The following is a 57,671-nucleotide window of genomic DNA, read 5'->3' as shown; positions in this document are numbered from 1 at the left end:
TGGGAGGGATACAACACCTCCACACGGCGGGACACTCCCAGTTCATGGGAGGCATGGATCAGGGCATCCCGCCGATAACTGTAAAAAGGCTGGCCATTGCCGGCATGGGCATCGATACCGGCCGTGCCGGCGATGTCTCCGGTTTCAGTGTCCTCAAGCACGAACAGGAACCTGGGAGGGTCATCCTCTGCGCTGATCCGGCCGGCAAACGACGCCAGGGACTGCTCGATCTTGTAGGCCAGGGCGTCGCCCTGTTTGGGCAGGGTGGAAGAAAGACGGGCACACTGGGTGCCCGCGATGGCGAGAATCTGGTCCAGATCATCCGGCTCAGCCGGACGTACCAGCCACATAAGATCTCCTTAGGCCGTCAGTTTTTTCACTGCCGCTTCGAAACGCTCGAGGGCTAATTCAATGTCCGGTTCCGGGATAATCAGGGATGGCGCCAGACGAATCACGTTTGCGCCGGCCACCAGAACCATCACGCCCTCTTCCAGCCCGGCGTTCAGGAAGTCCTTAGCCTTGCCCTGCCATTTCTCGGTAAGCACGCAACCGAGCAGCAGGCCGGCACCGCGCACTTCGGTGAACACGCCGTAGCGTTCGCCAATATCCATCATGCCCTTGCGGAGCTTGTCGGAACGGGCTTTCACGCCCTTGAGAATCTCCGGCTGACTGACGGTATCCACTACCTTCTGCGCCACGGCGCAGGCCAGTGCGTTACCGCCGTAGGTACTGCCGTGAGTACCCACGCCCAGGCTGGCTGCAACCTTGGCCGTGGTCAGCATGGCTGCGACCGGAAAACCGCCGCCAAGCCCCTTGGCACTGGAGAGAATATCCGGCACCACGCCATACATCTGATAGGCGTAGAAGTGGCCACTTCGGCCAACGCCGGACTGAACCTCATCAAACACCAGCAATGCGTCATTTTCGTCGCACAGATCTCGCAGCCCCTGAAGGAATGCCTGGTCGCCGGGCATAACACCACCCTCACCCTGAATGGGCTCGACCACGATGGCACAGGTTTTCTCCTTCGAGATCAGTTTCTTCACGGATTCCAGGTCGTTGAACTCGGCATGGTGAATGCCGCCGGGTGCCGGCTCGAATCCTTCCAGGTACTTGGGTTGGCCACCGACGCTCACGGTAAACAGGGTGCGACCGTGAAAGGAATTCTTGAACGAAATGATCTCGTTCTTCTCTTTACCGTGATGCTCCCAGGCGTAACGGCGGGCCAGCTTGAACGCCGCTTCGTTGGCCTCGGCTCCGGAGTTGGCGAAGAACACGCGCTCGGCAAAGGTGAGGTCACACAGGGTTTTCGCCAGACGCAGGGCGGGTTCGTTGGTCATCACGTTGGACAGGTGCCAGATTTTCTCAGCCTGATCGTGCAACGCGCCCACCAGCCCCGGATGGGAATGGCCCAGGCAGGTCACTGCGATGCCGCCCTGGAGATCGATAAACTCGCGGCCTTCCTGATCCCAGATCCGGGAGCCCTCTCCTCGCACCGGAATGATGGAACCGGGAGCGTAGTTGGGCACCATGACTTCATCGAACAGTTCGCGGCTGACGGGTTCTTTATTCATAAATCTCTCTCGGGAAAGCGGCTAAGCAATTAAAAATAGTAGAGTGGCAGCACCAAACAAGTAAGTAGGTGTGCGGACTCTTGCACCATAATACGCCACTCACGGCATAAGAACATCCGGTTCCCCGATGGCAGGCAATTCGATCACCCGCTGAGGTTCGTGCCCGCCCTTTTTTCCGTCCATGAGGGCGCCGATCAGAAGTTTGTAGGAATCCAGGTCAAAGGTGACTGCCTGGCCGCTGAGTGAGAGATCCGCCAGCGCCTCCTCTTCATGCAGGGTGGCTACATGCATCCAGTTATAAACCACCAGGATGTCCGTGCGCCCAGACCGCTCATCCCGCTCAATGATCCCGACCGGCCCTTTCCAGGGCCAGGTTTTCAGTCGCAGGCCATGGAAAGCAATCTGCACCCTGAGGTTATAGCGCTCGACATTCTCGAGTTCCTCGCAGGCGCCCTTGCAGCGCCCCAGCGCGCGCTGGAAACAAGGACCCTCGTGCTCCGGCTCCAGGCCGAGCAGCCGGTTGCACAATTCATTCTTGGCCGCGATGCCGCTCAATGCCCGCTCGGCATCCCGCTTGCTTCGGAACAACCCGAAATAATTCCCCAACCGGTGGGGCTCGATTTCACGAACCAGTCGCGCCTGAAGATAACCCGCCTCGTTTTTCGACAGCTCAATGCTCACCAGGTTCTTGGCTGCCCGGGAGCGGCGGTTGAACAGAGGCTTCAGGGTCTTGATCTGCTTGAGTTCCAGCAAGAGCGCGCCAAGCTCGCCGGCAGTTTCCGTCCACTCAACACGGCGCAGACTCTCGGACATCCTTACACCACGGGCAGAGTTATGATCGCCGGAAAAGTGCGAGGCCACCCGCTGGGCGATATTGGTGCTCTTGCCCACGTATAAAAGCACATCGTTTTCGCCGTAAAACCGATATACCCCAGGGCCACGGGGCAGGTCCTGAAGCGTATCCGACGGAAGATGGGAAGGAATACTGGGCCGTTGCAGCAACTCTCGGAGGGCCTTATCAAACTTCCCGTCGCCTTTTTCCGAAAGTGCATGCTCAAAGAACGCCAACATGGCGGACACATCGCCCATGGCCCGGTGGCGCTGAACCCGGGCAAGGCCATGGCGGGCAATCAGCGCGTCCATATTATGCCGCCGGAATTCCGGATACAGCCGCCGGGAAAGCTTTACCGTACACAGCACCTTCGCTGAGAACAGGCGACCCAATCTGCGGAATTCGGATTTGATAAAACCGTAATCAAAGCGGGCGTTGTGAGCGACAAACACCTTGCCCTTGAGTTGCTCCTCCAGCTCATCCGCCACATCTTCAAATAACGGGGCATCGGCGACCATCTCATTAGAAATGCCGGTAAAGTTCTCGATAAACGGGGATATCCGCGTTTCCGGATTCAGCAGCGTCTGCCACTCACCCACCACCTCGCCGGCCCGCCAGAACCGGATACCAATCTCGGTAATCCGGTCCCGGGCTGAATTGCCGCCGGTGGTTTCAATATCAAGAAACGCGAACGTGGCTGACTCAATAACTGTACTTTCGGACGTCATGGAACAACTTTACGCCTCTTTGGCAACTGCAGATGTCTGTATATGAACGAAAAGCTGTTATAGACATTCGTCTAATTTCTGCATGAATTTATTTGAATTGTCACGAATTCGTAACTACCTTGTTTTTGGGTCCAACAACAAAAATGTGTGGAGACAACAACGATGCAAAGCAACAAACTGAGATTGGCAATTCGTGCGACGGCAGCAACAGTAGTAATGGGGGTTGCCTCTCAAGCGAGCGCACTTACGCTGAACGTAGGTGACGATACCGAAGCGAGCCTGTATGGCTACGCTCGTCTGAACATGAGCTATGACCTGGACGGCAACCGCGCCGTATCCACCCGCGCAGGTTCTTTCACTCCTTCAGCTAACGAAGACGTAACCGGCCACTTCGGCGCTGACGTACAGCAGAGCCGTCTGGGCGTTAAGGTCAAGCACGCCTCTGGCGTTGCGATCACCGTGGAAGGTGACTTCCGTGGTTCCGGCAACGGTGCTGGCAGTCTGCGTATGCGTCATGCGTACGGTGAATACAACGGTTTCATGGCCGGCCGTAACTGGTCCAACTACACCAGCTTCGTAGGTAACACTCCGACTCTGGACTTCGACAGCCTGGCAGGTACTGCAGGTAGCCAGGATCGTACCGAGCAGATTCGTTACACCACTGGCGCTCTGTCCTTCTCTCTTGAAGATCCGAGCTCTCAAGGTGTGACCAACTCCACTGACACCCGGACCTCTGCTCCGGCGCTGACTGCTCGAATCCAAGATTCTGCAGATGCCCTGTCATATTCGGCAGCCGCTCTGATCAGCCAGGTCACTGTTGACGACGGCACCAACGATGATAGCGCAATGGGCTACGCAGTGTTTGGTGCTGCCAAGTTTGCCCTGAGCGACATGATCTCCATTCAGGGTGCAATCAACTACACCGACGGTGCCAACGGATACCTGTGGCGTTCAGGCAGCAACTACTTTGGCCCAAGCGCCTATGTAGATGGCAACAGCCTCGAAACCATCGCAGGCTACGGCGGCTCAATCGGCACCAGTGTAGCGCTCGGCGGCGGTCGTAGCATCAACCTGGGCTACGGTACCACTACACTGGATCTGGACGACGCAGTTGCGGCTGGCGCTGCCACTAATGGCGACGCAGAAACCAACCAGAACATCTTCCTGAACTACATGTGGTCACCGGTTAAGAACGTTATGTTCGGCGTCGAATATGGCTACTTCGATCAGGAAACTGTTGCCGGTGATTCCACCGATGCGAACCGCCTCCTGTTCGCAGCGCAATACGGCTTCTAATCCTTCCGTTAGAAGTTAGTTAACTCAGCAGAAACCCCGGCTCCGGCCGGGGTTTTTGTTTGTGCGAGATACATGAAGGTCGGCCTGACGGAAAAATATGAACAGGAAGTAGCGAACAGGAGGGAGCCAGAACGACAAAGGCCGGTGCGGCTTTTCAGAACTGTAGAGGGCCAGGGATGGCCCGAAACAAGCGCACAGGGATGTGCTTGTAGCGTGTTCTGAAAAGCCGCACCGGCCTTTGTCGCGCCACCCAACCCTCAGGCTGGGTGACAACTAGCTTCATATCACAGCAGAAGGGTACGAATGTCACCAAGAAGCTGACTGAGCACCGTGGTAAACCGGGCAGCATCCGCCCCATTCACCGCTCGGTGATCGTAAGACAGCGACAACGGCAGCATCAGGCGGGGCTGGAACTCCTTGCCATCCCAAACCGGCTTCATCGCCGCCTTGGACACCCCAAGAATCGCCACCTCCGGCGTATTCACAATCGGCGTAAATGCGGTACCGCCAATACCACCCAGACTGGTGATGGTAAAACAGGCACCGTGCATCTCTGCCGGCTTCAGCTGCTTGTCCCGGGCCTTCTGGGCCAGCTCGGCGCTCTCGGCAGCGAGCTCCCACAAGCCCTTCTTGTCCACATCCTTGATCACCGGCACCATCAGCCCGTTGGGCGTATCCACCGCAATCCCGATGTGAATGTACTTCTTGCGAACCACCTCTTTGCGCTCCATGTCCAGGGACACGTTGAACTGAGGCAGTTCGGCCAGCGCCGTGGCACAGGCCTTCAGCAGGAACGGCAGCGGCGTCATCTTCACGCCTTTCTTCTCGCCGGCCGCCTTCTGGGCCTTGCGGAAATCCTCCATATCGGTGATGTCCGCATCCTCGAACTGGGTGACGTGAGGCACGTTCAGCCAGCTGCGCTGCATGTTGTTGGCCGTGGCGAACATCATCCGCGACATGGCCTCACGCTTCACTTCACCAAACTGGCTGAAGTCTGGCAGCTTGACCCCGGGGATACCGGAACCGGTGGCAACACCGGCACCCTGCTGAGCCTGCTTCAGCTGGCTCTTCACATAGGCGTGGACGTCGTCCTTGATAATCCGGCTCTTTGGGCCAGAGCCCTTGATGCGGGCCAGATCGGCACCCAGCTCACGGGCCAGCTTGCGAACAGCAGGGCCAGCATGGACCTTCGCGCCAGGCGTGGGCGGCTCATAGGTTGCACCCTGGGGTTCAGGGGCAGACTCTGCTTGCTGCTTTGGCTTCTCTTCGGACTTGGGCTCAGACTTCGCTTCCTTCGCCGGTTCTTCAGACGCCGGCCCGGAGTCGTCTTCCGATTCGCCGCCCTCTTCCTGGACGGTCATCTCCAGCAGCTCATGGCCCTCGGAGAGCTTGTCGCCCTCGGACACCAGTATCTTGCCCACCTTGCCCGAGTACGGCGAGGGAATCTCCATGGTGGCCTTATCCGATTCCACGGTAACCAGCGGATCGTCAGCCTCAATGGTATCGCCTTCGGCGACATTGATTTCGATAACCGGAACATTGTCGAAGCCATCCAGCGCAGGAACCCTCACGGTCTCCTTGCGTGAGCCACCGGAAGCCTTCTTCGGCGCCGGCTTGCTCTCTTCGGACTTCTCCTGCTCCGCGGCTTCGCTCTTTTCCTCGGCTTTCCCTTCCGGCTCTTCCTCGGAATCGTCAGAGCCACCGCCATCGGCACTGGCTTCCATCATCCCTACGACGTCGCCTTCCTTGACCTTGTCGCCCACTTTGACGGTGATCTTGGTGATCTTGCCGGCACCGGGCGACGGCAGCTCCACCGAGGCTTTGTCTGACTCTACGGTCAGGATCGGATCTTCTGCTTCAACCGAATCCCCTGCACTGACGGTGATTTCGATAACCTCGACCTCATCCGCACCGCCGAGATCCGGAACCTTGATTTCCTGTTCACTCATGGCGGTCTCCTTAGCTCAGCACCGGGTTCGTTTTGTTGCGATCGATTCCGTACTTGCGCATGGCTTCGAGAACCACATCGTTCTTCACCTCACCGTCCTTGGCCAGAGCTGACAGCGCCGTGACTGTTACATAGTAACGGTCGACTTCAAAGAAGCTGCGCAGCTTTTCCCGGGTGTCACTGCGGCCAAAGCCGTCGGTGCCCAGGGTCAGGTAGGTTTTCGGGATGAACGCCCGGAGCTGCTCGGAGTGCAGCTTGATGTAATCGGTGGAAGAAACCACTGGCCCGGTCTGCTTCTCCAGACACTGGGTAACATACGCCTTCTTCGGCTTGTCATCCGGGTGCAGGCGGTTCCAGCGCTCTACGTGCAGGCCTTCACGGGCGAGCTCGTTGAAGCTGGTAACACTCCACACATCGGAGGCAACTCCCCAGTCGTCTTTCAGCATCTGGGCGGCAGCACGCACCTCATTTAGGATAGCGCCCGCACCAAGCAACTGAACCCGAGGCGTCTTTTTGTTGCCCTTGGTTTCAACAGACTCGAACTTGTACATGCCCTTGATAATGCCGTCTTCGCAATCCTTGGGCATGGCAGGCTGTTCGTAGTTCTCGTTTTCGATGGTCAGGTAGTAGAAGACGTTCTGGTTGTCTTCGAACATCTCCTTCATACCCTTGCGAAGCACAACCGCCATTTCGTAACCGTAAGCCGGATCGTAGGCTTTACAGTTCGGAATGGTGTTGGCCAGCACGTGGCTGTGGCCGTCCTGGTGCTGCAGGCCTTCGCCGTTCAGGGTGGTCCGGCCGGCGGTACCGCCGATCAGGAAACCACGGGCCTGGATGTCACCGGATGCCCACGCCAGATCGCCAACCCGCTGGAAACCGAACATGGAATAGAAGATGTAGAAAGGAATCAACGGGAAGTTGTTGGTGCTGTAGGAGGTCGCAGCCGCCATCCACGCTGCCATGGAGCCGTCTTCGTTGATACCTTCCTCAAGAATCTGGCCTTTCTTGTCTTCCCGGTAGTACATGATCTGATCACGGTCTTCCGGAACGTACTTCTGGCCCTCGGCGGTGTAGATGCCGAGCTGACGGAACATACCTTCCATACCAAAGGTACGGGCTTCGTCCGGCACGATCGGTACCACGCGCTTGCCGATACGCTTGTCTTTGGTCAACGCGGTCAGGATACGAACGAAGGCCATGGTGGTGGAGATCTTCCGGTCACCGGAGCCCTCCAGCACCGCCTTGAAGATATCCAGATCGGGGATCTGCAGCGGCTGACAATCCTTACGACGCTTGGGATAGAAACCACCCAGCTCCTGACGCCGCTTCTTCATGTAGACGATTTCCGGGCTATCCGGCGCTGGCCGGTAGTAGGGAACGTCCTTGAGCTCCTCGTCCTTCAGCGGCACCGCAAACCGGTCGCGGAACGACTTCAGTTGCTCGATATCGAGTTTTTTCAGGGAGTGGGCGGTGTTCTGGGCCTCGCCTGCCTCACCAAAGCCATACCCCTTGATGGTGTGGGCCAGAATGACCGTTGGCCGGCCACCGTTCTTGTGAATGGCATGATGGAAAGCCGCATAGATCTTGTACGGGTCGTGACCGCCCCGGTTGAGCTTGTTGATCTCCTCGTCAGAGAGGCTTTCAACCAGCTTCGCCGTTTCCGGATATTTACCGAAGAAATGCTTTCGCGTGTAGGCCGGGCCGTTGCTCTTGAAGTTTTGCAGGTCGCCATCGCAGACCTCGTCCATGACGTGCTGCATCTTGCCGTCTTTGTCCTGCTCGAACAGGGGATCCCAGTGGCGGCCCCAGACGACCTTCAACACGTTCCAACCGGCACCGCGGAAGACACCCTCAAGTTCCTGGATAATCTTGCCATTACCACGCACTGGACCGTCCAGGCGCTGAAGATTGCAGTTAACCACAAAGATCAGGTTGCTGAGGTTTTCCCGGCCGGCCATGGAGATGGACCCCAGGGTTTCCGGCTCGTCACACTCGCCGTCACCGACAAAGCACCAGACCTTGCGATCGCCCATCTCGATGAGCTCCCGGCTGTCCAGGTATTTCATTACGTGGGCCTGATAAATGGCCTGAATTGGGCCCAGACCCATGGAAACCGTGGGGAACTGCCAGTAATCCGGCATCAACCAGGGGTGCGGGTAGGACGAAAGGCCGGTGCCATCCACCTCTTCGCGATACTTGTCGAGATCTTTTTCATCAAACCGGCCTTCAAGGAAGGAGCGTGCATAGATGCCCGGAGATGAGTGCCCCTGGAAATAAACCAGATCGGATTCGCGCTTTTCGTCGCCACCGTGGAAGAAGTAGTTAAAGCCAACATCGTAGAGGGTTGCGGCCGACGAGAACGAGGAAACATGCCCGCCAAGATCTCCGGGACGCTGATTCGCGCGCATAACCATGGCCATGGCATTCCAGCGGATCAGGGAGCGAATACGGCGCTCCATGAAGAGGTCGCCGGGCATCGGCGCCTGCTGGGACACAGGAATACTGTTCCTGAACGGCGTGGTAATGGAGTACGGCAGCTCGGTTCCGTCACGGCTCGCCCGCTCGGAGAGCCTCTCAAGAATGTATTTGGCCCGGTCTACGCCTTCGTTCTCGATCAGAGATTCCAGCGCATCCAGCCATTCACTGGTTTCAATGGGATCATCGTCCTGGTACATCAAACCCTCCCCTTGGCATCAAAAAGTGCAGCGCCGCCACGATCAGCAGCCGGGCGCGTTGCGGTGTCGATAAGCTGCGATGAAATGCAGTGTTTTGTTGTGGGTATGTCAGCCTGACAGGTGTACCGGCTCCCAGTACACAGAACCTGTACAAAGCATAGAACAGCTTTCACACTTTTCCTGCCCGATCGCCCCGATTTACGGGCTTTTGGCCCTACGAACGGTCGGTATGCCGATGAAGCGCGCGGATCAGCCAACCCATTTTGTCGTCTTTTTACTACATTTTTAACGCTAAATTCAATTTACACCCTATCTAAATCCATTTCAGGGGCGCTCTTTGCGGTTACTTACGGAAGAATGACCGTTTTTGGACCATCAGACAACCAGACTGCGACCAATGTCGTAGCATTCTTATCAACCGGGAAATTGATTACCACGCTAAACGATATCCTCGCCGCAATTCGCTACACATTCGCCGCCGTTAGCGATTTTTGTTGAATATTCTGAGCCTTTAACTCTTCTACTCATCTAATTTACCGGAACTTTTTAATTAGACCTGAAAATAATCTCCCGTTTATGTATACTCGCCTGCCTGATTTTTAACCACCGAAAAGTGGTCGGACCACTTTTTCTGTCATTGACACCAACAGAGGGCGATCTATGAACTCCATCGTCACCTTTCCGAACCGGATTCCCACTACGGAGTTCGAGGAACGGCGTTTCAAGGTCTACACAGACCGCCAGCTCGACAAGATTGAAGTCATTCAGAATCTCCCTGAGGAGACGCTGTTTGAAATGAAGGTGGTAGCCAGCGTGCTACCTTTCCGGGTCAACGAATATGTGATCAATGAACTGATCAACTGGGACAAGGTTCCCAACGACCCGATCTATCAGCTTGTCTTCCCCCAGAAAGGCATGCTGAAAGAAGAGCATTACGAGCGCATGGCAACAATGCACCGTGAAGGTGCCGACAAAAAAGAGATCCAGGCGGTTGCCAAGGAAATCCGGGATGAACTGAACCCGCACCCGGCAGGCCAGATGGAAATGAACATGCCCGAACTGGATGGTGAGGTGCTCGACGGTGTTCAGCACAAGTACCGCGAGACAGTGCTGTTTTTCCCGGCCCAGGGTCAGACCTGCCACTCTTACTGCACCTTCTGTTTCCGATGGGCACAGTTTGTCGGTGACAAGGACCTGAAAATGGCCAGCACCGAAGCCGAGAAGCTCCACGGCTACCTGCAGGAGCACACCGAGGTAACCGACCTGCTGGTGACCGGTGGTGATCCGATGGTCATGAAAACCAAAAATCTGGTGCAGTACCTCGAGCCGCTGCTGGAGCCTGAATTCGACCACATCCAGACCATCCGCATCGGCACCAAGGCCCTCACCTTCTGGCCGTACCGTTTTGTGACCGACAAGGATGCCGACGAACTGATCGACCTGTTCGCCCGTCTCGTGGACGCCGGCAAGCACGTTGCCATCATGGCCCACTACAACCACTGGCAGGAAATCACCACCGAGATCGCCGAAGAGGCTATCCGCCGCATCCGTGCCACCGGCGCCGAGATCCGCGCCCAAGGCCCGTTGATCAAGCACGTCAACGATGATGCCGACGCCTGGGCCAAACTGTGGAAGAAAGAGGTGCAGCTGGGCATCATTCCGTACTACATGTTTGTAGAGCGGGACACGGGTGCCAAAAACTACTTCGAAGTACCTCTTGCCGAGGCCTTCCACATCTATCGGGAAGCCATGAAAAAGGTCAGCGGCCTGGCCCGTACCGCCCGCGGCCCCTCCATGAGCGCCGGCCCCGGCAAGGTGGAGATTCAGGGTATTACTGAAATCAACGGCGAGAAGGTGTTCGTACTGCGCTTCCTGCAGGGTCGTAATCCGGACTGGGTTCAGCGCCCGTTCTTCGCCAAGTACAGCGAGACGGCCACCTGGCTGCACGAGCTGGAACCGGCCTTTGGCGAAGAGAAGTTCTTCTTTGAAGATGAGTATGAAGCCATGAAGAGAGGCAACGGCTAAATACCGGCCCTGGCGTGATAAAAAAAGCGGCCCCTGTGACGGGGCCGCTTTGCTTTTCAGCGATTGGAACGACGCGCTTTCCAGTTGGGAATAACCCAAAAGACCAAGGCTCCGAACACAGCCCCGATAATGCCAATCAACGCTACCTGCAGACCACCATTACCCAGAACCCCGTCCTGGACATTCTCCATCGCCAGCAAGCCGGCAATGAGGATCCATGGAGTGAGAAGAATAAGGGCGCTCAAAGCCAGGAATCGCTGAATTCGACGATCATCTTTTCGACTACGCATAACGACCTCTCCCAATAAATGAGCCTATGAATACTGCATCTATTAGTCATTGGATCAGGTTCGTTATTTTTGCCTTACAAACTTGGGCACAAACCCCTCTGGCTTGTCCCTGAGCCACTCAACAAACGTCCGCAATTCCTCCAGCTGCAGCAACTTTTCCCGGGTGTTGAAGTACAGACCCAGCTCGTATTCCGAGCGAGCTTTATGAATGGCGTTATGACAGGGTCTGCACACCCACAGGGTTCGGGTGATCAGATCTTTTTTGGTGAATAGTTTCTGGAAGCGCTTCTTCCGATGCAGGTGCTTGGGGATAAGGTGGTGCCGGGTGAGCCTGGCAACCGGGCGTTCGCAGAGTTCGCAATTGTCTGGCTGGGGTGGGAGCTTGAGCATGATGATTTCGTGAAGATGGGGTCAGATGAAGGCTTTCATCTGACCCCGGATTCAATCTCGGGTTTCGATCAACCCCGAGCAATTTCGTCAGTGCATCAGGGTATAGAGCTTTCGCCGATAGGTCCGCACATCCGGGTTATTGTTACCCAGCTTGTCGAACAGCTCGACCAGCGTTGTCTTGGCCGCTTCGTCCTTGTATTTACTGTCCACCTGCATCAAACGGATCAGAAGATCCATGGCCTCGGCGTTGTTCTCCTGTAATACGTGGTGGAGCGCCAACTGATGCAGAGCGTTCGGGTCTTTGGGATCCTGCTCCAGCGCCATTTCGAGATCCTTGATCGGTGGCAGCTCGGCAGACTGCCGGAGAAACTTCAAGCGGGCAGCCAACTGCTTGGCCTGGTGCTGCATCTTTTCCTCCGGCGGAAGGCTTTCCAGTACCTGTTCAGCCGTCTCAAGATCGCCCATTTCCGCTTTCAGCTGGGCAAGATCAATCAGTACCTTCAGGTTCTCTGGATCCTCCTGGTTCATCTGCGACAGGATGGCCAGCGCTCCCTCAACATCGCCCTCTTCCCAGATCCGATGAGCCTTGTCGTACGGATCCTCCTTCGGCGCTTCAACATGCTTGTCCAGAACCTTGCGGATTTCGTTTTCCGGCAGCGCACCGTTAAAACCATCCACCGCCTGGCCGTTCTTGACCAGAATGACCGTTGGCAGACTGCGCACACCAAGGCTGGAGGTAAGCTGCTCCTGCTCGTCGGCGTTCACCTTGGCGAGCATGAACGCACCCTGGTAATCCTCAGCCAGTTTTTCCAGCAAGGGCATCAACTGCTTGCACGGAGCGCACCACTCGGCCCAGACATCGACCAGAACGGGTGTGCTGGCAGAGGCTTCCATCACCTTCTGCTGAAAGTTTTCCATGGTGGCGTCAAAAATATACGGAGAGTTGCTCATGCAAGGCACCTGAAAAGTCGTATGAATCATCGGAAACTGCCAGAAACATGGGGCCAACTCCCGAAAATTCAAGCGCCAACAGCGCCAACCCAACTCCTTGAAATCACCGTATCTGCCGTTACATAACTAATAAGCAACGCCCCGGGGCAATCACGCAGCAGCCCGTCCCGGGCAGATTCACAACCTTTCCGGATGGATACTCGCGGCATGAATGATGAGACGCAAAACGATTCACTAGAGGAATTCGAAGAGGACGTGACCGAATACATTGGCAAGGACGAGCACAGCAAGAGCCTTGCCCTGCCCCAGCAGATGATGCCCCGGCGCATGTACGTGCTGCCGGTTTCGAACCGTCCGTTTTTCCCGGCCCAGGTGCAGCCTGTGGTGGTCAACCAGAATCCGTGGCAGGAAACCCTGAAGCGGGTCGGCGAAACCGACCACAAGGTCATGGGTATCTGTTTTGTGGAAGAAGAGGATGCGGAGGCAGGCGTACCTGCCAGCGAACAGCTGGAGACCGTCGGCTGCGCCGTGCGCGTACATCATGCCCAGAATGAAAGCGGCAAGGTTCAGTTCATTGCCCAGGGGCTCCAGCGCTTCCGGATTGTCCAATGGTTACGCCGCAAACCGCCTTACCTGGTTGAAGTAGAATATCCGGCAGAACCGGAAGAAGAGGCAGACGAACTCAAGGCCTATACCCTGGCCATCATCAGCGCGATCAAGGAACTGCTGCGCACCAACCCGTTGTATGGCGAGGAAGTAAAACAGTACCTGTCCCGTTTCGGGCCGGATGACAGCTCCCCGCTTGCCGACTTTGGCGCTTCGATGACCAGCGCCCCGGGTAACGAATTGCAGGATGTGCTCGACACCGTTCCCCTACTCCGCCGCATGGAAAAAGTCCTGCTCCTGATGCGCAAGGAACAGGAAGTCGCTCGGCTCCAGTCGGAAATCAGCGAGGAGGTTAACGCCAAGGTACAAAAGCACCAGCGGGAGTTCTTCCTGAAGGAACAGCTCAAGGTCATCCAGCGCGAGCTGGGCATGGCCAAGGACGACAAGACTGCGGACGTGGAACGTTTCGAGCAGCGCATGGCAGAGCTGCAACCGCCCGAGGCTGTGCAGGAGCGTTTCCGGGATGAACTCGAAAAACTGCAGGTGCTGGAACAGGGCTCGCCGGAATATGGCGTTACCCGTAACTATCTGGACTGGCTGACCCAGATTCCATGGGGCATTCACTCAGAAGACCACTTCGATCTGACCGAAGCACGGCGGATACTCGACCGCGATCACGACGGTCTCGACGATGTAAAAGACCGCATCGTCGAGTTCCTGGCCGAAGGCACCTTCAAGGGCGAGGTCAGCGGCTCAATCCTGCTGCTGGTCGGCCCACCGGGCGTTGGCAAGACGTCCATAGGCCATTCCGTGGCGGATGCACTGGGCCGGAAATTCTACCGCTTCAGTGTGGGCGGCATGCGTGATGAAGCCGAAATCAAAGGCCACCGGCGAACCTACATCGGCGCCATGCCGGGCAAGTTTGTTCAGGCGCTGAAGGATTCCAAGGTTGCGAACCCGGTGATCATGCTGGATGAGATCGACAAGATCGGCGCCTCCTTCCAGGGTGACCCGGCATCCGCCCTGTTGGAAACGCTGGACCCGGAACAGAACCGGGACTTTCTTGATCACTATCTCGATGTTCGCATGGACCTCTCCAAGGTTCTGTTCGTCTGCACGGCCAACCAGCTGGACACGATTCCGCGGCCGCTGCTGGACCGGATGGATGTCATTCGTCTGTCCGGCTACATCGCGGAAGAGAAACTGGCCATCGCCAAGCACTTCCTGCTGCCCAAACTACTGAAGCGGGCGGGGCTGCTGAAAAAGCAGCTCAACATCACGGACGCAGCGATCAAGCAGGTTATTGAGGGCTATGCACGAGAGGCCGGCGTGCGGAGCCTGGAAAAACTCCTGCACAAGATACTCCGCAAGGGGATCGTGAAGCTGCTGGAAAATCCGGACCAGCCGGTCAAGGTGGGCGTGTCGGATCTGCAGAGTTATCTGGGGCAGCCTTCGTTCAAGAAAGAGAAATCCCTGAAAGGTACCGGCGTTGTCACCGGCCTGGCCTGGACCGCCATGGGCGGGGCCACCCTGAGCATCGAGGCCTCCAGGATTCACAGCGCACAACGCGGCTTCAAACTGACGGGACAGCTGGGTGATGTCATGAAGGAGTCCGCAGAAATCGCCTACAGCTATGTGTCCTCAAACCTCAAGCGCTTCAAAGGCGACCCGACTTTCTTCGACAAGTCCTTCGTGCACTTGCACGTGCCCGAAGGCGCCACGCCGAAGGATGGCCCCAGCGCCGGCGTCACCATGGCAACCGCCCTGCTATCGATCGCACGACGGGAAGCACCGCAGCAAAACATCGCCATGACCGGAGAGCTGACCCTGACCGGACAGGTGCTGCCGGTGGGCGGTATTCGCGAGAAAGTGATTGCGGCGCGGCGGCAGAAAATCAGCAATCTGATCCTGCCGGAAGCCAATCGGGGCGATTACGAAGAGCTCCCGGAGTACCTGAAGGAAGGCTTGGTGGTGAACTTTGCCAAGCATTACAGCGATGTTTTCCAGGTCTGCTTCGGCAATAAGCCGAGGAAAGGGTCTTCGGTGCACTGATAGCAGGAGAAAGCCTGGCTCATTGAGGTCAGGTTTTTTCCTTCCACCCGTCATCCTTAAGAACTGACCCAACGGTCAGCACCGGTGATGCATCAATATCATCGGCATCCATCATGTTGGCCACCCGCTGAAGCGACGCGAGAATCATGGTTTGCTCCCATTCTGCCAGGCTCTGGAATTTCTGAATGAAATCCTCCTGCAACGGATTGGGCGCCCGGGCCAGAAGATCTGCGCCTTCTTCAGTCAGGTGCGCGTGAACCTTGCGTTTGTCCTGGGTACTGCGTACTCGATAAACTAGGTTCCGATGCTCCAGACGGTCCAGGATGGTCGTTACCGTCGCCTGGCTAAGACTGACCTTTTCCGCAATGGTACCGATAGTCACCTCGCCCAGATCCCGAATCGTTCTCATGATGAGCAGCTGTGGCCCTGTCAGCCCGGCATGCTTGCTTAGGCGCTTCGAATGAAGGTCCGTCGCCCGTATAACCCGCCTGAGAGCCACCAGTACATCTTCATAACTGTTCACAGCAATTCTCCGATTCGGTGATGGGATTTTCTTTATACCCCTAACTATTAGAGGTCTTTGCACCTGGGATTGCAAGTCAGGGAGATTCCCGGCGTTTTTTCGGCCACCCACTATGCTAAGGTTCCCCACTTGTTCCACTTACGACAAACGGACGGAATGCGCCCGATGATCAAGTATTTCCTGCCTTTTCTTTTGATGACGACGTTCGCCGGTACCCTCCTCGCACAGGATAAACTGGGGCCAGAGAAAGAGCTCACCGCAGAGGATCTGGAAGAGAGCATCAAAACGCTGGACGAACCCATGTATACGCCCTTTGTGGAGTTGTACCTGCTGGAAGAAAGCAAAGCATTGCGCAAGGAAATGCAAAACACCCGGGCAGAGCTGATCGAAAAGGTCGTCGACAAGGAGCTCTCGGTAGCGGACAAAACCATGTCCTATGCCACCGACACCGTCACCTACTTCTTCTATCTGATCGCTGGCGCCACCTCTATTCTCGTTGTTATCGGCTGGAACTCCATCCGGGATATGCGCAATCAGCTGACCAGCCTGGCCGAAAAACGGGTCAACGAGCTGGTCATCGAGTATGAGCAGCGGCTTGAGTTCATCGAGGACCAGCTCAAGCAGAAATCCGACATCATTCACCAGAACCAGGCCGAGATCGAGCGCACCAACGAAGTGCATTCGCTGTGGTTGAAAGCCAGTCAGGAAACCTCACAGCAGAACAAGATTTCCGCCTACGACCAGATTCTGGATCTTCGCCCGGATGATGTGGAAGCGCTGAGTTACAAGGCCGACGCTGTCCTGGAAATGCAGGAACCGTTGTGGGCCATCAGTCTCTGCCAACGAGCGCTAAAACTTGCACCGGATAATGGCCACGCGCACTATCAGCTGGCATGTGCCTATGCGGAAATCGGCCGCTGGGACGACGCAGTCAGCACCTTGAAGAAAGCTATTGAAATTTCCGAGGCATACCGCGACGATGCTTCCGTAGACGTGAGTTTTGACCAGCTCCGCGAACATGAGAGCTTCCGCGTGCTGGTCTCAGAGGATGAAGAAGACGGCAGGGATGCGTGACACCGCTCAGAGCGGCACGGGTTTTGCCTTTGCAGACAGGCCCGTGTTCCGGAGCAAACCCCAGAGTCATCTGCTTGACAAGCAGTGAGGTGTGGTGTTTGTTTAACTCTCTGAGAACACAAGAATAACCCTGAAATAAAACAGGACAGACTCAATGAGAACTTCAGTAAAAAAACTCGTAACCGCTGTTAGCACTTCCGTCGCCCTGATGGGCGCCGGCCACGCCGCCGCAGAAATCCAGATCGGTATCGCCGGCCCCATGACTGGCCCCGTTGCCCAGTACGGTGACATGCAATTCTCCGGCGCCCGCATGGCGATCGAGCAGATCAACGCCAATGGCGGTGTCATGGGCGAAGAGCTCGTTGCCGTTGAATACGACGACGTATGTGACCCGAAGCAGGCCGTAACGGTTGCCAACAGCATGGTAAACGATGGCGTTCGTTTCGTTATCGGCCACCTGTGCTCCAGCTCTACCCAGCCCGCTTCCGACATCTACGAAGATGAAGGCATCCTGATGGTGACGCCGGCTTCCACCAGCCCGGAAATCACCGAGCGTGGCTACGAACTGGTATTCCGCACCATTGGCCTGGACAGCATGCAAGGCCCGGTTGCCGCCAACTACATCGCCTCCCAGAACCCTGAGAGGGTGGCTATTGTTCACGACAAGCAGCAGTACGGTGAAGGTATTGCCACTGCGGTTCGTGACACCCTGAAAGACGCTGGCGTTGAAATCGCCATGTTCGAGGGCATCACCGCCGGCGACAAAGATTTCTCATCACTGGTCACCAAGCTCAAGCAGGCCGATGTGGACTACGTCTACTACGGCGGTTACCACCCGGAACTGGGCCTGATCCTGCGCCAGGCTGGCTCCGCTGGCCTCGATGCCCGTTTCATGGGTCCTGAGGGCGTCGGTAACAAGGACATCAACACCATCGCCGGCGAAGCCGCCGAAGGCCTCCTGGTAACCTTGCCGCCGGCATTCGACCAGAAAGCCGAAAACCAGGCGCTGGTGAAAGCGTTCGAAGACAAGGGTGAGGATCCGTCCGGTCCGTTTGTTCTGACCTCCTACACCGCCGTCCAGTTGGTCGCCGAAGGCATTGAAGCTGCGGGTTCCACCGATCCGTTCGATGTTGCCGCTGCGCTGCGCGAAGGCAGCTTCCAGACTCCGATCGGCACCGTTGAATACGACAAGGCCGGCGACATGAAGTCGTTCGAGTTTGTTGTGTACGAATGGCATTCAGATGGAAGCAAAACTCCGGTAAACTAAGCCAAAATCGTTAACAAACGGTAATCATGAGAGCACCTTCTCACCGCGATCCGGGAGAAGGTGTTTTTCTAGGCTCCTGTTGATCCTCCCCCACTTCCTGCCCGGATATCCCGGACACAAGGTGTGGTAGCGGAGGGAGCAGGCTTTCGGAGTCCCATAACAATGCAAGACCTCCTTTATTTCTCACAGCAGCTCATCAACGGGCTGACGATCGGGAGCACTTACGCCCTGATCGCCATCGGCTACACGATGGTTTACGGCATCATCGGCATGATCAACTTTGCCCATGGTGAAATCTATATGATCGGTGCCTACACAGCGCTGATTGCCATTACCGGCCTCGCCGCTCTTGGCGTTGCCTGGTTGCCACTGATACTGATCGTAGCACTGCTCTGTGCCATGATCGTCTCCAGCTCCATGGGCTGGGCAGTGGAACGGGTGGCCTACCGGCCCGTGCGGGGGCGTCACCGCCTGATCCCGCTGATCTCCGCCATCGGCATGTCCATCTTCCTGCAGAACTACGTTCACCTGGCACAGGGATCCCGCAACATTGGTTTCCCGGCCCTGATTGACGGTGGCTTCAACTTCGGTTCCGGTGACGGTTTCCAGATGTCCCTATCCTATATGCAGATCACCATCTTCATCACCACACTGGTCTGTATGACAGCCCTGTCCCTGTTTATATCCCGTTCGCGGACTGGCCGCGCCTGCCGGGCGGTATCACAGGACCTGGGTATGGCCAATCTGCTGGGCATCGACACCAACCGGATCATCTCGGCAACCTTTGTGATTGGTGCGGCACTGGCAGCCGTTGCCGGCCTGCTTCTGGGCATGTACTACGGTTCGGTTGATCCTCTGTTCGGCTTCATTGCCGGCTTGAAAGCCTTTACCGCAGCGGTACTTGGCGGCATTGGCAGCATACCCGGCGCGATGCTGGGCGGACTGATACTGGGCGTGGCGGAGAGCATGACCTCCGGCTACCTCAGCGGTGAATACAAGGATGTGATCTCGTTCAGCCTGCTGATCCTGATTCTGCTGTTCAAACCCACCGGCCTGCTCGGCAAACCGGAGGTTGAGAAGATCTGATGGCTGCTAACAATTTCAGACACGCGCTCTTCTGCGCGTTCATTACACTGATCATTTCCTACCCGATCATTGGTTTCAATCTTGAGGCCCAGGGCATCAACGTGACCCTGACCGGCGCCGATGCCAGCACCATAGTGATGGTATTGCTCGCGGCGGTGATCGTATTCCTGTTCCAGATGTTCCGTGAACAGATCATGGGGGGTCTGAAGAGCATTCCCCATCCTTTGCCCCAAGCCAACAAGGAGCCGATGGCGGAAAACCGCCGGGCAAAGATTGAATCCTGGGTGCTGACCGGCATCGTGGTTCTGGCCCTGTTCTGGCCGTTCTTTGTGTCACGCGGCGCGGTGGATCTGGCGACTCTGGTGCTGATCTACATCATGCTGGCCCTTGGCCTGAACGTGGTGGTGGGCCTGGCCGGGCTTCTGGACCTGGGCTATGTGGCGTTCTACGCCGTAGGCGCCTACACCTTTGCCCTGCTCTCCCAGTACGCCGGCATTTCGTTCTGGCTGGCCCTGCCTATTGGCGCTCTGCTTGCCGCCCTGTTCGGTTTGGTGCTCGGCTTCCCGGTACTCCGGTTGCGGGGGGATTATCTGGCCATCGTAACCCTCGGGTTCGGCGAGATCATCCGGATACTCCTGAATAACTGGACGACGCTGACTGGCGGCCCCAACGGAATTGGTGGCATCCCGGATCCAACCCTGTTCGGAATGGAATTCGGCCGCCGGGTGAAGGAAGAGGGCAACACCTCGTTCCACGAAACCTTCGGCATCGCCTACAGCGGCGAGCACAAGGTCATCTTCCTGTACCTCATTGCCCTGGTTCTGGCGGTGTTCACCGCGCTCGTGATCCGCCGATTCATGCGGATGCCCGTGGGTCGGGCCTGGGAAGCACTGCGGGAAGACGAGATCGCTGCCCGCTCCCTGGGTCTCAGCCGCACCGCAGTGAAGCTGTCCGCGTTTACCATTGGCGCCTTCTTTGCCGGTTTCGCCGGCACTGTGTTCGCCTCCAAGCAGGGCTTCATCAGCCCGGAATCGTTTGTCTTCCTGGAGTCTGCCATCATCCTGGCGATCGTGGTTCTCGGCGGCATGGGTTCCCAGATCGGTGTGGTACTGGCGGCAATCGCTGTCACCATCCTGCCGGAACTGGCCCGTGAGTTCTCCGAGTACCGCATGCTGATCTTCGGTGCCGCCATGGTGCTGATGATGGTCTGGCGTCCGCAGGGTCTGATGCCCATGCGCCGCATTCATATTGAACTGAAAAGGCAGGAGTGACAGACGATGCTTGAAGTACAGAATCTGTCCATGCGCTTTGGCGGCCTGCTCGCTGTAGACGAAGTGTCTCTGGACGTTCAGGAACACGAGATTGTGTCCATCATCGGCCCCAACGGGGCTGGAAAAACCACCGTATTCAACTGCATGAGCGGTTTTTACAAGCCCACGGGCGGCAAGATCCTGTTCGAGGGCAAGGAAGTACAGGGCAAGCCTGACTACAAGATCTCCCGTCTGGGGATGGTTCGCACCTTCCAGCATGTCCGGCTGTTCAGCCAGATGACGGTGGTGGAAAACCTGCTGGTGGCACAACATCGCCACCTGAACACCAACCTGATTTCCGGCCTCATCCAGACACCCAGTTACCGGAAGAAAGAGCAGAAATCCCTGGACCGGGCCGCCTACTGGCTGGACCGGGTAGGCCTGCTGGATCTGGCCAACCGGGAAGCGGGCAACCTGGCCTACGGCCAGCAACGCCGCCTGGAAATTGCGCGTTGCATGGTCACCGAGCCCAAGCTGCTGATGCTCGACGAGCCGGCAGCCGGCCTCAACCCGGCGGAAACCAAGGAACTCAACCAGCTGATCATCAGCCTGAAAGAGGACTACAACGTTTCCGTAGTGCTGATTGAGCACGACATGAGCCTGGTAATGGATATTTCGGACCGCATCAACGTCATCAACCAGGGCCGCCCCCTGGCCAGTGGCACACCGGAAGAAATCCGCCAGAACGACGACGTGATCAAAGCCTATCTGGGCGAGGCCTGAGGTAAACACATGCTAGTACTAGAAGATGTCCATACCCACTACGGCAAGATCGAGGCCTTGCACGGGGTGTCTGTCGAAGTCAAAAAGGGTGAGATCGTCTCGCTGATCGGCGCCAACGGCGCCGGCAAGACCACGCTGCTGATGACCGTCTGCGGTAACCCCCGGGCCAGTTCAGGACGCATTTTCCTTGAGGGCAGGGAAATCACCAACGAATCCACGGCGCAGATCATGCGCTCCGGCATCGCCATTGTTCCGGAGGGGCGTCGGGTGTTCTCGGGCCTGACCGTGGAGGAAAACCTCCATATGGGTGGTTTCTTCAACACCAAGGCCGAAATCCGCAAGAGCCAGGAGCACGTCTACGAGCTCTTCCCGCGCCTCAAAGAACGTGAACATCAGCGCGCCGGCACCATGTCCGGGGGCGAGCAGCAAATGCTGGCTATCGGGCGGGCCCTGATGAGCAGACCAGAGATGATCATCCTCGATGAACCATCACTGGGCCTGGCACCGCTGATCATCAAGCAGATCTTCGAGATCATCGGCCAGCTTCGCGAGGAAGGCATTACGGTTTTCCTCGTCGAGCAGAACGCCCATCAGGCTCTGAACCTGGCAGACCGGGGCTACGTGCTGGAAACCGGAAAGATTCGCCTGCACGACACGGGCAAGAATCTGCTGAACAATCCGGACGTCCAGAACGCTTACCTGGGCGGCTGACCCGGGATCCTTGTCTGAGAACAAAAAGCCGGAGCATGGCAACGTGCTCCGGCTTTTTTTTGGACTAAATCAAATACTCACCAATCTTTAAACTTGCGTTGGTTGGATTTCAACTATACTCACACCAACGGTCAACCTGTCTCCACAAGACCAGTCAGGGCCGTTTTCGCAATGCTGCTCCACGTCAGGGGCAGCATTGTGTATTGCGACGACAGCTTTAAACCACAGGAAGGAGTGGATAATGAAAAAACTGATCGCAGGTGCAATTCTTCTTGGTGCCTCTTCTATGGCCTTTGCCCAACCGGGCTGTGGCGTCGGTGCCATGATCTGGAAAGGACAGTCCGGCATTGCCCCCCACGTACTGGCTGCAACCACCAACGGTACCTTTGGTAACCAGACCTTTGGTATGACCACAGGCACCCTTGGCTGCCAGACCAACCAGTCTGTTCAGTCCATGGCAATGTATATGGACAGCAACATCGACAAGGTTGCGCGGGATATGTCTCGCGGTTCCGGTGAGAACCTGGACACCCTGGCTGTGCTTCTGGGCGTCGACGAAGCTGACCGCGACGCCTTCCGCAAAGTGCTGCAGGACAACTTTGCTACCATTTTCCCGAACTCTGACACCACCTCCGGTGAAGCCGTGGACGCCATCGTCGCGCTGCTGGAGCAAAACGAGTCACTCAGCAAATACGTAGCAGCCTGATCCAGGCTCCTTGAAGGGACTCTCATGCGCCAGGGACGGCGCATCGTTCCATTCTCTACCCTGTTCAACCCCGGATGCAGCACCAACCCATGGGCAACATGCTTCGCATTGGGCCAGCCCTGATCTGGCTTGCAGTCAGCCTGCCGACCCAGGCCAATTCGCCTGAACACGCAACCGAGCTCCATCTCGACCCTGCCTGGCTCACACTCATTCATTATCAACCCGACAGGTTTGGTAGCGGATATACCAGCCAGGCCGACGATCCGGCCTTTTTTCTGAGCGATAATGGCAAGCACTCCCCCCGGGCGGAGCTCAAGGCCACCCTGGATGCTATCCAGAAAGACGGGGAAGGCAACGACCACGCCCTCTGCCGCTTCCCGGCACGGGCAACCTGGCTCAGTCAGCAACTTGATCTGTCGCTACCGGAAATCGAGTGTCCCGGCTTCCAGGAATGGTCGGAAACATTGAACACCGAGACGGTGACCCTGGTGTTTGCCGCCTCTTACCTCAACAGCCCGTCTTCCATGTTCGGCCACACGTTTCTGCGCCTGGACCCACCCCAGGATGACGACGAAACCAACCTGCTGCTGGCCAACACAATCTCCTATGCCGCTGATGCCGCCGCCCACGACAGTGAACTGCTGTTCGCGTACAAGGGCATTTTCGGCGGCTATCCCGGCATCACTACGGTCCAGCCGTACTACGAGAAAATCCGGCTTTACTCCGACATCGAACATCGTGACCTGTGGGAGTACAAACTGAACCTCACCCAGGATGAAGTGGACCTGATGATCGCCCATGCCTGGGAGATCAGGGACCGGAATTTCGATTACTACTTCTTCGACGAGAACTGTGCCTATCGCCTGTTGGCGCTGATAGACATTGCCCGTCCGGGAACGGACCTCCTGGGAGAAGTAAGCACTCACGCCATACCGTCGGACACGGTTCGCTGGGTGGTAGACAAGGACCTGGTGAGCGACGTTTATTACCGGCCCTCGGCTGCCACGTCGGTGGCCTACAGTCTCTCTACCCTGCCCGACGATCAACAGACCCTTGCGGCAGCGGTCGCCAACGGATATGTAGCCGCTGATGGTAGCGAAGTGAATTCACTGCCAGCCGAGCAACGAGCACATGTTCTGGACGCCACCTACGATTATGTTCGATACAAGAGCGAGGCCGACGGCTGGCCCCGTGAAATCGCCGCACCGCTCTCCCATGACCTGTTGAGAGAGCGCAGCCAGATCAGCGACGTCGCCCCGCCCGAGGAACCACCCGAACCGGTAGTTAGGGATGATCAGGGCCACGATACCTTCCGCCTGAGCCTCGGAGCAGGCCAGCAGGCACACAGGGAATTCACCCAATTGACCCTGCGCCCGGCCTACCACGATGTGCTGGACCCACCGGCTGGCTACCGTACCGGTGCCCAGCTGCAGTTTCTCCGACTCGACGCGCGCCTGTATACCGACAACGACGAACTTCAACTGGAACAGCTTACCGGCGTGGAAATCCGCTCTCTGAGCCCGCGGAACGCCTTTTTCTCGCCACTGTCCTGGCAGGTAGGTTTTGGTGGCCGCCGCACGGATACTGGCAACGACCGGGTCCTGACGCCCTATCTTGAGGGCGGAGCTGGGGGCAGCTGGCGCCTTGGCAACCAGACCCAGGCCTTTGCCATCGCCACCGCCGACCTGGAAATAGACGACGACCTGCGCCGAGGCTACGATGCTGCACCGGGCGCCGACATCGGCCTGCTGCACCAGAACAATCAATTCAGCCTGCTTGCCGGTGCCAAAACCAAGGCCTGGATCGTTAGCAGCCAACACCGCCAGGATCAGCTTTACGCCAAAGCCAACTGGCACATCGGCCGCGAGTTCAGTCTGTTTGCCGAGTTCACCCGGGAAGACCACTACGACAGGTATCAAAGCCTATGGCACGCCGGAATCCATGCGTATTTCTGACCGCCACCACGGCCCGGCTAAGCGGGCTTCTGGTTGCGCTTCTGCTGCTATCCGGTTGCAGCAGCGTCTTCTTCTACCCGGATCGGGTGACTTACATCACCCCGGACCGACTGAACCTCGAATACGAAGACATCTACCTCGACACAGCCGACGGCGAAACCCTCCATGGCTGGTGGCTGCCCGCAGAAGCCCCTGAGAACAACGCCAGGGGCACAGTCTATTTCCTGCATGGCAACGCCCAGAACGTCAGCAGCCACATCCTCAACGTAGCGTGGCTGCCCGAGAGAGGCTACAACGTTTTCACCATCGACTACCGGGGTTACGGCAAATCCACTGGCGACCCGGACATCGAAGGCGCGCTGCACGACGTGGAAACCGGCCTGCGTTGGCTGGCCCAAAAACCGGACGTGACCGACCGTCCTCTATACATTCTGGGCCAGAGCCTCGGCGGGGGCCTGGCTATTGCGCTGGCCAGTGAGTGGACCCAGAGGGAGGAACAGCCCCGGCTGGACGGTGTCATCCTGGACGGTACCTTCTCTGGCTTTCGCAAGATCGCCCGGGAGAAATTAGGTGGGTTCTGGCTTACCTGGCCGTTGCAGATCCCGCTAAGCTGGACCATACCCGACGACTACGAAGGTGTGGATCATATTCCCAGGATCAGTCCGGTGTCGGTGATGGTAATCCACAGCGTTCGAGACGGGATTATTCCCTTTCATCATGGAGAGGCGCTGTTTGAGGCAGCACAGGAGCCCAAAGAGTTCTTGCAGACGGATACGCCTCACGGGGCGACGTTTGTTATCCCGGGGTACCGGAAGGAAATGATTCGGTTTATGTCGCAATAAAAAACCCGCCAATCCAGAGGAAAGGCGGGTTTTTATCAAGCCCGAAAACGATCAGGCAGAGAAATCGGTCGGCTGATCGCCTTCCTTGATTTCCTTCATGGACAGCTTAACGCGACCACGGTTGTCCACATCCAGCACCTTCACCAGAACTTCCTGACCTTCGCTCAGCTCGTCAGTCACGTTCTCGATGCGGCGATCAGAGATCTGGGAAATGTGCACCAGACCATCCTTGCCAGGCAGGATGTTAACGAAGGCACCGAAGTCCACAATGCGCTCTACGCGGCCCTTGTAGATAGCACCCACTTCAATCTCAGCGGTGATTTCTTTAACCCGGTTCACCGCCGCCTGGGCAGCTTCCTGATTATCCGCGTAAATCTTCACATTGCCGTCATCATCCAGATCGATGGAAGCGCCGGTCTCGTCACAGATGGAACGGATCACAGAACCGCCCTTACCGATAACGTCGCGGATCTTCTCCGGATTGATCTTGATGGTGGTGATGCTCGGCGCACGGGCAGACAGCTCGGCACGGGGGGTGGAGATCACCTTGTTCATCTCGCCCAGAATGTGCAGACGCGCTGCGTGGGCCTGTTCGAGAGCAAGTTCCATGATCTCGTCCGTGATGCCGTTGATCTTGATATCCATCTGCAGGGCGGTCACGCCCTCCTGGGTACCGGCAACCTTGAAGTCCATGTCACCCAGGTGATCCTCGTCGCCCAGGATGTCGGTCAGAACCGCGAACTTGTCGCCTTCCTTGACCAGACCCATGGCAATACCGGCAACCGGTGCCTTGATGGGCACACCCGCATCCATCAGCGCCAGGCTGGAACCACAGACAGAAGCCATGGAGCTGGAACCGTTGGACTCGGTGATCTCGGAAACCGCACGGATGGCGTACGGGAATTCTTCGAGGGTCGGCATAACCGCCAGAACACCACGCTTGGCCAGACGACCATGACCAACCTCACGGCGACCCGGTGTGCCCACACGACCAGCTTCGCCCACGGAGTACGGAGGGAAGTTGTAGTGGAACAGGAACGGATCCTTGCGCTCGCCTTCCAGGGCATCAATGATCTGCACATCACGGGACGTACCCAGAGTGGTGGTCACGATGGCCTGGGTCTCGCCACGGGTAAACAGAGCGGAACCGTGAACGCTGGGCAGAACGCCAACTTCGATTTCGATCGGACGAACAGTCTTGTTGTCACGACCATCAATCCTGGGTTTGCCATCAATAACCTGCTGGCGAACCACGCTCTTCTCGATCTTGCCGAAGTACTTCTTGACCTCGTCTTCGGACGGCTGGCCTTCCTCTTCACCGGCCAGCTTCTCGACAGCTGCGGCTTTTACTTCGCCCAGACGCTCGTAGCGGGCCATCTTGTCGCGGATGCCATAGGCTTCCTCGATAGCACCGGCAAAATCTGCCTTGATGGCATTGAGCAGCTCGGTGTTCTCGACCGCCGGCTGCCAGTCCCAACGGGGCTTGCCGATTTCAGCTGCGAATTCCTTGATAGCCGCTACGGCCACCTGCATTTCCTGATGAGCGTAAAGAACACCGCCCAGCATCTGGTCTTCGCTCAGGCCTTTCGCCTCGGATTCCACCATCAGAACCGCATCTTCAGTACCGGCAACGACCATATCCAGCAGGGAGGTCTGCAGTTCTTCAAACGTCGGGTTCAGGAAGTAACCGCGCTCGTTGGTGTAGCCCACGCGGGACGCACCGATAGGGCCATCGAACGGAATACCGGAGATGGAAAGAGCGGCAGAGGCCGCCAGCATCGCCGCAATATCCGGGTCCTGATTCTTGCTGGAGGACATGACCGTGGTGATGACCTGAACTTCGTTCATGAAGCCGTTCGGGAACAGCGGACGAATCGGACGGTCTATCAGGCGTGAGGTCAGCGTTTCCTTTTCGGAAGGACGACCTTCGCGCTTGAAGAAGCCACCGGGGATTTTGCCCACGGCATAGGTCTTCTCGAAGTAGTTCACTGTCAGCGGGAAGAACGGCTGGCCGGGCTTGGCTTCTTTGGCGCCAACAACGGTGCCGAGAACGGAAATATCATCCACGGTTACCAGTACGGAACCGGTTGCCTGACGGGCAATACGGCCGGTCTCCAGAGTGACGGTTTTGCCGCCAAGCTCAAATGATTTCTTGAAAGGTTTCAGATCCACAAAAAACTCCTGGTCTATCTGTTCCAGATTGATTCGTTCCGGGCGCCCCTGCACTCGAAACCATAGTTCTGCAGATGATATGCTGTGGTCTGAAGAGCAACCCGTCTGAAAGCTAACAGGCTGTTGCAAAACCCCGGTCTGGGAGGCGGCGGTTCCGGAGGCCGCCAGGCCCGGGCTTTTCAACAACCTGCTATCAATTTCGGCTTTCCATTACGACAGGGAATCCTTCGAACACACAGACAATCCAACTGCAGTGGGAAAAAACACAACCAGCAATCCCTCGTGAGGGGGACTGCTGGTTGACGGCTGCCACCGGACGCACCGGCACAGCCCTCAGGTCGTAAAGACCCGGATTAGCGACGCAGACTCAGACGCTGGATGAGCTCCAGGTAACGATCGGCGTTCTTGCGCTTGAGGTAGTCCAGCAGCTTACGACGCTGGTTTACCATCCGGATCAGGCCGCGGCGGGAATGGTGATCCTGCTTGTTGGCCTTGAAGTGATCCTGCAGCTTGTTGATGTTCGCGCTCAGCAGTGCCACCTGAACTTCAGGGGAACCGGTATCGCCATCACCTTGCTGAAAATCCTTAACGATCTGTGCTTTCTCGTTGGCAGAAAGTGCCATAACTCACCTCATTGTTTGCGATGCTTTCGAATACGGCCGAACCGCGCATCTCTACAGCCCGGCTAGACAGCGGCGCGCCTAACGCTTTCCGCTGCTTTTCACCAGTCGGCGTGGAACCAGATTGGTCTGCTCGCCTTCCGGGAATGCTTCTGCAAGCCCGACGAAGCTTTCGTTAGCGCTCTCATTCGCATAGAGACGCACGAACCCGTCGTAAGCCTGACCCGGTATTCTAACCGGTTGTCCGTTCAAGATCGATACCAGCGCCTGCCCCGCCAGACGGTGCTCGGGGAACATCGACAGCGCGGCATCCGGTGCCACGAGGAGACCATCAAGACTTTCACCCCGCTCACGCATCGCCTCCAGATCACTCACGGCATGGGCGTCGGCCAGGGTGAACCCGGAAGCCATGGTACGGCGCAGCGCCGTCACATGGGCTCCGCAACCCAGGGCTTCACCGATATCCTCAACTAGTGAGCGAATGTACGTACCCTTGGTGCAGCTGACCGCGATATCCAGTTCGTTCTCGCGAATATCCAGGAGCGTCAGTTCGTAAATGGTCACCGGCCTTGCCGGACGTTCCACCTCGATACCTTCGCGAGCATATTCGTACAGCGGACGCCCTTTGTGCTTGAGCGCCGAATACATGGAAGGAACCTGCTGGATATCACCCCGGAAACCGTCAAGTACCGGCTCCAGGAACTCGGCGGTGAGACCCGCCGGTACCGGTTTCTCGCCAACGACGGCGCCCTCACTGTCACCGGTTTCGGTTCGGACTCCGAGCCGGGCGGTGGCAATGTAGGCCTTGTCGCTGTCGAGCATCATCTGGGAGAACTTGGTCGCCTCACCGAAGCACAGCGGCAACACGCCTGTGGCCAGGGGATCAAGAGCACCGGTGTGGCCCGCCTTGGCGGCCCCGAACAGGCGCTTCACCTGCTGCAGGATGCCGTTGGAGGTGACACCTGCCGGTTTGTCGATAACGAGGATACCGTTAACGTCACGGCCTTTGCGTCTGCGGCTCAAGCGTTACGCTCCGGGTCATCCTGATCATCGTCGGCGCGGTCAACGGCCGGCTTGTCGCCGACCGCTTCCCGAATGAGGCTATCCATCTTGCGGCTGTATCCCTGCAGCGTATCGAAGTGGAAACGAAGCTGTGGCACAACCCGCAGCTTCATTGCGCGACCTACCTGGCCCCGCAGAAAGCCAGAGGCTTTGTTGAGCACCGCAATCGACTCCCTGACCTCCGGAGACTCTTCCGTCAGTTCTTCGGCGGAAAGCAGGGAGACATAGATATCGGCGTAGCCAAGATCACGACTGACCTTGACTGCGTTGACCGTGACCATGCCCACCCGCGGGTCTTTGACTTCCCGCTGGATGAGCTGGGCCAGTTCCCGTTGCATCTGATCGCCGATGCGATCAATACGACTGAACTCTCTTGGCATTAGGTTTCCTTCAAACTCGGGCGCATCACGCGCCGGTGGATTCAAGCTTCCGCTCGACCCGGACGCGATCGAAGACCTCGATCTGATCGCCGACTTTCACGTCGTAACCCTTAACGCCAATACCGCATTCCATGCCGTTACGGACTTCAGGTACGTCGTCCTTGAAGCGACGCAGGGATTCCAGCTCGCCTTCAAAGATAACCACGTTGTCCCGCAGAACCCGGATCGGCTTGTTACGGTAAACCGTGCCTTCAGTAACCATACAACCGGCCACCTGACCAAACTTCGGCGAACGGAAAACGTCACGCACGTCAGCGATGCCAACAATATCTTCGCGGAATTCCGGTGCCAGCATGCCAGTCAGGGCTGCTTTCACATCATCAATCAGGTTATAGATGATGCTGTAGTAGCGCAGATCGAGACCTTCCTGTTCAACTAGGCGCTTGGACGCTGTGTCGGCACGGACGTTGAAACCGAAGATAACCGCATTGGTTGCCATAGCCAGACTGACGTCGGTCTCGGCAATACCGCCAACACCGGACGACACGATCTTGACCTGAACCTCATCGTTACCCAGATCCTGCAGGGCCTTGGTGATGGCTTCCAGCGAACCCCGAACGTCGGTCTTGAGCACAACATTGAGGGTTTTGACCTCGTCCTTGCCCATGTTCTCGAACAGGTTCTCGAGTTTCGCCGCCTGCTGGCGCTGGAGACGCTGCTCCCGCTCGCGGCTCTGACGGAACTCGGCCAGTTCTTTGGCCTTCTTCTCGTCGGCAACGGCGAAGAATTCGTCACCGGCGTCCGGCGTACCGTTCAGACCGAGGATCTCGACCGGAATCGACGGGCCAGCTTCTTTGGCCTGCTTGCCGGCTTCGTCAGTCATCGCCCGGACCTTACCAAAATAGGCACCGGCAACAACCATATCACCCTGGCGCAAGGTACCGTTCTGAACCAGGACAGTCGCCACGGAACCACGTCCGCGCTCGAGGCTGGATTCCACGACCACACCCTTGGCCGGTGCATCCGTAGAGGCCTCAAGTTCGAGGATTTCGGACTGCAGCAAGACGGCCTCAAGCAGCGCGTCGATGCCGTCACCGGTGTGAGCGGAAACGGGTACGAACTGAACGTCCCCGCCCCAGTCTTCAGGGACAACTTCCAGAGCAGCCAGCTCACTCTTGATTCGATCAGGGTCCGCCCCTTCCTTGTCCATCTTGTTGATGGCAACAACGATCGGCACACCGGCGGAACGGGCATGCTGCACCGCTTCCTTGGTCTGCGGCATCACGCCATCATCGGCGGCGACGACCAGGATAACGATATCGGTACACTGGGCGCCGCGGGCACGCATGGCGGTAAAGGCCGCGTGGCCCGGGGTATCCAGGAAGGAGACCATGCCGTGATCGGTTTCTACGTGGTAGGCACCAATGTGCTGGGTAATACCACCGGATTCACCGGAGGCCACCTTGGTACGGCGGATGTAGTCCAGCAGGGAGGTCTTACCGTGGTCAACGTGACCCATCACGCTCACAACCGGAGCCCGCTTGGTCTTGTCGCCACCCTCGAAGGAGAATTCGCTCAGAACCTCTTCCTCGAACGCATCGTCGCTGACAGTCTTGGCTTTATGACCCAATTCCTCGGTCACCAGAACGGCAGTTTCCTGGTCCAGTGCCTGGTTGATGGTGGCCATGACGCCCATGCCCATCAGGGTCTTGATAACATCAGCCGATTTGACTGCCATACGCTGGGCAAGGTCACCGACAGATATCGTTTCCGGAATCTCTACTTCTCTGACCATTGGTTTGGTCGGCCTCTCGAAAGCATGACGCTTCTCTTTGGGTTTCTTTTTCGCACGCAGCGGCTTGCGCAGCGTGGTCTCTTCCTCATCCTCGGAGATAACCAGCGGCTCTTCCACCGGACGACTGCGAGGACCACGATGGCCTGCCTGCTTCTTCTTCGGCTTGCCCTCTTCAATCTCGTCGCCGCGCTCGCGAACTTTTTCTTTCTTTTTCTTCGGCTTGCGGTCCTTGCCATCGCCCTCGGGCGGCGGCATCGGCATATCTTCCGGAGCGGGAACGGGCTCGGGCTCCGGCTCTTTCTTCGGCTCGGCCTTCTCTGCCTGCTCCGGCTGCTCTGCAGTCGCTGCCTCTGCGGGCTTCTCTGCTTCCGGCTGCCGGGCCTGCTCGGCCGCTACCTTTGGCGCCTCTTCCACCGGTGCCTGCTCCGGCTGCTGCTCAGCTACCGGCTCTTCCGGTTTCGGCGCTTCAGCCTCAGGCTGCAATTCAGCCCGTTTGATGTAGGTGCGGCGCTTGCGAACCTCAACATTGACGGTCTTTGCCTTGCCGGCCTTGAGCGTCGTGGTGGTCTTGCGCTTCAGGGTAATCTTGCGCGGTTCGGCGTCGGCCTCACCGTGAGTCTTTCTCAAATAGGCCAGCAACTGCTGCTTCTCATCGCTGGAGACAGAATCATTCTCGGAGCGGGCTTTCAGGCCAGCCTCCACAATCTGCTTCAGCAAACGATCCACGGGAGCGCCTACATCTTCGGCCAGTTGTTTTACCGTTACTTCAGCCATACTGGTCCTCCTCCCGAATTAAGCCTGGTCTTCAAACCAGGGGGCACGTGCAGTCATGATAAGCTGACCGGCACGCTCTTCATCCATACCTTCAATCTCGAGCAGATCGCCAACCGACTGCTCTGCCAGATCTTCCATGGTGCGCACACCCATGCCGGCCAGCTTGAAGGCCAGGCTACGGTCCATGCCATCCATTCCCAGAAGATCCTCTGCCGGCTCAGCGCCTTCGAGCGCTTCCTCGCTTGCCAGGGCCTGGTTCAGCAGGACGTCCTTGGCGCGACGGCGCAGCTCGGTGACGGTTTCCTCGTCAAAACCTTCGATCGCCAGCATCTCTTCCATTGGCACATAGGCCACCTCTTCAATGGAGGTAAACCCTTCCTCGATCAGTACACCGGCAAATTCCTCATCTACGTCCAGATTGCCAATGAAATGCTCGACAAGCCGGCTGTATTCCTGCTCCTGACGCTCACCAGCTTCTTCCTCGGTCATCACGTTCAGGGTCCAGCCGGTCAGATCTGTGGCCAGGCGAACGTTCTGGCCGTTACGGCCGATTGCCTGGGCCAGGTTGTCTTCCGCCACAGCCACTTCCATGGTGTGCCGGTCTTCATCCATAACGATGGACGCCACTTCTGCAGGCGCCATGGCATTGATCACCAGCTGGGCCGGGTTATCGTCCCACAACACGATATCAACGCGCTCACCGCCCAACTCATTGGACACGGCCTGAACCCGGGAGCCACGCATACCAACGCAGGCGCCAACGGGATCAATACGGCGATCGTTCGTCTTCACCGCAATCTTGGCCCGGGAACCGGGATCACGGGCAGCGCCGCGGATCTCGATCAGATCTTCCGCAATCTCCGGCACTTCGATGCGGAACAGCTCGATCAGCATCTGCGAAGAGGTGCGGCTGAGAATCAACTGAGGACCGCGGTGATCCGTACGGATCTCAAGCAGCAGCGAACGCACCCGGTCACCCATCCGGAACGTCTCGCGGGGGATCAGGAATTCGCGGGGCAGCAGCGCCTCGGCATTGGCACCCAGATCGACAATCACGTTGTCGCGAGTAACCTTCTTGACGGTACCCGACACCAGCTCACCAACCCGGTCGCGGTAGCTGTCCACAATCTTGGTGCGTTCAGCTTCACGAACCTTCTGGAAGATAATCTGCTTGGCAGCCTGGGCGCCAATGCGGCCAAAGGCTTCGGATTCGATTTTCTCCTCGTGGATATCGCCAGGCTTCAGGGCCGGGTCGATTTCCTCGGCTTCCTGCAGGGTGAGCTCGGTGCCAAGCGCAGGAACGGCATCGTTATCCACCACCAGCCAGCGGCGGAAGGTTTCGTATTCGCCGGTTTTCCGGTCGATGGATACGCGGATATCCGCCTCTTCGTCTTCAAAGCGTTTTTTGGCAGCGGTGGCCAGTGCCAGCTCGATCGCTTCAAAAATCACATCCTTCTCGACACCTTTCTCGTTCGAGACGGATTCAACCACCAGCAAGATCTCTTTACTCATTGGATTGCCCTGCCCTTAAAATCAACTGTGCGTCCACGGACTTTATTCAAATCGTTCATTCAAATACCGGCACGATGTGGGCTTTTTCAATGCTGTCGAATGGCAGCAGATACTCGTGATCATCAACGACCACAACCACATCATCACCTTCCACGCCTTTGATCAGCCCCTGAAACTTCCGGCGACCTTCAAATGCCATCCGGAGACGAATCTGAACCTGGTGACCAACAAAGGCCTCGTATTGCTCTAGACGAAACAGCGGGCGATCCATCCCCGGGGATGAGACCTCCAGTGTGTATTCGGTCTGGATGGGATCTTCCACATCCATCACGCCGCTGATCTGGCGACTGACTTTTTCACAGTCTTCGATGCCGATGCCGTTCTCGGCATCGTCAATAAACACCCGTAACAGGGAGTGATGGCCCTGCGAGCGGAATTCAATGCCCCAGAACTCATACCCCAGACCTTCCACCACGGGCTGAAGAATGTCTTCCAGTTGCTTAAGCTTGGCTGACAAGTTGTGCCTTCTCCGTTATCAATTTACCGGCCCCAAAAACAAAAAAAGGGCTGTTTTATCAGCCCTTTTTATGCACCAGGGCCCTTTGCGCCAGGCCCCTTAATCAAAAAGCCCCTTACAATGGGGCCTTTTGTTGCAAGAACTCGCAGGAAGCAAACCGGTGTACCGCTTCCTGCTGACAGACACCTGGCCTGCCAGAAACCCGCCCGTAACACGCGGCAGGTCCCAATATCCGCCGGAGTATAGAGACGCCGGACAGACTGGTCAAGGACTGACCAAAAAAAACGGCCTGGAAACTCCAAGCCGTTTTTCTTCTAATATGGTGCCCGGGGCCGGACTCGAACCGGCACAGCTTTCGCTACTACCCCCTCAAGATAGCGTGTCTACCAGTTTCACCACCCGGGCAACATTCTTACTCGAGCTCAGGGAGATCAGACTCCCCACTCTCGGCTTCGCTGGCTGCGGCTTCGCCGTTGTCTGCAGCGGTATCAGCCGGGGCGGCGCTGCTGGATTCCTGAACAACAGGAATACCGGCTTCGCCTGCCACTTCGGCACGCTGCTTGGCAAAAATCGCCAGCGAGAAACTTGTTACAAAAAATACCACTGCGAGCAGGGTCGTGAAGCGGGTCAGAAAGCTTCCGCTGCCCTGGCTACCGAACACAGTCTGCGAAGCACCACCACCAAAGGCAGCGCCGGCATCTGCGCCTTTGCCCTGCTGGATCAGCACCAGACCCACCAGCGCCACCGCGATCACCACGTGCACAACGACTACCAGCGTTTCTACCCAATCCATAACGACTCTCGCGAACCTTTAAATTCAGGTACCCGCCGGAACACTCCGGCAAATACTTACAAAATCTTCTGCTTTGAGCGACGCTCCGCCGATCAAACCGCCGTCAATATCCGGCTCGGCAAAAAGAGCGGCTGCATTATCCGCTTTTACACTGCCCCCGTAAAGGAGGGAAATCTCATTGGCCGGTGCGCCCATCTCTGAAAGCACCTGCCGAATCGACGCATGCATTGCCTGCGCGTCCTGTGCCGTAGCGGTTTTACCTGTTCCGATCGCCCAGACAGGCTCATAGGCAACCACTACACGCTGCCACTGTTCGCTTGCGACCGTCGACAGACCTGCCTTTACCTGGGCGGCGACAACGGTCTCGGCCTTATCAGCCTCACGCTCTTCCAGGGTTTCACCGACACAAACCATGGCCTGGAGCCCGGAAGCGAGAATGCGACCGACTTTTTCGGCCACTGCAGCGTCTGTCTCAGCGAAGAGCTGGCGACGCTCGGAATGACCGACCAAGGCGTATTGACAGCCCTGATCCAACGCCATGTCCGCGGAAATCTCACCGGTGTAGGCTCCGGAAGCCCATTGCGCCACGTTCTGAACACCGACCGACAGCACATTGCCTGCGCTGGCAACCACGTCCGGGACGTAAATAGCGGGAGGAATGATAACAACCTCAACGCCATTATCAAGAGAGGCCGCCTGGGATCGCACATCGCTTACCAGCGTTTGTGCCAGGTCTTTCGACCCGTTCATTTTCCAGTTTCCGGCTACAATCTTCCGACGCATAACAGTTCCCGAACGTGAGGGAGGGCGAACTATACAGCACTCCCTCCCGGCAGACAACCGCCTGAAAACACAAAATTAAGCGGTGGATTTCTCCACAACTTTTGCCAGCTCCTCGACTACCCGAAGAATCTCGCTGGCGTCCTGCCCCTCCGCCATCACACGGATCAGCGGCTCTGTGCCAGAGGCCCTCAACAGAATCCTTCCGGAACTGCCCAGCTCGGTTTCGGCCTTACGCACCGCAGCAACGATATCATCACGACTGAACGGATCGAAACGCTGCGCCACCCGAACGTTGATCATTTTCTGGGGGAGCTTGCTCATCCCCTTCCGCAAATCCGCAAGTGTTTTCCCGGACTTCCACACTGACAGAAGGACCTGCAGCGCCGAGACAATACCATCACCGGTACTGGTGCAGTCGCGGATAACCATGTGCCCGGAGCCCTCGCCACCCAGCACCCAGTTGTTGGCGAGCAGCCGCTCCATCACGTATCGGTCGCCGACTTTTGCACGCTCGAACTCGATTCCGATTTCATTCAAAGCAAGCTCAACACCCAGATTGGTCATCAGCGTGCCGACCACCCCGCCTTTCAGGCGATCCTCGGCAAAGCGTTGGGAGGCAATAACGTAGAGCAGCTCATCGCCGTCCACCTCGGATCCGTCCCGATCTACCATCAGAACCCGATCACCATCCCCATCGAATGCGATCCCGAGATCAGCGTTTTTCTCGATCACTGCTGCCTTGAGCGCCTGCAGATGAGTGGAGCCGACGTTAAGGTTGATATTGAGCCCATCGGGATCGCCACCGATTACCGAAACCTTGGCCCCAAGCTCCCGAAATACCTTGGGCGCCACGTGATAGGTGGCGCCATGGGCACAGTCCAATACGATATTCATGCCGTCGAGCGTGAACTCATTGGGCACAGTGCTCTTGCAGAATTCCACATACCGGCCCGGTGCGTCGTCAACGCGGGACGCCTTGCCCAGCTCAGTCGGGCCACAAACCTCAATGGGCTTGTCCAGCCAGCGCTCGATCTGGGCTTCAAGAGCATCGTCCAGCTTGGTGCCGGCCGCTGAGAAGAACTTGATGCCGTTGTCGTGGTGGGGATTGTGGGAGGCACTGATCACAATGCCGGCCGAAGCGCGGAAAGTGCGAGTCAGGTAGGCGATTGCCGGCGTTGGCATAGGACCAAGCAGCTTTACATCCACACCCGCCGCCGCAAGGCCAGCCTCGAGGGCCGACTCAAACATGTAACCGGACAGGCGGGTATCCTTGCCGATCAACACGCTGTTGCGCTGACCATCGCGCTTGAAGGCCTGGCCCGCAGCCCAGCCAAGTTTCAGCATGAACTCCGGCGTTATCGGAAATTCACCAACGTGCCCGCGAATACCGTCCGTACCAAAGTACTTTCTCTCGGACATTAACCTGCCTCCTTCACTGCCGCCACCACGCGGATAGCGTCCACTGTTTCCCTGACATCGTGCACACGAATAATACTGGCACCCTTCATGGCCGCTATTGTCGCGGCCGCAAGGCTCGCAGGCAACCTTTCATTCACCTCACGGCCAGTGATATGACCCAGCATGGACTTCCTGGAAATGCCAACCAGCAGGGGATGCCCCAGGATATGCATCTGCTCAAGGGAGGCCAGCAACTGCAGGTTATGCTCGAGGCTTTTCCCGAAACCGAAGCCGGGATCAAGCAGAATGTTTTCAGGGCGAATCCCGGCGTGCTCTGCAACGCGGATGCGCTCGGTCAGAAAAGCACTGACTTCCCGACGCACATTCCGGTACTCGGGCCGGTTCTGCATGGTATCCGGCTCCCCCTGGATATGCATGATGCAAACCGGTATGCCCGCTTTTGCAGCCACTTCCGGAACACCGTCACGTTGCAGGGCTCGCACATCATTGATCAGGCCTGCCCCCAGTTTTGCCGTCTCAGCCATGACCTCCGGCGCACTGGTGTCTACCGAGATAACCGCATCGAGCTCCCGGGCTGCCGCTTCAACCACGGGGCAAACCCGGTCCAGCTCTTCCTGCAACGACACCGGCGTGGCACCCGGCCGCGTAGATTCGCCACCGATGTCGATAAACGTGGCGCCATCGGCAACCATCTGCCTGGCCCTGACCAGAGCCGCATCCGGCCGGTTAAATTGGCCACCATCGGAAAACGAATCCGGTGTTACATTCAGAACGCCCATCACGTGGCAGCGGGACATATCCATTTCCCGCCCGGCAAAATTCATTTTCATGGCAAACCTTTTTCACGATGACAAAAACAAACGCCGCCCGGAATCCGGGCGGCGCAGGGAACTACACTCTTTTTACAACCAAAAGCTGCTAGCCGTCAGTGTTCTCCGGCCGGCCGGCCAACGCCGGGATGACGCCCGTCATCAGAAGCCTTTGGCTCCGGCGCTGCCTCAGGCTCGTCGGCCTTTACGCCACCGGCGGGACCGCTGTCTCCCCAACCTTTCGGCGGGCGAGGTGTGCGGCCTTCCATGATGTCATCAATCTGGTGACGGTCGATGGTTTCGTACTTCATCAACGCGTCGGCCATCATGTCGAGCTTGTCCCGGTTATCAACCAAGATCTGCTTGGCTTTCTCATAGCAGCTGTCAATGATGTTGCGAACTTCCTCATCGATTCGCTGTGCCGTTTCCGGTGAGTACACTGTCTGGGACTGGCCGGCAGACCGGCCGAGGAACGGCTCCTCGCTGTCAGTATCATACTGCAGCGGACCCAGCTTCTCGGACAGACCCCAGCGGGTCACCATGTTGCGGGCCAGACTGGTCGCGCGCTCGATGTCGTTGGAAGCGCCGGTCGTGACACCATCAAAGCCTAACGTCAGTTCTTCCGCGATGCGACCACCGAACAGGCTACAGATCGAGCTGATCAGGAAGCGCTTGCTATGGCTGTATTTGTCTTCCTCAGGGAGGAACATGGTGACACCCAGAGCCCGGCCGCGCGGAATGATGCTCACCTTGTACACCGGATCATGCTCCGGCATCAGACGACCCACAATCGCGTGACCAGACTCGTGATAAGCCGTATTCCGCTTTTCTTTCTCGCTCATCACCATGGACTTGCGCTCGGCGCCCATCATGATCTTGTCTTTGGCAAGCTCAAACTCTTCCATGGACACGAGACGCTGGTTGCGACGGGCCGCGAAGAGCGCTGCCTCGTTCACCAGGTTGGCGAGGTCCGCACCGGAGAATCCGGGCGTGCCACGGGCAATCAGAGCCGGCTCAACACCGTCCCCCAAAGGCACCTTCTTCATGTGCACCTTGAGGATCTGCTCACGGCCAATGATATCTGGCAGGCCAACAACCACCTGACGGTCGAAACGGCCCGGGCGCAACAGTGCCGGGTCGAGAACGTCGGGACGGTTAGTAGCGGCAATTACGATAACGCCCTCATTACCCTCAAAACCGTCCATCTCAACGAGGAGCTGGTTGAGAGTCTGTTCACGCTCGTCGTGACCGCCACCCATGCCGGCGCCTCGGTGGCGACCAACAGCATCGATCTCGTCGATGAAGATAATGCAGGGGCTTTGCTTCTTGGCCTGTTCGAACATGTCACGAACCCGGGAAGCACCCACGCCCACGAACATTTCGACAAAGTCAGAACCGGAGATGGAGAAGAACGGCACCTTGGCTTCGCCGGCAATAGCCTTGGCGAGCAGGGTCTTACCAGTACCCGGCTGACCAACCATCAGGACACCCTTGGGGATGCTGCCGCCAAGACGCTGGAATTTGCTGGGATCCCGCAGGAAATCCACCAGCTCCTTAACATCTTCCTTGGCTTCATCAACACCGGCCACATCCGCGAAGGTGGTCTTGATCTGATCTTCGCTCATCAGACGCGCTTTACTCTTGCCAAACGACATGGGGCCTTTGCCGCCACCGCCGCCCTGCATCTGGCGCATGAAGAACACAAACAGTGCGATGATGATCAGTATCGGAAACGCGGCTACCAGCAGCTGTGTCCACAGGCTCTGGCGCTCAGGCTCCTTACCGATAACCTCGACGTTGTTCGCGAGCAGGTCGTCCATCAGCTTGTTGTCAGACACCTGAGGACGGATTGTCTTGAACTGGGAGCCGTCACCACGGGTACCCTGAACCTGCAACCCATCGATTGTGACCTGACGGACCTGACCTTCCTGGACCATCTCCACAAACTGGGAATAGTTGACTTGTTGGCCGGTGGTGGTGGGAGAAAAGTTCTGAAACACCATCAGCAGCACGGCGGCTATAATTAGCCAGAGAACCAGATTTTTTGCCATATCGTTCAAGGATCATCACCTGTGAATTGTAGGGTTAACCTTTCGCAAAGCACCCTTTTCTGACACCTTACACCAATTGTACGCCCGTCCACCAGAAACGGCCCATCCGTATCGGCCACACGCAGCACACAGTTTTGCAATGAAAAGTCGCGTTAACCTTCATATTGGGCGCCATATCTGAAATTACAACAGCAACCCTCAATACGCCCCCATTTCCGCGAACCTTTTGACCCTTGCCACCCGGGTTGGTTCCTTCTGCTTACTGACCCCACGTCGATACGTGTTAACGGCCATTCTTACAGCGGGACGATCTGTTACAATTCCACGATTATACGTTCAAGTCAGCCTTTCCGCCGCTGACCTTTTGTTAATTGCACCAATAAAGAGATTACATCATGAGTCTTTCACCGGAACAGCGCCGGGAATACCGGGCGATTGCCCACAACCTCAAGCCCGTCATCATTGTTGGCGACAAAGGCCTTTCCGAGGGACTGCAGGAAGAACTCGAGCGCGCACTGAATGATCATGAACTGATCAAGATCAAGGTGGCGAGCCAGGACCGGGAAGCCCGGCACGAGGCGATCACCGCGCTGTGCGAATCCTCTGGCGCCGAACTCGTCCAGACCATCGGCAAGATCGCCGTCATACTACGCCGAGCCAAAAAGCCGAACCCCAAGCTCTCCAACCTGTTGCGCCACAAGCACTGATCCGCCCGGAAGCCAGAAACAGAAAAGCCGGCTCGGGAAACCCCAGCCGGCTTTTTTCGTTCAGCACAGACGAGATCAGATGTACTCGACCTGCTCGATCTCGTATTCCACGGTACCGGAAGGCACGCGAATGGCGACCACATCGCCCTCGCTCTTGCCAACCAACGCCCGCGCAATCGGTGAGGAAATCGACAGCTTGCCTGCCTTGATATCCGCCTCATCCTCACCAACGATCTTGTAGATCACCTGTTCGTCCGTATCCATGTTGAGCAGGTGCACCGTGGTGCCGAAGATCACCTTGCCGGTATTCTCGATGGTAGTCACATCGATTACCTGAGCGGCTGAAAGCTTGCCCTCGATTTCCTGGATACGCCCTTCAATAAAGCTCTGCTGCTCGCGGGCAGCATGATATTCAGCGTTCTCTTTCAGGTCGCCGTGCTCCCGGGCATCGGCAATCGCCGCAATAACCCGGGGACGATCCTCGGACTTCAGCTTCTGAAGCTCCTCGCGGAGGCGGGTCTCGCCCGCCTTTGTCATCGGTACTCTGTCAGCCATAGTCTCACTTTCCTGCGTGAAGATCCTGGAGGCGGCGTACAGTGCGCTCCGGGCCGAACTTGATGGCCCGGCAGAAGGCTTCGCCGCCCGCCAGTGTTGTTGTGTAGGTTACCTTGGTCTGCAATGCCGACTGGCGGATCTGGGCCGAGTCGGAAATGGCCTTGCGACCTTCAGTGGTATTGATGATCAGCTGAACCTGTCCGTTCTTGATCGCGTCCACAATATGCGGACGGCCTTCACGGACCTTGTTCACCCGATCAACCTCGATTCCGGCCTCTTTCAGGGCCTTGGCGGTGCCGGTAGTAGCCACAAGCTTGAAGCCGGCGTCAACCAGATCTCGGGCCACTTTTGCGGCGCCGGGCTTGTCAACATCCCGCACCGACATGAACGCAGTGCCCTTGGCGGGCAGACGCTCACCAACAGCCAGCGCGGCTTTGGCGAAGGCTTCGTCGAAGCTGTCGCCGAGGCCCATAACCTCACCGGTCGATTTCATTTCCGGCCCAAGGATCGGATCCACCGCCGGGAACTTGTTGAACGGGAAGACCGACTCTTTCACCGCATAATAGCTGGGGATGATTTCCTGGGTGAACTCCAGCTCTTTGAGGGTCTTGCCAGCCATCACCCGGGCCGCCACCTTGGCCAAGGACACGCCGATGGCCTTGGACACGAACGGCACGGTACGCGAGGCCCGAGGGTTTACCTCGATCACGTAGATTTCGCCGTCCTGCCAGGCCAGCTGCACGTTCATCAGGCCGACCACATCCAGCTCGATCGCCATCTTCTTCACAGCTTCGCGCATGTCGTCCTGCACCTGTTTGCTCAGGCTGTAGGGCGGCAGGGAACAGGCGGAATCACCGGAGTGAACACCGGCCTGCTCAATGTGCTGCATGATGCCGCCAATGACCACGTCTTCACCGTCGCAGATGGCGTCGATGTCCACCTCGATGGCGGCGTTCAGGAAGTGGTCCAGCAGCACCGGGCTGTCGTTGGAGACCAGCACTGCGTTGCGCATGTAGCGAACCAGCTCTTCCTCGTCGTAGACGATTTCCATGGCTCGGCCGCCCAGCACATAGGACGGACGCACCACCAGCGGGTAGCCAATTTCCCGGGCTGCCACGATGCCTTCCTCGTGGCTGCGCACGGTGGCGTTTTCCGGCTGCTTCAGGCCCAGGCGGGTGATCATCTGCTGGAACCGTTCCCGGTCCTCGGCACGGTCGATGGCGTCCGGGCTGGTGCCGATGATGGGCACGCCGGCCGCTTCCAGGCCGCGGGCCAGTTTCAGCGGGGTCTGGCCACCGTACTGCACAATCACGCCCTTGGGCTTTTCGACGTGGATGATTTCCAGCACGTCTTCCAGGGTGATCGGCTCAAAGTACAACCGGTCGGAGGTGTCGTAGTCGGTGGACACGGTCTCCGGGTTGCAATTGATCATGATGGTTTCGTAGCCGTCTTCACGCATGGCCAGGGCCGCGTGCACACAGCAGTAATCGAACTCGATGCCCTGACCGATCCGGTTGGGGCCACCACCGATCACCACAATCTTCTCGCGGTCGCTGGCGTCCGACTCGCACTCTTCCTCATAGGTGGAGTACATGTAGGCGGTATCGGAGGCAAATTCGGCGGCGCAGGTATCCACGCGCTTGTACACCGGGCGGATATCCAGATCGTGGCGCAGCTTGCGCAGGCTCACCTCGGAGATGCCCAGCAGTTTGGCCAGGCGGGCATCGGAGAAGCCCTTGCGCTTGAGGCGGAACAATGTGGCCTGGTCAATGTCGGCCTTGCCGGCACTCTTCAGCGCCTGCTCTTCCTTGATCAGGTCCTCGATCTGCACCAGATACCAGGGATCCACGTGGGTATGCTCGTGCAGGTCCTCCACCGTCATTCCCGCCCGGAAGGCGTCGCCGATGTACCAGATGCGGTCGGCACCGGGCACGTTCAATTCGCGGGTCAGGGTTTCCCGGGAATTCTCGGAATCCAGGTCTTCGAGTTTCTCGTCAAAACCTTCGGAGCCCACTTCCAGACCGCGCAGGGCTTTCTGCATGGATTCCTGGAAGGTCCGGCCGATGGCCATGACCTCACCCACGGATTTCATCTGGGTGGTCAGGCGGGCGTCGGCCTGGGGGAATTTCTCGAAAGTGAAGCGGGGGATCTTGGTGACCACATAGTCGATGGACGGCTCGAACGAGGCCGGGGTGACGCCACCGGTGATTTCGTTGCGCAGCTCGTCCAGGGTGTAGCCCACCGCCAGCTTGGCGGCGACCTTGGCGATCGGGAAGCCGGTGGCCTTGGAGGCCAGCGCCGAGGAGCGGGACACCCGGGGGTTCATCTCGATGACGACCATGCGGCCGGTGTCCGGATTCATCCCGAACTGCACGTTGGAGCCGCCGGTTTCCACACCGATCTCACGCAGGACTGCCAACGAGGCGTTCCGCATGATCTGGTATTCCTTGTCGGTGAGAGTCTGGGCCGGGGCCACGGTGATGGAGTCACCGGTGTGCACACCCATGGCATCGAAGTTCTCGATGGCGCAGACAATGATGCAGTTGTCGTTTTTGTCCCGGACAACTTCCATCTCGTACTCTTTCCAGCCGATCAGGGATTCGTCGATCAGCAGTTCGTTGGTCGGGGACAGGTCCAGACCACGGGTACAGATTTCCTCGAACTCGTCGCGGTTGTAGGCAATACCGCCGCCGGAGCCGCCCATGGTGAAGGACGGGCGGATGATGCACGGGAAGCCGATGTCGTCAGCCACTTTCCAGGCTTCTTCCATGGAGTGGGCAATCGTGGCCCGCGGGCACTCGAGGCCGATCTTCTTCATGGCCTTGTCGAAGCGGTCACGGTCTTCTGCTTTATCAATGGTGTCGGCGTTGGCGCCGATCATTTCCACGCCGTGCTTTTCCAGAATGCCGTGGCGCTCGAGGTCCAGGGCGCAGTTCAGCGCAGTCTGGCCGCCCATGGTGGGCAACAGCGCATCCGGCTGCTCTTTCTCAATAATCTTCTCGACGGTCTTCCAGGTGATCGGCTCGATGTAGGTGGCATCGGCCATGACCGGGTCGGTCATGATGGTTGCCGGGTTGGAGTTAACCAGAATAACCCGGTAACCCTCTTCGCGCAGCGCCTTGCAGGCCTGGGCTCCGGAGTAATCAAACTCGCACGCCTGCCCGATCACGATGGGGCCGGCGCCCAGGATCAGGATGCTTTGGATGTCGGTACGTTTTGGCATGTCTTGGTAAACCTGTCAGCAACTTTTGAATTCTGGCAGCGCAACACGCGGCGCCCGTGAGTTTTTCCGTAGCGATCGGTCTCAGGCCGATCGCGCCTCCATCAGGCGGATAAACTCGTCAAACAGCGGGGCCACATCATGGGGGCCGGGGCTGGCTTCCGGGTGGCCCTGGAAGCTGTAGGCCGGCTTGTCGGTCCGGCGAATGCCCTGCAGGGTGCCGTCAAACAGGGACTTGTGAGTCGCCTCGACATTGGCCGGCAGAGTTGCCTCATCCACGGCAAACCCGTGGTTCTGGCTGGTGATCATCACGGTGCCGGTGGCGATATCCTGAACCGGATGGTTGGCTCCGTGGTGGCCATGCCCCATCTTCATGGTCTTGGCACCGCTGGCCAGGGCCAGCAACTGGTGCCCCAGACAGATACCAAACACCGGAATCTCGGTTTCCAGCACTTCCTTGATGGCGGCGATGGCGTAATCACAGGGCTCGGGGTCCCCGGGGCCATTGGACAGGAACACACCGTCCGGGTTCATCGCCAGAACCTCGGAGGCCGGAGTCTGCGCCGGCACCACGGTGATGTCGCAGCCGCGGGACGCGAGCATGCGAAGGATGTTCAGCTTGACACCGTAATCCCAGGCAACCACCTTGAACCGCGATTCCTCCCGCTCACCATAACCCTCTTCCAGGGTCCACTCGGTCTCTTTCCAGGACCAGATCTTGTCGGAGGTAACCTCTTTTGCCAGATCCATACCCTTGAGGCCCGGGAAGGCTTTTGCCAGTTCCAGAGCCCGCTCGGCAGTGCCGTTTTCACCGGCAACGATAGCACCGTTCTGGGAACCTTTGTCCCGGAGAATGCGGGTCAGGCGGCGGGTATCGATGTCGGCGATCCCAACAATGTTGTTGCTTCGCAGGTAATCGTCCAGAGTTCCCTTGCTACGCCAGCTGCTGGCCAGAAGAGGCAGATCGCGGATAATCAGGCCGGCGGCCTGGATGCGGTCTGACTCGATGTCTTCTTCGTTCACACCGGTGTTACCGATATGCGGGTAAGTCAGGGTAACGATCTGGCGGGAGTAGGACGGGTCGGTCAGGATTTCCTGGTAGCCGGTCATGGCGGTGTTGAACACCACTTCGCCGCTGGTTTCTCCGTCAGCGCCGATGGCTGTGCCGTAGAACAGGCTTCCGTCTGCGAGTGCAAGGATTGCTGGTGTGCTCAAGGCTTGTATCCTCATCGAGTGGCGTATCGGTTCGTCACGAACAGGAACGCAAGCGCAAATTCAGGTTGCAAAAAAGCGAGACGGAGTCTTAACTCGGTCCCGCTTTTTCAGAATCTTTGTGCAAAGGTACGCTTGGTGCAGTCAAACCGCCTTATTGTAAAAAATATGGCGCTTTGTGTCCACGAGAAATGGCCTCACTTGAGGTCCAGCACGTCCTGCATATCATAAAGCCCGGCCGGCTTATCCTTCAGCCATAAAGCTGCCCGCATGGCACCCTTGGCAAAGGTCATCCGGCTGCTGGCTTTGTGGGTCACCTCGATACGCTCACCCTCGGTGGCGAACAAGACGGTGTGATCACCGACCACATCACCCGCCCGAATGGTTTCGAAACCGATTTCCTTGCGGGTTCGCTCGCCGGTGAAACCCTCACGGCCATAGACGGCACACTCTTTCAGGTCACGACCGAGGGCATCGGCAACAACTTCACCCATGCGCAGGGCCGTCCCCGAGGGCGCGTCTTTCTTGTGGCGGTGATGGGCCTCGATAATTTCCACGTCGTAGTCGTCACCCAGGGTTGCGGCGGCGGTGCGCAGCAGGTTGAGGACGACGTTAACGCCCACGCTCATGTTGGGCGCAAACACTACCGGCGTGGACTCGGCAGCCAGGGCCAATTGCTGCTTTTCGGCGTCGGACATGCCGGTAGTGCCGATCACGAGCATTTTGCCGTTGGCCTTGCAGAACTCGGCGTTTTCCAGGGTCAGATCCGGGAAGGTGAAATCGACAAGCACATCGAAATCATCCTTCACATCGGCCAGGCTGCCGGCCATTTTGACGCCGGTTTTGCCGATCCCGGTCATTTCGCCGGCATCGGCGCCGATCAGACTACTGCCGGGCTCGACCACGGCGGCACCCAGCTTGAGACCCTCGGTGCCGTCAACGGCTTCGATCAGGACTTTTCCCATGCGCCCGGCGGCGCCGATGATTGCTACCCTCATGCTCGCGTTCCTTCTTGTCGCGCCGATCAGAATTTCATTTCGTCGAAGAAGCTTTTCACACCTTCAAACCAGGAGGTCTTCTTCGGGCCGTGCTCTGTGCCGTTACTGGCATCCAGAGTTTTCTGGAACTCTTCCAGCAACTCTTTCTGGCGCTTGGTCAGATTCACCGGCGTTTCCACAATCACACGGCATAGCAAGTCACCAGCAGGACCGCCACGAACCGGGCTGACACCCTTGTTACGCAGACGGAACAGCTTGCCGGTCTGGGTTTCCGGTGGAATCTTCAGCTTAACCCGGCCATCCAGGGTCGGCACCTCCAGCTCTCCACCCAGGGAGGCATCAACAATGCTGATGGGAACTTCGCAATAGAGGTTGCGACCATCGCGGGTGAAGATGGAATGCTCCCGCACGGCAATCTGCACATACAGATCTCCGGGAGGACCACCATCGACGCCCATCTCGCCTTCGCCGGAAAGACGAATGCGGTCGCCGGTGTCTACGCCAGGCGGCACCTTGACCGACAGTGTTTTCTCTTCCTGGACCCTGCCCTGACCGTGACAGGCCTGACAGGGGTTCCTGATAATCTGGCCGGAGCCCCGGCAGGTCGGACACGCCTGCTGTACGGTAAAGAAGCCCTGTTGCATGCGCACCTGACCCATACCCTTACAGGTACCGCAGGTTTCAGGGCGGGAGCCTTTTTCGGCACCGCTGCCGTCGCATACTTCACATTCGCGATGGCCCGGAATCTTGATCTGGACCGTCTTGCCTTTCACGGCCTCTTCCAGATCCAGCTCCAGGGTGTAGCGCAGGTCCGCACCCCGGGTGTTGCGGCCACGACCGCCGCCACCAAAGATGTCACCGAATACATCGCCGAAGATATCCGAGAAGCTGGCACCGCCGCCTCCGAATCCGCCGCCTCCGAATCCGCCGCCTCCGGCCTGGCCGTCAACGCCGGCGTGACCGAACTGGTCATAGGCAGCCCGCTTGGACGGCTCTGCCAGTACTTCGTAGGCTTCGCTGGCCTCCTTGAACTTGTTCTCGGCTTCGGTGTCGTCCGGGTTACGGTCGGGGTGGTACTTCATGGCGAGCTTTCGGTAGGCTCGCTTGATTTCCTTCTCGTCCGCGTCCCGGGAAATCCCGAGAATCTCGTAATAATCGCGCTTGGCCATGCTTTTAAAACCCTGTTTTTAAACGCGGAAAACGCGGGGATCTCCCCGCGTTTTCCAACTACCTGAGGTACGTCAGATTTATCGCTTGTCGTCGTCTTTGACTTCTTCGAACTCAGCGTCGACAGCGTCGTCAGACTTCTGGCCCTGGGCTTCTTCCTGCCCACCCGCCTGCTGGGTCTGATCCGCCTGATCTGCATACATCTTCTGGGCCAGCTCGGAAGAGACCTCGGTCAGCTTCTGAGTCTTGGCTTCGATGTCGTCCTTGTCGGAACCTTCCAGAGCGGTTTCAAGCTCCTTGATGGACGCTTCGATGGACTCTTTCTCGCTGTCGCTGACCTTGTCACCGGCTTCGTTCAATGTCTTGCGAACCGCGTGAACCATCGCGTCGCCCTGGTTACGTACCTGAACCAGCTCCTCGAACTTGCGATCTTCCTCGGCGTTGGCCTCGGCGTCCTGAACCATCTTCTCGATTTCGTCATCGTTCAAACCGGAAGAGGCCTTGATCACGATCGACTGCTCTTTACCGGTCGCCTTGTCTTTGGCGGACACGTTCAGGATACCGTTGGCGTCAATATCGAAGGTAACTTCAATCTGCGGCACACCACGCGCTGCCGGCGGAATATCAGCCAGATCGAAACGGCCCAGCGATTTGTTCTGGGCAGCCTGCTTACGCTCACCCTGAACCACGTGGATGGTTACCGCGGTCTGGTTGTCGTCCGCTGTGGAGAACGTCTGCGACTTCTTGGTCGGAATCGTGGTGTTCTTGTCGATCAGCGGAGTTGCCACACCGCCCATGGTTTCGATACCGAGGGTCAGCGGGGTTACGTCCAACAGCAGAACGTCCTTCACATCACCGGAGAGAACGGCCGCCTGGATTGCAGCACCCATCGCCACAGCTTCGTCCGGGTTAACGTCCTTGCGGGCCTCTTTGCCGAAGAACTCTTTTACTTTTTCCTGCACCAGCGGCATGCGGGTCTGACCGCCGACCAGAATAACCTCATCGACTTCGCCTGCCTTCATGCCTGCGTCCTGCAGCGCCACTTTACACGGCTCGAGGCTGCGCTGAACCAGGTCTTCTACCAGAGATTCCAGCTTGGCACGGGTCAATTTCACGTTCATGTGCTTGGGACCAGACGCGTCTGCAGTGATGTACGGCAGGTTAACGTCGGTCTGCTGGCTGCTGGAAAGCTCGATCTTGGCTTTCTCGCCAGCTTCCTTCAGACGCTGCATTGCCAGGGAATCGCCGCGCAGGTCGATACCGCTGTCTTTCTTGAACTGGTCTGCCAGGTACTCGATGATCTTCATATCAAAGTCTTCACCACCGAGGAAGGTGTCACCGTTGGTGGCCAGAACCTCAAACTGGTGCTCGCCGTCGACATCGGCAATCTCGATGATGGAAAGGTCAAAGGTGCCACCGCCCAGGTCATATACTGCCACAGTACGGTCGCCGCTTTTCTTGTCCAGGCCATAAGCCAGGGCAGCTGCAGTGGGCTCGTTGATGATCCGCTTCACTTCCAGACCGGCGATCCTGCCTGCATCTTTGGTAGCCTGACGCTGGCTGTCGTTGAAGTAAGCCGGAACAGTGATGACGGCTTCGGTCACTTTTTCACCCAGGTAGTCTTCTGCAGTTTTCTTCATCTTCTTGAGAACTTCTGCAGACACCTGTGGCGGAGCAATTTTTTCACCCTTCACTTCTACCCAGGCATCACCGTTGTCAGCCTTGGCGATTTTGTACGGCACCATCTTGATGTCTTTCTGAACCACATCGTCTTCAAAACGACGACCGATCAAACGTTTGATGGCGTAAAGAGTGTTGTTCGGGTTGGTAACCGCCTGGCGCTTGGCCGACTGGCCAACCAGGGTCTCACCATCGTCGGTGTAGGCGATGATGGACGGGGTGGTGCGATCACCCTCGGCGTTCTCGATTACCTTTACCTTGTCGCCATCCATGATGGCTACACAAGAGTTGGTCGTTCCCAGGTCGATACCGATAATCTTGCTCATTGAGTCACTCCAATTCTTCTGAATGCTTTCCAGGAGGCCGCTTGCCTCCGCTTTCGCTATTTACTGGCTATATTGGCGCTTTAATCGGCTTTTCAAGCCTGCTCATCAATTTTTGGTGCATCTTCCGCTTTCGCGACCACCACCATGGCCGGCCGCACAACACGACCATTCAGCAGATACCCTTTCTGCACCACGGCTACCACGCTGTTCGGCTCGGCATCCGGAGCAGGCACCATGGACATGGCCTCGTGATGCTGGGGATCGAACGGTTCGCCGACCGGGTTGATCTGCTCAACGTTGAATTTCTTCAGGCTGGACATGAAAAGGCTCAGGGTCATTTCCACGCCTTCGCGAATTGAGGCCACCAGTTCGCCAGATTCATCGTGACCTTCGGTGCTCTCGACCGCCTTCTCAAGGCTGTCCGCAACCGGCAGCAGCTCCTTGACGAACTTTTCCAGGGCAAACTTGTGCGCCTTCTCAACGTCGATCTCGGCCCGACGGCGCACGTTCTGCATTTCCGCCTGGGAGCGCAGAATCTGCTCCTGGAATTCCTGAACCTGAGCCTGGAGCGCTTCCACTTCGGAGGTTTCGTTGTCGCCAGCTTCGCCTTCAGCGGCCTGGGCCTCCTCTTTCGCAGCCTCGAGGGCTTCGTTCAATTCCTCGTGCTCGTTGCGGTTCTCGTCAGTGCTCATGGCTACTCCTGCTTCATCAAAAGCGGCCCGCTGTCAGTGGCCGGTTAAACATGGGCTCCGGCCGCCTCGAGCCGGAAAATGTCTTTGCGAACCGATATGGGGCCCGCTCCCCAGGTTTCAACCACCAAAGCCTGCAATCCTGAAGAAAATACCTGCCTCAGGTTTGCAAACCATAAAAACCCTGTATATATTCACAGTCACTGTATACATCTACAGTGTTTTGCCGGTTTCAGGAACAACGCGGAGGTTATCTGCATGCTGACTCAACTTACGGTTTCCAATTACGCCATCGCTGAACGGGTGGAACTCCAGTTCAGCAAGGGCATGACCGCATTGACCGGCGAGACCGGCGCCGGAAAATCCATCGTTCTGGACGCCCTCGGCCTGGCCATGGGTGGCAGAGCCGATGCCGGCGCCGTCCGGCATAGCGCCAAACGCGCCGACATCACAGCGACCTTCGACGTATCCGGCATTCCCGAGGCAACCGAATGGTTGGCAGAACACGAGCTGGATGACGACAACGACTGCATCCTGCGCCGGGTCATCAGCAAGGATGGCCGCTCCCGCGCCTACATCAATGGCCAACCCTGCCCCCTGAACCACCTCAAGGAACTGGGCGGTGTGCTAATGGATATTCACAGCCAGCATCAGCACCAGTCTCTTTTGCGCAAGGAAACCCACCGCAAGCTGGTGGACGAGTTCGCCGGCGTTGAGACCCTGGCCGCTGAAACACGGGAAGCCTGGAAATCCTGGAACCAGATCCGCCAGCGGCTGACCGAACGCCAGCAGAATGCCGCTGAAGCGGAGGCCAAACTCCAGCTTTTGCGGTATCAAGTGGAAGAACTGGATCGTCTTGCCCTGGAAGCGGGCGAGCAGGAAAACCTGGAACAGGAACAGGCCCAGCTTAGCCAGGCGGATACGGTTCTGCACAACAGCCATCAGGCCGCCCTGCTTTGCACCGAGGATGAAACCAGCGCAGTGGATCTGGTGCGCCAGGCGTTACAGCAGCTGGAGCAGCTTCCGGTGGATGTTCCCGCACTGGCAGACACGATCCAGATGCTGAACGAAGCCCAGATTCAGATCAGTGAGGCCGGCGACAACCTTCGCCACTTCGTCGAGGACTACGAGGCCGATCCGGCTCGACTGGCGGAAGTGGAAGAACGGCTGAGCGCCATCTACCAGATGGCCCGCAAACACCGGATCACACCGGAAGAATTACCGGAACTGCATCAGCGCCTGAGTGCCGAGCTGGCCGAGCTGGACGGTGGCGAAGGCAGCCTGGAGCAGCTGGCCGCAGAGCTGGACAGCCAGCGCGGACGCTTCGATGAACTGGCCGCGGAGCTGTCAGAGGCCCGCGCCAAGGCCGCCGCCGAACTGGATCAGCGGGTCGCAGCGGAGCTCGCCCAGTTGAGCATGCCCAACATGCAGTTCATTACTCACCTGAACCGCAGTAACGCTGGCGAGCCGGCGCCCCACGGACTGGAAGAGATTGAATTCCTGGTCAGCGCCAACCCGGGGCAGCCTGCGCGGCCACTGGCCAAAGTAGCCTCCGGCGGCGAACTGTCGCGGATCAGCCTTGCCATCCAGGTGGTGGTTGCCCAGACATCAACCACACCCACACTGGTGTTCGATGAAGTGGATGTCGGCATTGGCGGCGGCACGGCTGAGGTGGTTGGCCGACTGTTACGGACTCTTGGCGGCAACGGGCAGGTGCTTTGCGTCACCCACCTGCCGCAAGTTGCCGCCCAGTGTCATCAGCACCTGTTTGTCAGCAAGTTCACCGAGCAGGATGCCACCTTCTCGAAAATCGAGACGCTGGACGATCAGGGCAGAATCAGTGAAGTGGCGAGAATGCTGGGAGGCGTGGACATGACCGAACATACGATCGCTCATGCCAGGGAAATGTTTTCAAAGGGGCAGGCAACCCATCACTGAACCGCGAGCAACTATCCACTACCCCTCTCGATCCTGAGAGCTGTTGGGGCGGGCCATAGACCCGCCCCTTTTTTCGTTCTTCCAGCAAACTGCCTGAGCCAGGCTCAGGACTTGATGGGCTTAACGTACAGAATCAGGCTGTGATCGACGATTTCGAAACCGTGCTCTTCGGCAATCTTCTTTTGTCGTTCTTCAATGATCTCGTCGACAAACTCGACTACCTCACCCGTCTGGGTGCACACCATATGGTCGTGGTGGTCGTCGCCGGCCATCTCGAACACGGCATGGCCACCCTCGAAATTGTGACGCAGTACCAGCCCTGCGGCTTCAAACTGCGTCAGCACCCGGTAGACTGTTGCCAGCCCCACGTCATCGCCTTGCTCCAGAAGCTTCTTGTATACATCTTCAGCACTGAGGTGATGCTCCTCCGCGGTCTCCAGAATATTGAAGATTTTGACCCGCGGCAGAGTCACTTTCAGACCGACTTTTCGTAATTCGGCGTTTTCGGATGACATGTTACTATTCACTCTTTGGTGTGCCTCACGGCTTCCGGTATGATGAAGCCGCCATTGAACGGTTAACCCGTGTCACACCTGCCTCTGGCAGGCGATTTTAAGATAGAGGATTTCCCCCGGCGATGCAAAAGCTCACAGCTCTCATTCTCACTTTCGTTCTATCCGGTTGCGCTTTCCCGGGCGTCTACAAAATCAACGTCCAGCAGGGGAACATCGTTACCGATGAAGAGCTGACGCAGCTGACCGAGGGCATGCCACGCAGCCAGGTGCACGCCGTGATGGGAACACCGCTCATGCTCAACCCGGTTGACCCCTCCCGCGAATACTACGTGTATACCTTCCAGAGAGAAGGCGGGGACATCCAGGAACAGCGCATCATCGTGTACTACGAGAACGACCAGTACGCCTATTACGAGGCACAACTGCTGGAAGAAACGCCGGCCTACTGAGCCTGATCTTTCTTTTTCGCCCGATTCAGTCGTGCCTGCTTCGGATCGATCTTCAGCGGGCGATACAGTTCCACCCGGTCACCTTCACGCAGTTCGTGGGCGGCCGGGTCCTTGATCACCTTCCCGAACACGCCCATATCAATCGTATCCGGATCGATCTCCGGAAAAATATCGCTGATCCCGGACAGCTTGGCCGCTTCCAGGGCCGTCGTGCCCTCGGGCACATTCACCGGCACAATTTCCTGCCGGTCAGGCCGGGCATAGGCCACTTCCACCTGAATCATGCACCCTCCTTCCGGTAGAGCTCATCAGCGCGCCGGCAAAAGGCATCCACCATCGTATTGGCCGCCTGACTGAATATCGGCCCGAAGGTCATCCTTGAAAGCGATCCGGAGAATTCGAACTCCAGGGTCAGGATCACCTTGCAGGCGTTCTCGTCCAGGGATTTGAAATGCCAGCGACCGGTCAGGTTGCGAAAAGGGCCATCCACCAGGTTCATCTCGATCGCCTCCGGCATCAGCAACTGATTCCGGGTTGTGAGCGTGTGCCGCACCCCACCCTTGGCAATTTCAAGCGACGCTGTCACCTGCTCGGGCTGGCGCTCATGAATCTCCGCGCCGGCACACCAGGGGAGAAACTCCGGGTAACGGGCGATGTCATTCACCAGGTGAAACATGCGCTCGGCGGAGTGCATAACCAAAGCTGTTTTATCAATCTGATGGGGCATTGGAACCGGTTGTCCTGCTGGCAAACACACTGTGAAAAAGTTGCAGACTTCGGGGAAGGAAGACAGCCTCAATCACACGCTATCATAAAGGATATCGTCCTGTTTTGGGGCTTTTTCGCCTGACTTACCACCACTTTCCTCCACCCCCGGCGGCTTCTGGTCTGACGCGGGCGCTGTCTTCTCAGCCTCGGCGGCTTTCTCCTCCGGCTCGGCGGGCGTAGCGGCAAAAGGCCGATCTCTCGCTGGTACTTCCCCGTCTTCCGAGACCATGGCAGCGGGCTGATCGCACCAGGCGGCAACATTGCCGTTGCTGCACAGGTTAGCCAATGAAAAGGCCGTGTACTGGACTCCTATCCAGGCAACAACGAGGGGCAGCACTAGGCGCATCACCCAGAACCAGATGCGGGCGAACAGTTTTGGCGTTGCGCCGAGCATGGTACCCGAAAGGTGTCGGGTCAGGCACCAGCCGGTAAACAGCGCAATCAGGATGGCCACGAGCGGGATCAGCAAGCCACCGGTGACCAGCTCCAGCCAGCGGAATATGGTGGCGCCGCCCATCCTCTCCTCGGCCCAGACATTAAACGACAGCAGAGACGCGAGCCCCGCCAGCCACACCGACAGACCAATCAGCAGCACCGACAGCGCCCTGGGCGCCCCGGTCCACTCGCGGAACCAGCCCACGATGGGCTCCAGCAGATTCAGGGATGTGGTCCAGACAATCAGCACCACCATCAGAAAAACAGCGGCGATCACGAACTGGCTCGCGGGCAACTGGGCCAGCGTAACCGGCATGGAAATAAAGAGCAGGCTGAAGCCCCGTTCACCGTCAAAGCTGTTGCCGTCTGTTGCGATCGCGAAGATCATCAGGCCAGCCAGGATCGCCACCAGGGTATCCATCAGCACCACGGCCAGAATCGAACGCTTCAGACGGGTTTGGGGCGTGGTGTACGAGCCCAGTATCGCCCAGACACCCATACCGAGCCCGAGCGTAAAAAAGGCATGAAACAATGCGGCTTTCAGGCTTTCCCAGGAAAGGTCCTCCGGATGCATGGCCAGAATGTGGTTGATGGCCCCGTCGATCCGACCATGCCAGGCAGCCAGGGCGAACAGCACGAGCATCAGTACCAGGGCGCCCGGCACAACCACCCTGAGGGCCCTTTCCAGCCCCCTGACTACGCCCTGCGCCGAGACCCAGAGCACCAGTAGCAGAAAGAAGATATGCCAGCCCATGAATACCCGGTACTGCCTGGGGTCGGACACCAGCCCCGCCAGAATCCCGGTTGCCTCTGCCTCACCGGCGCCGGAGAAACGGCCAAGTGCGCCGAAGAACACGTAAGCCAGAGCAATGGATCCGAAGACTGCCGTAAAAGAGAGCACCAGAAAGGCGGCCAGTATGCTGAGCCGGCCAACCGCCATCCAGGCCCGGGACTGCCTGGCACTGCGAATCAGCCCGTCCATGGCCAGCACAATGCCGTGGCGGGAATACCGACCAACAGCCGCTTCGGTCACCATCAGTGGCAGGGTCACCAGCAACAGACAGGCGAGGTAAAGCAGGATGAACAGGCCACCACCATGCAGACTGGCCAGATACGGGAACTGCCACAGGTTGGCAAGGCCCACGGTAGCGCCCACTGCGGCCCAGAAGAAGGTTGATTTTCGGGTAAAGGACCCGATATGTGTCTGATACGGCTTAGGCATTCGTTTCCCTGAGGCCACTCAACAGGTCGGGGAGAAAGTCTGGGCCAGTATTGTAGCTGAAGGATCACGTCGCGCACGAACCGGACACCGCCACAACGCCGAATTCGTGACCGGTCCGCCACTGTTGGGCTACAATGCGCCTTTTTCCGGCTGCAGCAAGGCCGGCCCGTTCATTCGTCCGACCCCGGATTCATTGATTCATGAGCAAGAAAAAACCCGGAACGCCGAGCAATACCATTGCGCTGAACAAAAAGGCGAAGCACGAGTATCACATTGAGGAACGCTTTGAAGCGGGCCTCTCCCTGCTGGGCTGGGAAGTGAAGTCCCTGCGTGCGGGCAAGGCCCAGCTGGTGGACGCCTATGTGCTGCTCAAGGACGGCGAAGCCTGGTTGCTCGGCTCTCACATTACCCCGTTGATTGCGGCCTCCACCCACGTGATCGCAGACCCTACGCGCACGCGCAAGCTCCTGCTTCACGCCAAGGAAATTGCCAAGATCGTTGGCAAGGTCAACCAGGCCGGCTACACCTGCATTCCGCTGGCGTTGTACTGGAAAAACAACAAGGTCAAATGCGAAATCGCCCTGGTAAAAGGCAAGAAGCTGTTCGACAAGCGCGCCACCGAGAAAGAACGCGACTGGAACCGCCAGAAGCAACGCATCCTGCGCGAAACCAACGTTTGATCCTGCCCGCCACCAATTAACAAATACCTGACGCCGGTCATGGCCGGCGTGAGCCGGTATGTCGCATACTCACTCTCTTTGTTCAGAATTCCATCGGGCCTATACTCGGGAACTCCGGTGCATGGCAAAGGGAGCCGCTTATGTCACCCAAACAGATACCTATGTCCGCCGTAGACCGCGCGTGGCTGCGCATGGACACCCCTCAGAACCCCATGATGATCTGTGGGGTATGGACGCTGGAGCGGCCGATTTCCATGAGCCGCCTCAGGCACACCCTTGAAGAGCGATTTCTCTGCTTCGACCGGTTCCGGCAACGGGTGATCGACACCGGAGACCGGGCCTACTGGCAGTACGATCCGCTGTTCGACCTGGACAATCACCTGCACCGAATCGCCCTGCCGGGCAAGGCCGACAAAGCAGAGCTCCAGAAGCTGGTCAGTGACATGAACAGCACCTCGCTGGATTTCCGGCAACCGCTCTGGCAAATGCACTACATCGACAATTACGGCGACGGCGGCGCGCTACTCATCCGCATTCACCATTGCATTGCCGATGGCATCTCGCTGGTTCGTGTAATGCTGTCACTCACCGACAAAACGCCGGAACCCAGGCTGGGCAAAGTCGCCCGCAAGCGTCGCTCCAAGCCCGGCAGGAAATCGGCCATCCAGAACTTCCTGCACCGTGCCGTGGACAGCGCGCAGACAGCCACCAACCAGGCCAGACTGTTTATCCAGTCCGTCCGCGAGGAGCCCAACTACCCGTTAAAACTGGCCACCACCGCCAGCGGTGTCGCCCTTGACCTCCTGAAACTGGGCCTGGCGCCCGGCGAACCCACAACCGGCCTGAAAAAGCCCTTATC

General features: G+C 57.9%; 49 protein-coding genes and 1 tRNA gene (2 of these 50 cut by a window edge). 17 read left to right on the top strand and 33 right to left on the bottom strand.

From position 1 onward, the window contains the following. The 3 genes from CFB02_RS17855 to CFB02_RS17845 all read right to left on the bottom strand — a co-directional run. A protein-coding gene (locus CFB02_RS17855; RefSeq protein ID WP_088559090.1) for an arginine N-succinyltransferase crosses the window boundary here: on the bottom strand, positions 1-350 show its start. Its footprint begins 670 nt before the window's first position; the window shows 350 of its 1,020 coding nt (coding positions 1-350); the start codon lies at positions 348-350; its stop codon lies beyond the left edge, outside the window. 9 nt (positions 351-359) lie between these two features. Further along, a complete protein-coding gene (locus CFB02_RS17850; RefSeq protein ID WP_088559089.1) occupies positions 360-1,574 on the bottom strand; it encodes an aspartate aminotransferase family protein in 1,215 nt (404 codons plus the stop codon). 99 nt (positions 1,575-1,673) lie between these two features. Beyond that, the gene (locus CFB02_RS17845; protein WP_088559088.1) at positions 1,674-3,134 is read right to left on the bottom strand and encodes an exonuclease domain-containing protein; all 1,461 of its coding nucleotides are present in this window, start codon (positions 3,132-3,134) and stop codon (positions 1,674-1,676) included. A 162-nt stretch (positions 3,135-3,296) separates the two neighbouring features. On the opposite strand from CFB02_RS17845, the gene CFB02_RS17840 reads away from it, so the two are divergent. Further along, the gene (locus tag CFB02_RS17840; protein ID WP_088559087.1) at positions 3,297-4,430 is read left to right on the top strand and encodes a DcaP family trimeric outer membrane transporter; all 1,134 of its coding nucleotides are present in this window, start codon (positions 3,297-3,299) and stop codon (positions 4,428-4,430) included. 284 nt (positions 4,431-4,714) lie between these two features. On the opposite strand, the gene aceF is transcribed toward CFB02_RS17840, so the two are convergent. Beyond that, a complete protein-coding gene (gene aceF / locus CFB02_RS17835; protein WP_088559086.1) occupies positions 4,715-6,379 on the bottom strand; it encodes a dihydrolipoyllysine-residue acetyltransferase in 1,665 nt (554 codons plus the stop codon). A gap of 10 nt (positions 6,380-6,389) precedes the next feature. After that, positions 6,390-9,053: a pyruvate dehydrogenase (acetyl-transferring), homodimeric type gene (gene aceE, locus CFB02_RS17830; RefSeq protein ID WP_088559085.1), complete on the bottom strand. Its 2,664-nt coding sequence runs from the start codon at positions 9,051-9,053 to the stop codon at positions 6,390-6,392. Positions 9,054-9,713: 660 nt separating this feature from the next. Between aceE and CFB02_RS17825 the strand changes: the two genes are divergently transcribed. Continuing rightward, a complete protein-coding gene (locus CFB02_RS17825) occupies positions 9,714-11,078 on the top strand; it encodes a KamA family radical SAM protein (RefSeq protein WP_088559084.1) in 1,365 nt (454 codons plus the stop codon). 56 nt (positions 11,079-11,134) lie between these two features. Here CFB02_RS17825 and CFB02_RS17820 read toward each other — a convergent pair whose 3' ends face one another. The 3 genes from CFB02_RS17820 to trxA all read right to left on the bottom strand — a co-directional run bounded on the left by CFB02_RS17820 (position 11,135) and on the right by trxA (position 12,709). Next, positions 11,135-11,368, bottom strand: coding sequence for a hypothetical protein (locus tag CFB02_RS17820; protein WP_014578277.1), 234 nt, complete (start codon positions 11,366-11,368; stop codon positions 11,135-11,137). 63 nt (positions 11,369-11,431) lie between these two features. Further along, a complete protein-coding gene (locus CFB02_RS17815) occupies positions 11,432-11,758 on the bottom strand; it encodes a hypothetical protein (protein WP_088559083.1) in 327 nt (108 codons plus the stop codon). Between the two features lie 87 nt (positions 11,759-11,845). Further along, positions 11,846-12,709 carry a thioredoxin gene (gene trxA / locus CFB02_RS17810; protein WP_088559082.1) on the bottom strand — a complete coding sequence of 288 codons (864 nt, stop codon included), beginning with the start codon at positions 12,707-12,709 and terminating at the stop codon, positions 11,846-11,848. 207 nt (positions 12,710-12,916) lie between these two features. Here trxA and lon point away from each other — a divergent pair, with 207 nt between their 5' ends. After that, positions 12,917-15,367 carry an endopeptidase La gene (gene lon, locus CFB02_RS17805; protein ID WP_088559081.1) on the top strand — a complete coding sequence of 817 codons (2,451 nt, stop codon included), beginning with the start codon at positions 12,917-12,919 and terminating at the stop codon, positions 15,365-15,367. A 28-nt stretch (positions 15,368-15,395) separates the two neighbouring features. Here the strand turns inward: lon and CFB02_RS17800 are convergent, their stop codons facing one another. Continuing rightward, the gene (locus tag CFB02_RS17800; protein WP_088559080.1) at positions 15,396-15,890 is read right to left on the bottom strand and encodes a MarR family winged helix-turn-helix transcriptional regulator; all 495 of its coding nucleotides are present in this window, start codon (positions 15,888-15,890) and stop codon (positions 15,396-15,398) included. A 165-nt stretch (positions 15,891-16,055) separates the two neighbouring features. Here CFB02_RS17800 and CFB02_RS17795 point away from each other — a divergent pair, with 165 nt between their 5' ends. From CFB02_RS17795 to CFB02_RS17755, 9 genes are all read left to right on the top strand, one after another. Next, on the top strand, positions 16,056-16,964 hold the full coding sequence (locus CFB02_RS17795) for a TPR end-of-group domain-containing protein (protein ID WP_088559079.1): 909 nt from the start codon (positions 16,056-16,058) through the stop codon (positions 16,962-16,964). A 154-nt stretch (positions 16,965-17,118) separates the two neighbouring features. Further along, on the top strand, positions 17,119-18,231 hold the full coding sequence (locus CFB02_RS17790) for a branched-chain amino acid ABC transporter substrate-binding protein (RefSeq protein WP_088559078.1): 1,113 nt from the start codon (positions 17,119-17,121) through the stop codon (positions 18,229-18,231). A 162-nt stretch (positions 18,232-18,393) separates the two neighbouring features. Beyond that, a complete protein-coding gene (livH, locus tag CFB02_RS17785) occupies positions 18,394-19,317 on the top strand; it encodes a high-affinity branched-chain amino acid ABC transporter permease LivH (protein ID WP_088559077.1) in 924 nt (307 codons plus the stop codon). Beyond that, complete coding sequence (locus tag CFB02_RS17780) at positions 19,317-20,588, top strand: high-affinity branched-chain amino acid ABC transporter permease LivM (RefSeq protein ID WP_088559076.1); 1,272 nt, start codon at positions 19,317-19,319, stop codon at positions 20,586-20,588. Before livH ends, CFB02_RS17780 begins: the two co-directional genes overlap by 1 nt. 6 nt (positions 20,589-20,594) lie before the next feature. After that, on the top strand, positions 20,595-21,350 hold the full coding sequence (gene livG, locus CFB02_RS17775) for a high-affinity branched-chain amino acid ABC transporter ATP-binding protein LivG (RefSeq protein WP_088559075.1): 756 nt from the start codon (positions 20,595-20,597) through the stop codon (positions 21,348-21,350). Positions 21,351-21,359: 9 nt separating this feature from the next. Beyond that, a complete protein-coding gene (locus tag CFB02_RS17770; protein ID WP_008171549.1) occupies positions 21,360-22,061 on the top strand; it encodes an ABC transporter ATP-binding protein in 702 nt (233 codons plus the stop codon). A 241-nt stretch (positions 22,062-22,302) separates the two neighbouring features. Continuing rightward, complete coding sequence (locus tag CFB02_RS17765) at positions 22,303-22,767, top strand: DUF3015 domain-containing protein (RefSeq protein WP_088559074.1); 465 nt, start codon at positions 22,303-22,305, stop codon at positions 22,765-22,767. A gap of 89 nt (positions 22,768-22,856) precedes the next feature. Continuing rightward, on the top strand, positions 22,857-24,722 hold the full coding sequence (locus CFB02_RS17760; RefSeq protein ID WP_088559073.1) for a DUF4105 domain-containing protein: 1,866 nt from the start codon (positions 22,857-22,859) through the stop codon (positions 24,720-24,722). Further along, positions 24,692-25,564: an alpha/beta hydrolase gene (locus CFB02_RS17755; protein ID WP_088559072.1), complete on the top strand. Its 873-nt coding sequence runs from the start codon at positions 24,692-24,694 to the stop codon at positions 25,562-25,564. Before CFB02_RS17760 ends, CFB02_RS17755 begins: the two co-directional genes overlap by 31 nt. 51 nt (positions 25,565-25,615) lie before the next feature. Here CFB02_RS17755 and pnp read toward each other — a convergent pair whose 3' ends face one another. The 13 genes from pnp to ftsH all read right to left on the bottom strand — a co-directional run bounded on the left by pnp (position 25,616) and on the right by ftsH (position 40,260). Next, entirely contained in the window at positions 25,616-27,730 is a 2,115-nt protein-coding gene (pnp, locus tag CFB02_RS17750) for a polyribonucleotide nucleotidyltransferase (protein ID WP_227519409.1), read from the bottom strand. 359 nt (positions 27,731-28,089) lie between these two features. After that, positions 28,090-28,359: a 30S ribosomal protein S15 gene (gene rpsO / locus CFB02_RS17745; RefSeq protein ID WP_088559071.1), complete on the bottom strand. Its 270-nt coding sequence runs from the start codon at positions 28,357-28,359 to the stop codon at positions 28,090-28,092. A gap of 78 nt (positions 28,360-28,437) precedes the next feature. Then, positions 28,438-29,379 carry a tRNA pseudouridine(55) synthase TruB gene (gene truB / locus CFB02_RS17740; RefSeq protein WP_088559070.1) on the bottom strand — a complete coding sequence of 314 codons (942 nt, stop codon included), beginning with the start codon at positions 29,377-29,379 and terminating at the stop codon, positions 28,438-28,440. After that, the gene (rbfA, locus tag CFB02_RS17735) at positions 29,376-29,798 is read right to left on the bottom strand and encodes a 30S ribosome-binding factor RbfA (RefSeq protein ID WP_088559069.1); all 423 of its coding nucleotides are present in this window, start codon (positions 29,796-29,798) and stop codon (positions 29,376-29,378) included. The genes truB and rbfA overlap by 4 nt, the downstream gene beginning before the upstream one ends. A gap of 25 nt (positions 29,799-29,823) precedes the next feature. Continuing rightward, positions 29,824-32,367 (bottom strand): translation initiation factor IF-2, encoded by a 2,544-nt coding sequence (gene infB, locus CFB02_RS17730; protein ID WP_088559068.1) that lies wholly within the window; start codon positions 32,365-32,367, stop codon positions 29,824-29,826. A gap of 18 nt (positions 32,368-32,385) precedes the next feature. Continuing rightward, positions 32,386-33,879 (bottom strand): transcription termination factor NusA, encoded by a 1,494-nt coding sequence (gene nusA, locus CFB02_RS17725; RefSeq protein ID WP_088559067.1) that lies wholly within the window; start codon positions 33,877-33,879, stop codon positions 32,386-32,388. 55 nt (positions 33,880-33,934) lie between these two features. Further along, positions 33,935-34,396, bottom strand: coding sequence for a ribosome maturation factor RimP (gene rimP, locus CFB02_RS17720; protein ID WP_088559066.1), 462 nt, complete (start codon positions 34,394-34,396; stop codon positions 33,935-33,937). A gap of 320 nt (positions 34,397-34,716) precedes the next feature. Further along, positions 34,717-34,801 (bottom strand) — tRNA-Leu (locus tag CFB02_RS17715). Positions 34,802-34,808: 7 nt separating this feature from the next. Beyond that, positions 34,809-35,189: a preprotein translocase subunit SecG gene (gene secG / locus CFB02_RS17710; protein WP_088559065.1), complete on the bottom strand. Its 381-nt coding sequence runs from the start codon at positions 35,187-35,189 to the stop codon at positions 34,809-34,811. 24 nt (positions 35,190-35,213) lie between these two features. Beyond that, complete coding sequence (tpiA, locus tag CFB02_RS17705) at positions 35,214-35,972, bottom strand: triose-phosphate isomerase (RefSeq protein WP_088559064.1); 759 nt, start codon at positions 35,970-35,972, stop codon at positions 35,214-35,216. Between the two features lie 75 nt (positions 35,973-36,047). Further along, positions 36,048-37,391, bottom strand: coding sequence for a phosphoglucosamine mutase (gene glmM, locus CFB02_RS17700; RefSeq protein ID WP_088559063.1), 1,344 nt, complete (start codon positions 37,389-37,391; stop codon positions 36,048-36,050). Beyond that, complete coding sequence (folP, locus tag CFB02_RS17695) at positions 37,391-38,221, bottom strand: dihydropteroate synthase (RefSeq protein ID WP_088559062.1); 831 nt, start codon at positions 38,219-38,221, stop codon at positions 37,391-37,393. Before folP ends, glmM begins: the two co-directional genes overlap by 1 nt. Before the next feature lie 95 nt (positions 38,222-38,316). Further along, positions 38,317-40,260 (bottom strand): ATP-dependent zinc metalloprotease FtsH, encoded by a 1,944-nt coding sequence (gene ftsH / locus CFB02_RS17690; RefSeq protein ID WP_264753952.1) that lies wholly within the window; start codon positions 40,258-40,260, stop codon positions 38,317-38,319. Between the two features lie 386 nt (positions 40,261-40,646). On the opposite strand from ftsH, the gene yhbY reads away from it, so the two are divergent. Further along, entirely contained in the window at positions 40,647-40,958 is a 312-nt protein-coding gene (yhbY, locus tag CFB02_RS17685; protein WP_088559061.1) for a ribosome assembly RNA-binding protein YhbY, read from the top strand. A gap of 75 nt (positions 40,959-41,033) precedes the next feature. On the opposite strand, the gene greA is transcribed toward yhbY, so the two are convergent. The 7 genes from greA to grpE form a co-directional block, all read right to left on the bottom strand. Continuing rightward, positions 41,034-41,513 (bottom strand): transcription elongation factor GreA, encoded by a 480-nt coding sequence (gene greA, locus CFB02_RS17680; RefSeq protein WP_075267597.1) that lies wholly within the window; start codon positions 41,511-41,513, stop codon positions 41,034-41,036. Positions 41,514-41,517: 4 nt separating this feature from the next. Next, the gene (carB, locus tag CFB02_RS17675; RefSeq protein WP_088559060.1) at positions 41,518-44,736 is read right to left on the bottom strand and encodes a carbamoyl-phosphate synthase large subunit; all 3,219 of its coding nucleotides are present in this window, start codon (positions 44,734-44,736) and stop codon (positions 41,518-41,520) included. A gap of 81 nt (positions 44,737-44,817) precedes the next feature. Then, positions 44,818-45,948, bottom strand: a complete 1,131-nt coding sequence (gene carA / locus CFB02_RS17670; RefSeq protein ID WP_088559059.1) for a glutamine-hydrolyzing carbamoyl-phosphate synthase small subunit — start codon at positions 45,946-45,948, stop codon at positions 44,818-44,820. 194 nt (positions 45,949-46,142) lie between these two features. Continuing rightward, a complete protein-coding gene (gene dapB / locus CFB02_RS17665; protein ID WP_088559058.1) occupies positions 46,143-46,943 on the bottom strand; it encodes a 4-hydroxy-tetrahydrodipicolinate reductase in 801 nt (266 codons plus the stop codon). A 26-nt stretch (positions 46,944-46,969) separates the two neighbouring features. After that, a complete protein-coding gene (dnaJ, locus tag CFB02_RS17660) occupies positions 46,970-48,112 on the bottom strand; it encodes a molecular chaperone DnaJ (RefSeq protein WP_088559057.1) in 1,143 nt (380 codons plus the stop codon). A gap of 78 nt (positions 48,113-48,190) precedes the next feature. Beyond that, entirely contained in the window at positions 48,191-50,116 is a 1,926-nt protein-coding gene (gene dnaK, locus CFB02_RS17655) for a molecular chaperone DnaK (protein WP_088559056.1), read from the bottom strand. Positions 50,117-50,208: 92 nt separating this feature from the next. After that, entirely contained in the window at positions 50,209-50,808 is a 600-nt protein-coding gene (gene grpE / locus CFB02_RS17650; protein WP_088559055.1) for a nucleotide exchange factor GrpE, read from the bottom strand. Positions 50,809-51,063: 255 nt separating this feature from the next. Here grpE and recN point away from each other — a divergent pair, with 255 nt between their 5' ends. Further along, positions 51,064-52,743 (top strand): DNA repair protein RecN, encoded by a 1,680-nt coding sequence (recN, locus tag CFB02_RS17645; protein ID WP_088559054.1) that lies wholly within the window; start codon positions 51,064-51,066, stop codon positions 52,741-52,743. Positions 52,744-52,847: 104 nt separating this feature from the next. On the opposite strand, the gene fur is transcribed toward recN, so the two are convergent. Continuing rightward, on the bottom strand, positions 52,848-53,258 hold the full coding sequence (gene fur, locus CFB02_RS17640; RefSeq protein ID WP_088559053.1) for a ferric iron uptake transcriptional regulator: 411 nt from the start codon (positions 53,256-53,258) through the stop codon (positions 52,848-52,850). 122 nt (positions 53,259-53,380) lie between these two features. On the opposite strand from fur, the gene CFB02_RS17635 reads away from it, so the two are divergent. Beyond that, a complete protein-coding gene (locus CFB02_RS17635) occupies positions 53,381-53,707 on the top strand; it encodes an outer membrane protein assembly factor BamE (protein ID WP_088559052.1) in 327 nt (108 codons plus the stop codon). Here CFB02_RS17635 and CFB02_RS17630 read toward each other — a convergent pair. The 3 genes from CFB02_RS17630 to CFB02_RS17620 all read right to left on the bottom strand — a co-directional run bounded on the left by CFB02_RS17630 (position 53,701) and on the right by CFB02_RS17620 (position 56,132). Further along, positions 53,701-53,991 (bottom strand): RnfH family protein, encoded by a 291-nt coding sequence (locus CFB02_RS17630; RefSeq protein ID WP_008171510.1) that lies wholly within the window; start codon positions 53,989-53,991, stop codon positions 53,701-53,703. The genes CFB02_RS17635 and CFB02_RS17630 overlap by 7 nt on opposite strands. Next, positions 53,988-54,434: a type II toxin-antitoxin system RatA family toxin gene (locus CFB02_RS17625; protein ID WP_088559051.1), complete on the bottom strand. Its 447-nt coding sequence runs from the start codon at positions 54,432-54,434 to the stop codon at positions 53,988-53,990. Before CFB02_RS17625 ends, CFB02_RS17630 begins: the two co-directional genes overlap by 4 nt. A gap of 72 nt (positions 54,435-54,506) precedes the next feature. Then, a complete protein-coding gene (locus tag CFB02_RS17620) occupies positions 54,507-56,132 on the bottom strand; it encodes a sodium-dependent transporter (RefSeq protein WP_088559050.1) in 1,626 nt (541 codons plus the stop codon). A 200-nt stretch (positions 56,133-56,332) separates the two neighbouring features. On the opposite strand from CFB02_RS17620, the gene smpB reads away from it, so the two are divergent. Further along, the gene (gene smpB, locus CFB02_RS17615) at positions 56,333-56,812 is read left to right on the top strand and encodes an SsrA-binding protein SmpB (RefSeq protein WP_008171507.1); all 480 of its coding nucleotides are present in this window, start codon (positions 56,333-56,335) and stop codon (positions 56,810-56,812) included. Between the two features lie 140 nt (positions 56,813-56,952). Then, positions 56,953-57,671, top strand: the 5' portion of a protein-coding gene (locus CFB02_RS17610) for a wax ester/triacylglycerol synthase family O-acyltransferase (protein ID WP_088559049.1). 700 nt of this gene lie beyond the right edge of the window; the window shows 719 of its 1,419 coding nt (coding positions 1-719); it begins with the start codon at positions 56,953-56,955; its stop codon lies beyond the right edge, outside the window.

This window comes from Marinobacter sp. es.042, from assembly GCF_900188315.1.
Classification (GTDB): domain Bacteria; phylum Pseudomonadota; class Gammaproteobacteria; order Pseudomonadales; family Oleiphilaceae; genus Marinobacter.
This window is presented reverse-complemented; position numbering and strand designations above follow the sequence as displayed.

What these genes read in the sequence shown, in the direction of transcription:
- tpiA (WP_088559064.1), bottom strand. Translation starts at nt 35,972, where the DNA reads ATGCGTCGGAAGATTGTAGCCGGAAACTGGAAAATGAACGGGTCGAAA.
- smpB (WP_008171507.1), top strand. Translation starts at nt 56,333, where the DNA reads ATGAGCAAGAAAAAACCCGGAACGCCGAGCAATACCATTGCGCTGAAC.
- CFB02_RS17850 (WP_088559089.1), bottom strand. Translation starts at nt 1,574, where the DNA reads ATGAATAAAGAACCCGTCAGCCGCGAACTGTTCGATGAAGTCATGGTG.
- lon (WP_088559081.1), top strand. Translation starts at nt 12,917, where the DNA reads ATGAATGATGAGACGCAAAACGATTCACTAGAGGAATTCGAAGAGGAC.
- secG (WP_088559065.1), bottom strand. Translation starts at nt 35,189, where the DNA reads ATGGATTGGGTAGAAACGCTGGTAGTCGTTGTGCACGTGGTGATCGCG.
- CFB02_RS17780 (WP_088559076.1), top strand. Translation starts at nt 19,317, where the DNA reads ATGGCTGCTAACAATTTCAGACACGCGCTCTTCTGCGCGTTCATTACA.
- CFB02_RS17630 (WP_008171510.1), bottom strand. Translation starts at nt 53,991, where the DNA reads ATGATTCAGGTGGAAGTGGCCTATGCCCGGCCTGACCGGCAGGAAATT.
- greA (WP_075267597.1), bottom strand. Translation starts at nt 41,513, where the DNA reads ATGGCTGACAGAGTACCGATGACAAAGGCGGGCGAGACCCGCCTCCGC.
- nusA (WP_088559067.1), bottom strand. Translation starts at nt 33,879, where the DNA reads ATGAGTAAAGAGATCTTGCTGGTGGTTGAATCCGTCTCGAACGAGAAA.
- infB (WP_088559068.1), bottom strand. Translation starts at nt 32,367, where the DNA reads ATGGCTGAAGTAACGGTAAAACAACTGGCCGAAGATGTAGGCGCTCCC.
- grpE (WP_088559055.1), bottom strand. Translation starts at nt 50,808, where the DNA reads ATGAGCACTGACGAGAACCGCAACGAGCACGAGGAATTGAACGAAGCC.
- CFB02_RS17840 (WP_088559087.1), top strand. Translation starts at nt 3,297, where the DNA reads ATGCAAAGCAACAAACTGAGATTGGCAATTCGTGCGACGGCAGCAACA.
- CFB02_RS17765 (WP_088559074.1), top strand. Translation starts at nt 22,303, where the DNA reads ATGAAAAAACTGATCGCAGGTGCAATTCTTCTTGGTGCCTCTTCTATG.
- livG (WP_088559075.1), top strand. Translation starts at nt 20,595, where the DNA reads ATGCTTGAAGTACAGAATCTGTCCATGCGCTTTGGCGGCCTGCTCGCT.
- CFB02_RS17625 (WP_088559051.1), bottom strand. Translation starts at nt 54,434, where the DNA reads ATGCCCCATCAGATTGATAAAACAGCTTTGGTTATGCACTCCGCCGAG.
- CFB02_RS17845 (WP_088559088.1), bottom strand. Translation starts at nt 3,134, where the DNA reads ATGACGTCCGAAAGTACAGTTATTGAGTCAGCCACGTTCGCGTTTCTT.
- yhbY (WP_088559061.1), top strand. Translation starts at nt 40,647, where the DNA reads ATGAGTCTTTCACCGGAACAGCGCCGGGAATACCGGGCGATTGCCCAC.
- CFB02_RS17635 (WP_088559052.1), top strand. Translation starts at nt 53,381, where the DNA reads ATGCAAAAGCTCACAGCTCTCATTCTCACTTTCGTTCTATCCGGTTGC.
- CFB02_RS17815 (WP_088559083.1), bottom strand. Translation starts at nt 11,758, where the DNA reads ATGCTCAAGCTCCCACCCCAGCCAGACAATTGCGAACTCTGCGAACGC.
- CFB02_RS17820 (WP_014578277.1), bottom strand. Translation starts at nt 11,368, where the DNA reads ATGCGTAGTCGAAAAGATGATCGTCGAATTCAGCGATTCCTGGCTTTG.
- fur (WP_088559053.1), bottom strand. Translation starts at nt 53,258, where the DNA reads ATGTCATCCGAAAACGCCGAATTACGAAAAGTCGGTCTGAAAGTGACT.
- rpsO (WP_088559071.1), bottom strand. Translation starts at nt 28,359, where the DNA reads ATGGCACTTTCTGCCAACGAGAAAGCACAGATCGTTAAGGATTTTCAG.
- CFB02_RS17825 (WP_088559084.1), top strand. Translation starts at nt 9,714, where the DNA reads ATGAACTCCATCGTCACCTTTCCGAACCGGATTCCCACTACGGAGTTC.
- rbfA (WP_088559069.1), bottom strand. Translation starts at nt 29,798, where the DNA reads ATGCCAAGAGAGTTCAGTCGTATTGATCGCATCGGCGATCAGATGCAA.
- dnaJ (WP_088559057.1), bottom strand. Translation starts at nt 48,112, where the DNA reads ATGGCCAAGCGCGATTATTACGAGATTCTCGGGATTTCCCGGGACGCG.
- glmM (WP_088559063.1), bottom strand. Translation starts at nt 37,391, where the DNA reads ATGTCCGAGAGAAAGTACTTTGGTACGGACGGTATTCGCGGGCACGTT.
- dapB (WP_088559058.1), bottom strand. Translation starts at nt 46,943, where the DNA reads ATGAGGGTAGCAATCATCGGCGCCGCCGGGCGCATGGGAAAAGTCCTG.
- aceF (WP_088559086.1), bottom strand. Translation starts at nt 6,379, where the DNA reads ATGAGTGAACAGGAAATCAAGGTTCCGGATCTCGGCGGTGCGGATGAG.
- folP (WP_088559062.1), bottom strand. Translation starts at nt 38,221, where the DNA reads ATGAAAATGAATTTTGCCGGGCGGGAAATGGATATGTCCCGCTGCCAC.
- CFB02_RS17770 (WP_008171549.1), top strand. Translation starts at nt 21,360, where the DNA reads ATGCTAGTACTAGAAGATGTCCATACCCACTACGGCAAGATCGAGGCC.
- CFB02_RS17755 (WP_088559072.1), top strand. Translation starts at nt 24,692, where the DNA reads ATGGCACGCCGGAATCCATGCGTATTTCTGACCGCCACCACGGCCCGG.
- livH (WP_088559077.1), top strand. Translation starts at nt 18,394, where the DNA reads ATGCAAGACCTCCTTTATTTCTCACAGCAGCTCATCAACGGGCTGACG.
- CFB02_RS17760 (WP_088559073.1), top strand. Translation starts at nt 22,857, where the DNA reads ATGGGCAACATGCTTCGCATTGGGCCAGCCCTGATCTGGCTTGCAGTC.
- carB (WP_088559060.1), bottom strand. Translation starts at nt 44,736, where the DNA reads ATGCCAAAACGTACCGACATCCAAAGCATCCTGATCCTGGGCGCCGGC.
- dnaK (WP_088559056.1), bottom strand. Translation starts at nt 50,116, where the DNA reads ATGAGCAAGATTATCGGTATCGACCTGGGAACGACCAACTCTTGTGTA.
- recN (WP_088559054.1), top strand. Translation starts at nt 51,064, where the DNA reads ATGCTGACTCAACTTACGGTTTCCAATTACGCCATCGCTGAACGGGTG.
- CFB02_RS17790 (WP_088559078.1), top strand. Translation starts at nt 17,119, where the DNA reads ATGAGAACTTCAGTAAAAAAACTCGTAACCGCTGTTAGCACTTCCGTC.
- aceE (WP_088559085.1), bottom strand. Translation starts at nt 9,053, where the DNA reads ATGTACCAGGACGATGATCCCATTGAAACCAGTGAATGGCTGGATGCG.
- CFB02_RS17795 (WP_088559079.1), top strand. Translation starts at nt 16,056, where the DNA reads ATGATCAAGTATTTCCTGCCTTTTCTTTTGATGACGACGTTCGCCGGT.
- trxA (WP_088559082.1), bottom strand. Translation starts at nt 12,709, where the DNA reads ATGAGCAACTCTCCGTATATTTTTGACGCCACCATGGAAAACTTTCAG.
- CFB02_RS17620 (WP_088559050.1), bottom strand. Translation starts at nt 56,132, where the DNA reads ATGCCTAAGCCGTATCAGACACATATCGGGTCCTTTACCCGAAAATCA.